Origin of the sequence: Microvirga sp. BSC39 (assembly GCF_000739015.1) — a bacterium.
Classification (GTDB): domain Bacteria; phylum Pseudomonadota; class Alphaproteobacteria; order Rhizobiales; family Beijerinckiaceae; genus Microvirga.
In genome coordinates, this window is record NZ_JPUG01000058.1 from 1 (window position 1) to 57,671 (window position 57,671).

46 protein-coding genes and 5 pseudogenes (1 of these 51 running past the window's edge) are annotated in these 57,671 nt (G+C 60.7%); 21 read left to right on the forward strand and 30 right to left on the reverse strand.

Annotation, left to right across the window (positions count from 1 at the left end; genetic code table 11):
- Positions 1-782, forward strand: a 782-nt coding sequence (locus MA07_RS27675; protein ID WP_152568701.1) for a glycosyltransferase family 2 protein, incomplete at its 5' end; no start/stop codon positions are given.
- Between the two features lie 120 nt (positions 783-902).
- Here MA07_RS27675 and MA07_RS09290 read toward each other — a convergent pair.
- Complete coding sequence (locus MA07_RS09290; protein ID WP_160195412.1) at positions 903-2,951, reverse strand: EAL domain-containing protein; 2,049 nt, start codon at positions 2,949-2,951, stop codon at positions 903-905.
- Between the two features lie 1,089 nt (positions 2,952-4,040).
- Here MA07_RS09290 and MA07_RS09295 point away from each other — a divergent pair.
- The 4 genes from MA07_RS09295 (at position 4,041) to MA07_RS09315 (ending at position 6,521) form a co-directional block, all read left to right on the forward strand.
- A complete protein-coding gene (locus MA07_RS09295; protein ID WP_036349786.1) occupies positions 4,041-4,673 on the forward strand; it encodes a hypothetical protein in 633 nt (210 codons plus the stop codon).
- Between the two features lie 804 nt (positions 4,674-5,477).
- Positions 5,478-5,828 carry a hypothetical protein gene (locus tag MA07_RS09305; RefSeq protein WP_036349790.1) on the forward strand — a complete coding sequence of 117 codons (351 nt, stop codon included), beginning with the start codon at positions 5,478-5,480 and terminating at the stop codon, positions 5,826-5,828.
- Positions 5,825-6,211, forward strand: a complete 387-nt coding sequence (locus MA07_RS09310) for a hypothetical protein (protein WP_152568797.1) — start codon at positions 5,825-5,827, stop codon at positions 6,209-6,211. The genes MA07_RS09305 and MA07_RS09310 overlap by 4 nt, the downstream gene beginning before the upstream one ends.
- Before the next feature lie 31 nt (positions 6,212-6,242).
- Positions 6,243-6,521 carry a hypothetical protein gene (locus MA07_RS09315; protein ID WP_052002993.1) on the forward strand — a complete coding sequence of 93 codons (279 nt, stop codon included), beginning with the start codon at positions 6,243-6,245 and terminating at the stop codon, positions 6,519-6,521.
- A gap of 149 nt (positions 6,522-6,670) precedes the next feature.
- Here MA07_RS09315 and MA07_RS09320 read toward each other — a convergent pair.
- Positions 6,671-7,916 (reverse strand): annotated as a pseudogene (locus tag MA07_RS09320) (IS3 family transposase).
- 64 nt (positions 7,917-7,980) lie between these two features.
- Between MA07_RS09320 and MA07_RS09330 the strand changes: the two are divergent.
- Both MA07_RS09330 and MA07_RS09335 read left to right on the forward strand, forming a co-directional pair.
- A pseudogene (locus MA07_RS09330) lies at positions 7,981-8,544 on the forward strand (TCP-1/cpn60 chaperonin family protein); the annotation flags it as partial.
- A gap of 174 nt (positions 8,545-8,718) precedes the next feature.
- Positions 8,719-9,426, forward strand: a complete 708-nt coding sequence (locus tag MA07_RS09335) for a hypothetical protein (RefSeq protein WP_036349796.1) — start codon at positions 8,719-8,721, stop codon at positions 9,424-9,426.
- 387 nt (positions 9,427-9,813) lie between these two features.
- Here the strand turns inward: MA07_RS09335 and MA07_RS28780 are convergent.
- Positions 9,814-12,003, reverse strand: a pseudogene (locus tag MA07_RS28780) (DNA translocase FtsK); the annotation flags it as partial.
- Positions 12,004-13,021: 1,018 nt separating this feature from the next.
- Positions 13,022-13,994 (reverse strand): annotated as a pseudogene (locus tag MA07_RS29580) (IS3 family transposase); the annotation flags it as partial.
- A gap of 351 nt (positions 13,995-14,345) precedes the next feature.
- On the opposite strand from MA07_RS29580, the gene MA07_RS09355 reads away from it, so the two are divergent.
- A complete protein-coding gene (locus tag MA07_RS09355) occupies positions 14,346-14,792 on the forward strand; it encodes a DUF3429 domain-containing protein (RefSeq protein WP_052002994.1) in 447 nt (148 codons plus the stop codon).
- Here the strand turns inward: MA07_RS09355 and egtD are convergent.
- The 4 genes from egtD to MA07_RS09375 form a co-directional block, all read right to left on the reverse strand.
- Complete coding sequence (egtD, locus tag MA07_RS09360; RefSeq protein WP_052003006.1) at positions 14,745-15,719, reverse strand: L-histidine N(alpha)-methyltransferase; 975 nt, start codon at positions 15,717-15,719, stop codon at positions 14,745-14,747. The genes MA07_RS09355 and egtD overlap by 48 nt on opposite strands.
- Positions 15,720-15,862: 143 nt before the next feature.
- The gene (locus MA07_RS09365) at positions 15,863-16,681 is read right to left on the reverse strand and encodes an alpha/beta hydrolase (protein ID WP_036349798.1); all 819 of its coding nucleotides are present in this window, start codon (positions 16,679-16,681) and stop codon (positions 15,863-15,865) included.
- 593 nt (positions 16,682-17,274) lie between these two features.
- Positions 17,275-17,598: a hypothetical protein gene (locus MA07_RS09370; RefSeq protein WP_036349801.1), complete on the reverse strand. Its 324-nt coding sequence runs from the start codon at positions 17,596-17,598 to the stop codon at positions 17,275-17,277.
- Positions 17,599-17,663: 65 nt separating this feature from the next.
- The gene (locus MA07_RS09375; RefSeq protein ID WP_036349804.1) at positions 17,664-18,095 is read right to left on the reverse strand and encodes a response regulator; all 432 of its coding nucleotides are present in this window, start codon (positions 18,093-18,095) and stop codon (positions 17,664-17,666) included.
- Positions 18,096-18,988: 893 nt separating this feature from the next.
- On the opposite strand from MA07_RS09375, the gene MA07_RS09380 reads away from it, so the two are divergent.
- Positions 18,989-20,578 (forward strand): ABC transporter substrate-binding protein, encoded by a 1,590-nt coding sequence (locus MA07_RS09380; protein WP_036349807.1) that lies wholly within the window; start codon positions 18,989-18,991, stop codon positions 20,576-20,578.
- Between the two features lie 648 nt (positions 20,579-21,226).
- A complete protein-coding gene (locus MA07_RS09385) occupies positions 21,227-21,817 on the forward strand; it encodes a TetR/AcrR family transcriptional regulator (protein ID WP_036349810.1) in 591 nt (196 codons plus the stop codon).
- A gap of 561 nt (positions 21,818-22,378) precedes the next feature.
- On the opposite strand, the gene MA07_RS09390 is transcribed toward MA07_RS09385, so the two are convergent.
- From MA07_RS09390 to MA07_RS28795, 3 genes are all read right to left on the reverse strand, one after another.
- Positions 22,379-25,585 carry an efflux RND transporter permease subunit gene (locus MA07_RS09390; protein WP_052002995.1) on the reverse strand — a complete coding sequence of 1,069 codons (3,207 nt, stop codon included), beginning with the start codon at positions 25,583-25,585 and terminating at the stop codon, positions 22,379-22,381.
- A 30-nt stretch (positions 25,586-25,615) separates the two neighbouring features.
- Positions 25,616-26,698 carry an efflux RND transporter periplasmic adaptor subunit gene (locus tag MA07_RS09395; RefSeq protein WP_244445205.1) on the reverse strand — a complete coding sequence of 361 codons (1,083 nt, stop codon included), beginning with the start codon at positions 26,696-26,698 and terminating at the stop codon, positions 25,616-25,618.
- A gap of 846 nt (positions 26,699-27,544) precedes the next feature.
- Positions 27,545-28,045 (reverse strand): LysR substrate-binding domain-containing protein, encoded by a 501-nt coding sequence (locus MA07_RS28795; RefSeq protein ID WP_244445206.1) that lies wholly within the window; start codon positions 28,043-28,045, stop codon positions 27,545-27,547.
- Between the two features lie 219 nt (positions 28,046-28,264).
- Between MA07_RS28795 and MA07_RS09400 the strand changes: the two genes are divergently transcribed.
- The 5 genes from MA07_RS09400 to MA07_RS09420 all read left to right on the forward strand — a co-directional run bounded on the left by MA07_RS09400 (position 28,265) and on the right by MA07_RS09420 (position 32,680).
- Entirely contained in the window at positions 28,265-29,065 is an 801-nt protein-coding gene (locus tag MA07_RS09400) for a hypothetical protein (RefSeq protein ID WP_152568799.1), read from the forward strand.
- Positions 29,065-29,445, forward strand: a complete 381-nt coding sequence (locus tag MA07_RS09405) for a DUF6220 domain-containing protein (RefSeq protein ID WP_036349817.1) — start codon at positions 29,065-29,067, stop codon at positions 29,443-29,445. Before MA07_RS09400 ends, MA07_RS09405 begins: the two co-directional genes overlap by 1 nt.
- 381 nt (positions 29,446-29,826) lie before the next feature.
- Positions 29,827-30,612: an ATP-binding cassette domain-containing protein gene (locus MA07_RS09410; protein ID WP_052002998.1), complete on the forward strand. Its 786-nt coding sequence runs from the start codon at positions 29,827-29,829 to the stop codon at positions 30,610-30,612.
- Positions 30,612-31,661, forward strand: a complete 1,050-nt coding sequence (locus MA07_RS09415) for an ABC transporter permease (protein ID WP_036349823.1) — start codon at positions 30,612-30,614, stop codon at positions 31,659-31,661. The genes MA07_RS09410 and MA07_RS09415 overlap by 1 nt, the downstream gene beginning before the upstream one ends.
- An 83-nt stretch (positions 31,662-31,744) precedes the next feature.
- Positions 31,745-32,680 carry a sugar-binding protein gene (locus MA07_RS09420; RefSeq protein WP_036349934.1) on the forward strand — a complete coding sequence of 312 codons (936 nt, stop codon included), beginning with the start codon at positions 31,745-31,747 and terminating at the stop codon, positions 32,678-32,680.
- 358 nt (positions 32,681-33,038) lie between these two features.
- Here MA07_RS09420 and MA07_RS09425 read toward each other — a convergent pair whose 3' ends face one another.
- The 3 genes from MA07_RS09425 to MA07_RS09435 form a co-directional block, all read right to left on the reverse strand.
- A complete protein-coding gene (locus tag MA07_RS09425; RefSeq protein ID WP_036349826.1) occupies positions 33,039-34,274 on the reverse strand; it encodes an adenylate/guanylate cyclase domain-containing protein in 1,236 nt (411 codons plus the stop codon).
- Positions 34,275-34,739: 465 nt separating this feature from the next.
- Complete coding sequence (locus MA07_RS09430) at positions 34,740-35,054, reverse strand: Atu4866 domain-containing protein (protein WP_244445211.1); 315 nt, start codon at positions 35,052-35,054, stop codon at positions 34,740-34,742.
- A gap of 54 nt (positions 35,055-35,108) precedes the next feature.
- On the reverse strand, positions 35,109-35,837 hold the full coding sequence (locus MA07_RS09435; protein ID WP_036349832.1) for an SDR family oxidoreductase: 729 nt from the start codon (positions 35,835-35,837) through the stop codon (positions 35,109-35,111).
- A 134-nt stretch (positions 35,838-35,971) separates the two neighbouring features.
- Between MA07_RS09435 and MA07_RS09440 the strand changes: the two genes are divergently transcribed.
- Positions 35,972-36,871 (forward strand): LysR family transcriptional regulator, encoded by a 900-nt coding sequence (locus MA07_RS09440; protein ID WP_036349837.1) that lies wholly within the window; start codon positions 35,972-35,974, stop codon positions 36,869-36,871.
- A 283-nt stretch (positions 36,872-37,154) separates the two neighbouring features.
- Here MA07_RS09440 and MA07_RS09445 read toward each other — a convergent pair whose 3' ends face one another.
- From MA07_RS09445 to MA07_RS09480, 8 genes are all read right to left on the reverse strand, one after another.
- Positions 37,155-37,754, reverse strand: coding sequence for an NAD(P)H-dependent oxidoreductase (locus MA07_RS09445; RefSeq protein WP_036349841.1), 600 nt, complete (start codon positions 37,752-37,754; stop codon positions 37,155-37,157).
- Between the two features lie 10 nt (positions 37,755-37,764).
- Complete coding sequence (locus tag MA07_RS09450; protein ID WP_036349844.1) at positions 37,765-38,385, reverse strand: alkylhydroperoxidase domain protein; 621 nt, start codon at positions 38,383-38,385, stop codon at positions 37,765-37,767.
- Positions 38,386-38,399: 14 nt separating this feature from the next.
- The gene (locus MA07_RS09455) at positions 38,400-39,065 is read right to left on the reverse strand and encodes a CMD domain protein (protein WP_036349847.1); all 666 of its coding nucleotides are present in this window, start codon (positions 39,063-39,065) and stop codon (positions 38,400-38,402) included.
- A 35-nt stretch (positions 39,066-39,100) separates the two neighbouring features.
- Entirely contained in the window at positions 39,101-40,147 is a 1,047-nt protein-coding gene (locus MA07_RS09460) for a putative FMN-dependent luciferase-like monooxygenase (protein ID WP_036349850.1), read from the reverse strand.
- Positions 40,148-40,165: 18 nt separating this feature from the next.
- Positions 40,166-41,836: an ABC transporter ATP-binding protein gene (locus tag MA07_RS09465; protein ID WP_036349854.1), complete on the reverse strand. Its 1,671-nt coding sequence runs from the start codon at positions 41,834-41,836 to the stop codon at positions 40,166-40,168.
- A complete protein-coding gene (locus MA07_RS09470; RefSeq protein WP_036349856.1) occupies positions 41,833-42,744 on the reverse strand; it encodes an ABC transporter permease in 912 nt (303 codons plus the stop codon). The genes MA07_RS09465 and MA07_RS09470 overlap by 4 nt, the downstream gene beginning before the upstream one ends.
- Positions 42,741-43,685, reverse strand: coding sequence for an ABC transporter permease (locus MA07_RS09475; protein ID WP_036349861.1), 945 nt, complete (start codon positions 43,683-43,685; stop codon positions 42,741-42,743). The genes MA07_RS09470 and MA07_RS09475 overlap by 4 nt, the downstream gene beginning before the upstream one ends.
- Positions 43,686-43,771: 86 nt before the next feature.
- Entirely contained in the window at positions 43,772-45,373 is a 1,602-nt protein-coding gene (locus MA07_RS09480) for a TIGR04028 family ABC transporter substrate-binding protein (RefSeq protein WP_244445212.1), read from the reverse strand.
- Positions 45,374-45,738: 365 nt separating this feature from the next.
- On the opposite strand from MA07_RS09480, the gene MA07_RS09485 reads away from it, so the two are divergent.
- Positions 45,739-46,206: an Lrp/AsnC family transcriptional regulator gene (locus MA07_RS09485; protein ID WP_036349864.1), complete on the forward strand. Its 468-nt coding sequence runs from the start codon at positions 45,739-45,741 to the stop codon at positions 46,204-46,206.
- A gap of 324 nt (positions 46,207-46,530) precedes the next feature.
- Here MA07_RS09485 and MA07_RS09490 read toward each other — a convergent pair whose 3' ends face one another.
- The 5 genes from MA07_RS09490 to MA07_RS09510 all read right to left on the reverse strand — a co-directional run bounded on the left by MA07_RS09490 (position 46,531) and on the right by MA07_RS09510 (position 53,043).
- Positions 46,531-47,385 carry a cyanophycinase gene (locus MA07_RS09490; protein WP_036349866.1) on the reverse strand — a complete coding sequence of 285 codons (855 nt, stop codon included), beginning with the start codon at positions 47,383-47,385 and terminating at the stop codon, positions 46,531-46,533.
- A gap of 4 nt (positions 47,386-47,389) precedes the next feature.
- A complete protein-coding gene (locus tag MA07_RS09495) occupies positions 47,390-48,259 on the reverse strand; it encodes an isoaspartyl peptidase/L-asparaginase family protein (protein WP_036349868.1) in 870 nt (289 codons plus the stop codon).
- The gene (gene cphA, locus MA07_RS09500; protein ID WP_244445207.1) at positions 48,256-51,144 is read right to left on the reverse strand and encodes a cyanophycin synthetase; all 2,889 of its coding nucleotides are present in this window, start codon (positions 51,142-51,144) and stop codon (positions 48,256-48,258) included. The genes MA07_RS09495 and cphA overlap by 4 nt, the downstream gene beginning before the upstream one ends.
- Positions 51,145-51,423: 279 nt before the next feature.
- The gene (locus MA07_RS09505; RefSeq protein ID WP_036349871.1) at positions 51,424-52,170 is read right to left on the reverse strand and encodes a Crp/Fnr family transcriptional regulator; all 747 of its coding nucleotides are present in this window, start codon (positions 52,168-52,170) and stop codon (positions 51,424-51,426) included.
- Between the two features lie 504 nt (positions 52,171-52,674).
- Positions 52,675-53,043: a TSUP family transporter gene (locus tag MA07_RS09510; protein ID WP_052002999.1), complete on the reverse strand. Its 369-nt coding sequence runs from the start codon at positions 53,041-53,043 to the stop codon at positions 52,675-52,677.
- A 634-nt stretch (positions 53,044-53,677) separates the two neighbouring features.
- Between MA07_RS09510 and MA07_RS09515 the strand changes: the two genes are divergently transcribed.
- Both MA07_RS09515 and MA07_RS09520 read left to right on the forward strand, forming a co-directional pair.
- Complete coding sequence (locus MA07_RS09515; RefSeq protein ID WP_036349874.1) at positions 53,678-54,406, forward strand: hypothetical protein; 729 nt, start codon at positions 53,678-53,680, stop codon at positions 54,404-54,406.
- Complete coding sequence (locus MA07_RS09520) at positions 54,406-55,110, forward strand: DnaJ domain-containing protein (protein WP_052003000.1); 705 nt, start codon at positions 54,406-54,408, stop codon at positions 55,108-55,110. Before MA07_RS09515 ends, MA07_RS09520 begins: the two co-directional genes overlap by 1 nt.
- A 7-nt stretch (positions 55,111-55,117) precedes the next feature.
- On the opposite strand, the gene MA07_RS09525 is transcribed toward MA07_RS09520, so the two are convergent.
- Positions 55,118-55,348, reverse strand: a complete 231-nt coding sequence (locus MA07_RS09525; protein WP_152568801.1) for a hypothetical protein — start codon at positions 55,346-55,348, stop codon at positions 55,118-55,120.
- 107 nt (positions 55,349-55,455) lie between these two features.
- Here MA07_RS09525 and MA07_RS09530 point away from each other — a divergent pair, with 107 nt between their 5' ends.
- Complete coding sequence (locus MA07_RS09530; protein WP_036349879.1) at positions 55,456-56,388, forward strand: IS481 family transposase; 933 nt, start codon at positions 55,456-55,458, stop codon at positions 56,386-56,388.
- Between the two features lie 82 nt (positions 56,389-56,470).
- Here MA07_RS09530 and MA07_RS28800 read toward each other — a convergent pair.
- Positions 56,471-56,958 (reverse strand): annotated as a pseudogene (locus MA07_RS28800) (transposase).
- 296 nt (positions 56,959-57,254) lie between these two features.
- Here MA07_RS28800 and MA07_RS09540 point away from each other — a divergent pair.
- Positions 57,255-57,533, forward strand: coding sequence for a hypothetical protein (locus tag MA07_RS09540; RefSeq protein ID WP_036349885.1), 279 nt, complete (start codon positions 57,255-57,257; stop codon positions 57,531-57,533).
- A 110-nt stretch (positions 57,534-57,643) separates the two neighbouring features.
- On the opposite strand, the gene MA07_RS09545 is transcribed toward MA07_RS09540, so the two are convergent.
- Positions 57,644-57,671, reverse strand: the end of a protein-coding gene (locus tag MA07_RS09545; RefSeq protein WP_244445208.1) for a family 1 glycosylhydrolase. The gene runs 2,177 nt beyond the window's last position; only the last 28 of its 2,205 coding nucleotides appear in the window; its start codon lies beyond the right edge, outside the window; it ends in the stop codon at positions 57,644-57,646.

Consider the following 57,671-nt stretch of genomic DNA (forward strand, 5'->3'; position numbering starts at 1 on the left):
GGCAGGACAATGCGGGCCCAGCAGTCGCCCGCAACACCGGGATCGCCCGGAGCCGGGGGGGCTATCTGGTCTTCCTTGATGCGGACGATATCCTGCTCCCCTGTGCTCTTACGGCCGGGCTTGAAGCCCTGGGGAGGCGTCCTGATGCCGGGTTTGCGGTAGGTCCTCGCGAGGAGATGACGTTTGAGGGTGAGCCGGTACCATGGCCTGTATCTCCACCCCCGCCACAGGCTGATATCTATCTGCCTCTGCTCCGTTTCGACTGGTACATCATCCCACCCTCGTCGGTGATGTTCCGGCGCGAGGCGGTGGAGGCGGTTGCCGGCTTTCAGGATCCATGGGGCGCTGACGACCTCGACTTCTATCTGCGGGTGGCTCACCGGTTCACAGCCTGCTGCTACCAGGCGCCCGCGGTCACCCGCTACCGCCGCTACAGCACGAGTTCCTCACGGGACGGCGAGCGGATGCTGCACAGCATCCGCGCCGTCTATGCGCGCCAATGGCCGCAGGTTGAGGGCAACCCCAACGCTGAAGCGGCCTACCATCATGGCCTGAGGCAGCTCACCGACATCTTCCTCGACTGCATGGTGGAGAACATTGAGGACCGGCTGCGCGCTGGCGATCACTCAGGAGCTCTCCGCAGTGCGCGGCTCCTCAAGATGGAGAGCTCCGAGCGCTGGCAGGCACTACTGGATACAAGTCCTACCGCGAGTGTGCTGGCGCAAGAGCTTGCCGCAATGGTTGAGGGCAGTGACAAAGCATCCATGGTCGGTGGTCTGTAATGCGCCGCAATTCACTCAGGATGGTTGCCTGAGGCTCAAACCGCGACCACGCTCCAGCCCCAACGAAGGTCCGGAGTTCCTGCCTAAAGCTGACGTTCGATTTACTTCTGCGAAGTGCAATCAGGCGACCTTCGGTTGAATAGCGAGTGCGGTGCTTAGCACCTCGGCAGCAGGCAAGGGTCGTGCCCAAAGGAACCCTTGAAACTGCTCGAATCCGACTGCCCGCAGGAGTTCCGCCTCCTGTCTGGTTTCTACGCCTTCGACGATGACGCTCTTGCCCATGTCGCGGAACATTCCGGCAATGGACGCCATCAAAGCCCTGCACTCGGACGAGGAGTGGATGTCCCGAACGAGCGCCCGGTCGATTTTCACCACCGCGATGGCAGGCTTGCACAGGTGGTGCATCGAAACCGACCCAACTCCGAAATCATCCACTGCAACGCGAATGCCTGCGGCGTGAAACCCTTCGATCGTAGCGACAACTGCAGGATTGTTCAGGGAGGTCTCTTCAGGGATTTCAAGCACCAGGGAGGACGGGTGAACGCCGTGAGCCGCAAGGAGGCTCTTCAACTCATTAAGCGCATCAGCTTTGAGCAGAAACTCCTCGGCTACGTTCACGTGCACGTTTCCGATATTGAAACCAGCCCTCCGCCAAGTCGACACCTGACGGATTGCCTCGCCCAAGACAAAAGTCGTAAGCGCATCCATCTGACCAATGCGGCGGAGATCCTCGAGGAATGCATCAGGCGTCAAGATCCCGCGCCGCGGATGGTGCCAGCGGATCAGGGCCTCGGCTGCGCTGATCCGGCCGCTGTCCGCCTCGTGGATCGTTTGATAATACACCTCGAACTGGCCGGAAGGCAGAGCGCTCTTGATCTCGTTGTCGATGAGCCTAGCGCGCTCGGATTCGGCTCGCATTTGCTCGGAAAATTTCGAGATCCTGCCACGACCGGAGCGCTTGGCGTTATACATGGCGAGATCAGCTGCCGAGAGGAGTGCGGCCACGTTGCTGCCAGCAATGGGGAACATCGCATAGCCGATGCTGGCATCCGGGATGATTTCTCTTCCCTCGAAGTAAACAGGCTCAGAGATGCTGGACAGCAGCTGCATGGCTATCGTTTCGGCCTCGGATTCCTTCTGCAGGTTCGGAAGGATCACGATGAACTCGTCACCGCCAAGCCGGCCGCCGATGTTCGTGCTGCTGAGAATGCTCTGAATGCGCTTGGCCACTGCGGTCAGCACAGCGTCACCGGCTGCATGCCCCAAAGTGTCGTTGACTGCCTTGAAACCATCGAGATCCAGCAGGATGAGCCCCATCTGCCGGTTCGTGTTGACGGCGTCCTTGACGGCAACAGACAGAACCCGGTCGATCTGCCCGCGGTTCAGCAAGCCGGTCAGTGCGTCATGCGCTGCAAGGTACTCCAACTCACTGGTGACAAGATCCGCTCTGCGGGTCTCGGTTTCCGCTCGCTTCAGCAGCGGCCTGAAGATGATGGCGGCCTCGATCAGCAGGATCACCAACATGCTGACCCCGAGAACATTGTGGACAAAGGCTGCATGTTCCTGCTCCGCATGCGCATTCTCGCGGAGTTTCTTGATCAGAGCATCAACAGCCTTCATCGCCGGAGCCCCATGAGCGCCATGCGCTAGGTGCCGCGCGCCTCCACCGCCGTGGCTTTGGTGGTTCATGGACTCCGTGTGGGTCGCCGCACTTCCCGAGTGGGAGGAAGGAGCATGCTGTGTCTCCTGATGCTCAGCGACGGCAGCCTTCGCCCTTTCGACCAGCATGTGGACTTGCCGCGCGAGGCCATCGTGTGGATCGTCCATGATGGATCGGACTTCGGTTTGGGGTTCCGACCTGTTGAACGTATCGAGCAGCTTGGCGAGCCCTGCCTGCAGCCCTTCGGCCTCGAAGCGGGCTTCCTTGCGTGCTTCCGCCTGATCACCCATCGAAATGCGGTCGAGAGCCAGCATGGTCTTGTGAACGGACGAACGCAATTCGGATGCTTGAGCGACTACGTCCTCGCTGGCTTCCATCCGGGCGATGAGGGACTGGACCACCATGAAGCTCAGCGCGGTCAAGACGCCGAGGATCAGAAGAGCGACCACATAGCGCCCCAGAACGGAGCGGGTTGTGGCCGACACACGGAACAGGTGGGAGATAGACACCGCTCTCATCATCTTGCGCTTCGGCAGCCATTCGAGCCGCTCAAGAAATAAACCCGTGCATGGTTCGAACACAGTAGACGCCCGACGAGACCGCTCTCTTCGGGGAGCGAAATGCTGCGGCAGAGGCATGGGAGTTCTATTGTCATTTCTGAACCCTCCACCGGCTTGTGCGGCACACCCGGTTGTTCCAAGCAGATGCTCTATGCTTTGTCTGATAAGGAAAATGCCGGACTTCGACCGGCGCAGCGGAGCGGCATCATGCCATTGAATGGTCGCGCATGGCCGGCACCACTCAATCCGCTACATGAAACATCTTAGCCCGCTAAGCTTTGCTGATTTCTGCTGCAGGTCAAGGGAGACGTGCTTGCTATTTAGGCATCGCGCATAACGTGCTTAACAGATGCCTAAGAGATCGCCCCATAATGATTCTGCCACAGCACGCTGACGAGCAAGTGCTTACCTGCCTGCCGGGATCGGGAATTTCTCATCAAACGCCGGCCCCTAGACTTGTCTTGCCTCGGCGAGGCTCACGCCGTCGGATGTCGGTCACCCTGCCCGCTCCAGCGCACTGAGGCTGGCGGCCGAGTCGGCCACAAACGATCGGCGCTCGAGCAAAGCTCCTCGTCCATCTCGCGGCACCGGCATTCTTCAAGACCAAGATTATGCATTGGCCGCTTCCCTCGAGCTGGCATCCGACTAGACCATGCTCCGGAAACCACCCACTGAACGTCTTGGTTAGGCTGGAGATTGCCGTCACATGGCTCGATTGGCAAACCTAGGCCTCACTGCACGGACGTGCGGCCGACGGTTCGGATGATCATGGTGGGTTATGGAAGTCACACGCCTCTGTTTTCCCCTTCGCCCCAAATGCCCGTTTCCGCCGGTTCCGGTGCGTACAAGCGATGCTCGGAATGGGCCATAAACATGCCTCAGACCCTATGCATCCTTCAGGAAGTGCGTCCGCCGCAGGATTGCGGGCATCCTCCAAAGGGAGGATGCACCTCCATTCCGTTATGCTAGGATGCCCCTGCGGCGCTTGAGCGCCCAACAACAGCACTTTGGGGGCATCACAGGCGTGGAGCTTGCGCCATGTCCGATCGGCTGTTGGCGTTGACGGAACTCATCTATGATGCGGCAAGCGGTGGAACACCGTGGTCGGCTGTTGGCAAGGGTCTCGAGCGTCTGGTGGACGCGAGAAGCGCCTCCCTCATGGCGGGCGACTTCCAGGCGGGTACCGGCGAGATCCTCTACCATGCCGAGATCCCACCTCAGGCTGTGGTCGCTTACCAGCAGCATTACCGATCGGTCGACCTCTGGACTAATCGCGCAGCCCGAGCCATCGCGAACGCGCCCCCCGGAAAGATCCCGAGAGTATGGACCAGTGGCCATCTCGTTCCCGACGGCGAGTTCCTCCGTAGCGAGTTCTACAATGACTTCGGGCGCCACTATGGACTGCGCTACGTTGTAGGCACGGTCGTTACGTTGGGGGTCGCAGGCGTGATGCCGATCGGCCTTCATCGACCTGACGGAGCGCCTCCGTTCGACGGCCAGGATGCCCGGCTCGTACAAGCCGTTCTGCCGCACCTGAAGCGAGCTCTGCAGATCCGTCATCAGCTCCGTCCCGCCCAAGCGATGGCATCGGCGTCGCAAGCGGCTCTCGACGGGTTGGCGGTAGGAGCTTTGATCGTCGATGCCGAAGGACAGGGCTGCTCGCGAACCTAGCGGCCGAGGCAATGGTTGCCTCCAACAGCGGGATTCAGCTCAACCGGTCGTGCGGCAGCACACGGGGGCGGCGGACGATGGTCGCAGCCTGCCATAGCGACGAGAATTCGAGGCTTCTGAGTCTGATACGGAGTGTGGCATCGGATGGTGGGTCAGGCGGCGCCCTGCGGGTCTGGAGCAGACTGCACACGAGCGCAATTGCGGTGCTTGTTTCGCCTCTGCCCTGCCGTCTCGCTGGCATTCGGAATACTTCAATTGGTCGTGTGCCTCACCGGGCGCTGGTGCTCCTGCGGGACCTGTCGGCTACGAGGGAGCCTCCTGCCGCGGCGCTGCTCCGGGATTTGTTCGGATTGACAATGAATGAGGCCGAGGTAGCTCGCGCGCTGTATGGTGGTGTGACAAAGGAAGCCGTCGCAGCGGCGCGTGGCCTGCGTGTGACGACCATCAAAACCCAGGTTGACGCCATCCTCGCAAAGACAGGGGCTGCAAACTTGAGGGATCTCGAGCGCCTTCTCGGATCCCTCTGATTCCTATGGAAAGAGTTTCGGAAAGATTTGATCACCGTTATCCTCCGAACAGAGGATGGCACGTGAGGCGCTTCGCTTCATGCTGTATGTGAAGACATCCAAGTTGTCGATTTAAGTCATCGTCAGTGCTGCCTGCTGTTGATCGGCGGATTGTTGAGTCTCGTATCATGATTGTGTCGCACTGCGCTCCGATGCGGGGAATGCGGACTTGCGCCCGCTGTCAGGGCAGCCGACCTGCCGTCGTTTTTCCGGGTTTGAACCAAAAGGAGACATCTCAATGAAGTACACCGTCATCGCCTCCGCGTCCGCGACCTGCCTCGGGGCGTCCGGAGCCTGGGCAGGAGAAGCAGAAATCGATAGCGAGGAGGAGTGCAGGTCAATCTCCGACATCGATCTGTCGGGATGTAGGTGCCGGGGCTTGTATTTCGAGAGCAAGTTCGGGTCCGAAGATGGGGCTGCAGCTCTCCACCTGGTTGGGCGGAGCTACGTGCCCGAGCCCCGTGTCACAACCACTTCGCTTTACGAGCGCTTCGGCACCGCAAAGCTGAATCTGGCCGCTCAGAAACTCCTGGAGACGCGAGGTGAGATCGTGTTTTTCTGCCCCTTCAGCGCCAATACTGCGGATTGATCATGTGGTTCACTCCAGCGGATGTGGCATTGGTCGTGTTCACTGCATGCAACACGGTCCGGGTGTTCGCCTATCTTCCGCAGATCGTGAGGATCGGGCGTGACACGCAAGGCGCGGCGGCCATCTCTTACGTGACGTGGGCACTCTTCGGCGCATCTCATCTATCGACCGTCGCTTACGCCGCTCTTGTGGTGGATGACTGGCGCATGGCAGCCGTCTTTGTAGCTAACACGGCGTGCTGCGGCATCATCTTAGGCCTGACGGCATGGAAGCGCATCGCCTTCCGCAAGAAGCAAAAGCAGTTGAATGGCATCATGCCTACAACGGAGCGCCGAGGCCTTGCCGTCGGGCCGCTGAACATGTCTGGTCAGCGACAAAGCTGATCCAGCAGAAGAACATTATGGAGTTGTCACCATGGTATCGAACGAGATCGACATTCTGGGCTATGCCGCGTCGGCCTTGACTCTCGCTACCTTTGCTCAACGAGCAATGCTGCCGATGCGGATCCTGGCGATTGGAGCGAATGTCTGCTTCATTGGATATGGAATGATGGGCCTGTTCATGCCCGTTCTCATCCTTCACCTCGTGCTCCTCCCGATCAATGTAGTTCGGCTCCACGCACTAGTTGCCGTATCCAGATCTGATGAGGATCGGCAGGTTGCGAAACTGACTGACAAAACCGGGATGGCCTGAGTTTCCAGCGGCCTGATATGAAGAGCCGGCAGATGCTGCCCGTGCGGGATGAAAAGCAGGACGCGAGGAGTGCCGAGGCGTTTCCGTAAATGCCGTTTACCTGCCTGTTTATGGCGTTACCGCAACGCGCAGAAGACGCATGAATAGCTTTATCTCCGCCTCAAGCTCGGGGCCAACCTTGCGCGAATGTTCAATCCCCTCAACCTGGCCTGCCCCATGTGGGTGATCCGGGTGTGATGTTGATTCAGGGTCGGCCTGGGCGCCAGCTTGGAAGCCGGTAGCAAGACCTCTGGTGCGGGCGGCCGGTAGCTCAGGGATGAGTGCGGGCGCGCCGTGTTGTAGTGTCGGCGCCAGCTCTCGATGATCACCTCGGCCTCCTGCAGGGTGTAGAAGATCTCTCCCTTCAGCAGTTCATCCCAAAGCTTCGAGTTGAAGCTCTCGCAATAGCCGTTCTCCCATGGGCTGCCCGGCTCGATGTAAGCCGTCCTGGCTCCCACAGCCGTGATCCACTCGCGCACAGCTTTGGCCACGAACTCGCTGCCGTTACCGGAGCGAATGTGACCTGGGATGCCACGCAGGATAAACAGGTCCGACAGCACGTCGATCACATCGACGGCTTTCAATTGCCGGTCCACCTGGATCGCCAGGCATTCCCGCGTGAACTCGTCAATGATGTTGAGCATGCGGAACTTGCGCCCGTCATGGGTGCGGTCCTCGACGAAGGCGTAGCTCCAGACATGGTTGGGATACTCCGGCCGCAGCTGGATGCACGAACCATCGGTGAGCCAGAGCCGACCTTTCTTGGGTTGCTTACTCGGCACTTTCAGCCCCTCCCTCCGCCAGATCCGCTCCACCCGCTTCTTGTTCACGAGCCAGCCTGCCTCCCGCAGCAGAGCCGCGATCCGACGATAGCCGTAACGGCCGTACTGGGTGGCCAGTGCGATGATGTCGGCGGTCAGGGCCGCCTAATCCTCGGGCTGTTTGGGAACCTTGCGCTGGGTGGAACGGTGCTGGCCTAGCACCCGGCAGGCCAGCCGCTCCGAGGCTCCGTACTTGGCGATCACATGCTCCACACAGGCGCGACGGCGGACGGGGCTCAGTAGTCTTGCTGACGCGGCCCTTCGGACCCCGAGGCGGCCTCTTTCAGGATCAACTTCTCCAGGGTGAGGTCCGAGACGGCTCGACGCAGCCGGGCATTCTCCATCTCCAGCTCTTTGAGCCGCTTCACTGGTCAGACTTCCGCCCGCCGTATTCGTTTCACCACCCGTAGTACGTGACCTCCGTCACGCCGATCTGCCGAATGGCTTCCTCCATCGTCCGACCTTGTGCGGTCAGTACGTCAACCTGCCGCAACTTGGAAACAATCCCCTCGGCCGTATGCCTGTTCTTACCCATCTCCTGTCCTCCTTCGGCGCAAAAGCCATACTTCGGGGAGGATCACTTTTCAGGAGGCAGACCAACTTCGGACTACGACCGTGAGAAGCTCCAGGAGCGTCTCGCCAAGCTCGCAGGCGGCGTCGCGGTGATCCGCGTCGGCGGCGCGACCGAGGTCGAGGTCAAGGAGAAGAAGGACCGCGTTGACGACGCCCTGAACGCCACCCGCGCTGCGGTGGAAGAAGGCATTGTCCCCGGCGGCGGCACGGCTCTGCTGCGCGCCAAGGGCGCTGTTGCGAAGCTCAAGACCGACAACCCGGACGTCCAGGCCGGCATCAAGATCGTGCTGCGCGCTCTTGAGGCTCCGATCCGTCAGATCTCCGAGAACGCCGGTGTCGAAGGCTCCATCGTTGTCGGCAAGATCAACGACAACACCTCGTCTGACACCTTCGGCTTCAACGCCCAGACGGAAGAGTTCGTGGATCTGCTCCAGGCCGGTATCGTCGATCCGGCCAAGGTGGTCCGCACCGCTCTGCAGGACGCCGCTTCGGTGGCCGGCCTGCTCGTGACCACCGAGGCCATGGTTGCCGAGGCTCCCAAGCGCGAAAGCGCTCCGGCGATGCCCGGCGGCGGCATGGGCGGCTTCTAAGCTCTGTCTCCAGCGTGATGAACTAAGGGTCCCGGAGCAATCCGGGACTTACTTGTTTAGGGCTCACGACGAGGCATCAATCTTTAGGAAAACATTGCGCTAAGCGTTTGTAAACAGGTTTGAGCAGACCATGTGCCTTGCGTTTCATAGTCATATCATTTCGCAGGTACTCCCATGAAGAATACCCGCCGCTTCCTGGTTTCTCCATGCATTGCTCGCCTCATTGCGAGAGATCGCGGCGTCGACCGTCAGGTAGTCGAGGGTCATCTCTCGTCTCAGTCTGGAAAAGACCAGTTCATCCGGCTTGCAGCAGATCAAGCGCACTTTGTCTTGTCAGGGCACGATCCAGCAGGCGACGTGGTGGAGAAACTCGCCCCGCTTCCTCGTGAACATGCCGAAGCGCTGTTTGGCCTTTGTATCGGGCAGATCTCCTACGACCGCCTCCACCTACCTCTGCAGAGCGGGCTGAACCACCAGATCCAGCTTGACCGCGTCGTGTATCCCAGCAGCTTCGATCTCATCACAGCCGAGTTTGATAACGACCAACAGGCCGAGGCTTTCGAGATCCCCATCTGGTTCGGTCCCGAGGTGACCTCTGAGTTTCTTTATGAGTGGCGCTATATCGCTCTCAATGGCCTACAGACAAACCCAGAGGTTCCGCTCTCGAGCCAGCAGGTCGAGGCGGTGCTTGATATGCTCGACCGATGCCAGCCAACTGCCAGGGCTAACAATGTTTCTGCTGCGGATGACGTCATTGTCGCTCTCAGTCGCTCACTTGAGACATCAGGTCTCCTGAAAGCAACCATGGATACCACCATTCCCCACGGGGTGGAGCCGCTTGCTGAAGCGACTGCTGAACCAATGAAGAGGTCAGCTCAATAGCTTGAGGCTGAGTGGGACCAGTGACCGAGCGCTGCTGTGTCCAGGCAGTGCTCGGTCACCGATTCTGTCGCAAAACGACGAAGTGCACTCAAGCAGCGTAACTGTTAACGTCTAAGGCATGGCCTAGACGATGAGATCAGCCTCCCATTTGAGCTGATGAGTTAAGCACTTCTCACTGGCCTCCCGGTGGAGCATGCCTTCGCCCGATGTGCCCGCGACCGATACCTCAACGTCTGAGAGAATGTTCCCCAAAACGACAGCCCCCAGGAGTACCGGAGCACTCCCGGGAGCACGGTGTGGAGACGAGATGAGACCGGCAGGCTACACCGACTGCTAGAGGCTGAGCCGATGCTCGATCGCGTGTGCCAGTCCGGTCTGCTACCAGACTCAATCCTCGTCCACTCCACCCGTTCCGATCAGGATCTCGCGCTTGCCCGCATGGTTCGCAGGTCCGACGATGCCCTCCTTTTCCATCCGCTCCATGATTGAGGCCGCCCGATTGTAGCCGATCTGCAGCCGCCGCTGAATGTAAGAGGTCGAGGCTTTCTTGTGCCGCAGCACGATTGAGACCGCCTGGTCGAACAGCTCGCCCGATCCTAGCCCCATTTCGCCTTCGTCGAAGACGGGGGTCTCCTCCGCCTCCATCTCCTCGTCCTCCTCGGCGGTGACCGCCTCAACGTAGACGGGCTTGGCCTGTCGCTTGAGGTGAGCAACGACCCGTTCGACCTCCACGTCCGAGACAAACGGCCCGTGAACGCGAGCAATGCGGCCCCCTCCTTGCATATGGAGCATGTCGCCTTGCCCCAGGAGCTGCTCGGCGCCCATCTCGCCAAGAATGGTGCGGCTGTCGATCTTGGACGTGACCTGGAACGAGATCCGGGTCGGGAAGTTCGCCTTGATCGTGCCGGTGATCACGTCCACGCTGGGCCGCTGCGTGGCCAGGATCACGTGAATGCCGGCCGCACGGGCCATCTGGGCCAGGCGCTGGATGGCGCCCTCGATCTCCTTGCCGGCCACCATCATGAGATCCGCCATCTCGTCGACGATCACCACGATGTACGGCAGCGATGTAAGGTCCATGACCTCCTCGGTATACGTCAGCTCTCCCGTGGCCTTGTCGAAGCCGGTCTGGATGGTCCGTGTGATGACCTCCCCCTTGGCCTTGGCCTCCGCGATGCGGGCGTTGAAGCCGTCGATGTTGCGCACGCCCAACTTCGCCATCTTCTTATAGCGGTCCTCCATTTCCCGCACAGCCCAACGCAGGGCGATGATCGCCTTCTTTGGGTCGGTCACGACCGGTGTGAGCAGATGGGGGATGCCGTCATAGACGGACAACTCCAGCATCTTTGGGTCCACCATGATCAGGCGGCATTCTTCCGGCGTGAAGCGGTAGACGAGCGACAGGATCATGGTGTTGATCGCCACCGACTTTCCTGAACCCGTGGTGCCGGCGACCAGCAGGTGCGGCATGCGGGCGAGATCCGCGATGACGGCTTCGCCCCCGATCGTCTTGCCGAGGCAGAGGGGAAGCTTGTGTTTCGAGACCTCGAAATCGGCTGATGAAAGCAATTCGCGCAGGTACACCGTCTCCCGTGCCTCATTCGGCAGTTCAATGCCAATGGCGTTGCGACCTGGGATGACCGCCACGCGCGCGGAGACGGCACTCATCGAGCGCGCGATATCCTCTGAGAGCGCAATGACGCGAGATGACTTGATGCCGGGTGCAGGCTCGAATTCGTACAGCGTGACCACCGGGCCTGGATGAACATGGATGACCTCGCCCTTCACGCCGAAGTCGCGGATGACCTTCTCCAACCGACCCGCCGTCTCCTCCAGGATATCTTCGGTCAGCTCTGGCCCTTCGCGTTCCGGCGGCTCGGCCAGGAATGCGATGTCCGGCTTCTGATACAACCAGTCCTCTGTTGCAGCAGGACGGGAGATCGGGTGCTCCCAAGTCGATAGTGCGATTTTGGGAAGGTCCACGACCGGGCGGGTCTCCTGAAGCGGTTGGATCAGGGCAACCTCTGCCTGAGTTGGTGCTGGCACAGCATCAGGCACGGGCACCTCCTCGATCCGCTCCTGAACCGCTACAGCGGCCTGATCACGTACCGGGTCAGGAACAGAGTCAACCAACGGTTCGGGCTGTGTTTGAAAGGCAAGCTTCTCCAGCTGTGGTTGTCCGCTTACTGCCGGTAGGAGGTCCTCATAAAGAGCGAGGTAGCCGAAATCGACCTCCTCAACAGGATCTGACACACTGGTATCTGGAACCGCATGAGCCGCTTCTCCTTCCACAACAGCGATCCCGGTCTCGACGGCCGTTTCCTGGGGTTGTTCGGATGGCAGCACTGCTTCAATGGAGACGCCATATTCCGTTTCGAGCGCTCCATCCGGATCCGCTTGGCTGTCTGCGATCACCTCAGTTATCTCCAGCATCTGCCCATCGGCAGGAGCAGCCGAGGGAGCTTGCAGATCGCCCGCCGAACGGACGCCAGCCATTTCGTATGAAAGGCCTTGCCATGAGAACGAGACGGCCGCGGACGTTAAGCTGAAGGGAGCCGCGGCCAGCGCCATGCGAGGAGCCGGGGGGTACTCTTGGTGAGGCACCTCATCCGCAGCAGGGGCCTGTTGGGGCAGCGGAAGCCGTGTCGCCGTTTCGATCATCCGGCGCGAAGCACCAGCTGCTTCTCCAAAGACCGCTGCGTCAGTCAACGCGGCTTCTCTGTCGGCGAGGGATGCCAGTCGTTCTGATACCGGATCCTCAAAGGCCAACGCCGATCGTAATTCCGCGATCTGGCTTCTGACGGCCGGCTCGGATGCCCCAACGGTTTCCTCGTCGATTACGGAGCGGATGTGCTCACCCGTCGAGTTGACTGCGGGCGCCGGGTGCCTAGGCTCGTTGGATGGGAGTTCTCCATGGCCGTTGCGGGCTCTAATGACCTTGTCCGGGGTGCGCGTGGCCTTCACGCCCTCGGCAAGAACAAAGGCCTGCCTCCACGGCGGCTCGTCACCATCCTGTGCTGGGCTGCCTTCGGGTTCCCTTCGATCCTGCCGCAACCGCACGACGTTGGTGATTTCACGGGCAACTTCCTCTCCGGGAAGGGCGGGCGGAGCGAAGGGTGGTTTACGGGTCGAATGCATGATCTCTTACGCAACTGGTTGGTTATGGGCCAAGCTGATTCCGGCAGTGTCGTGACTCTGAGAGCAAACCGTAAACAGAGGGTTAGACTGAGACATGATCCACTTACGGCGCCCCCCGCCCGGCCTACGAATGACACGAAAGCCGCGGAGGCCATGCCCCATCGGCACTGCTGGCCTCGATGTCTATGCCAACGAGCCACATGTTCCAGAAGATCTGCTCGCCTGAGATAACGTCTTTCTTTCACCGCACGTTGGTACAGCATCAGCTTACACGCGACCTGCGATAGCGAACTTACTGGCTGAGAACCTTATCTACTGGTTCATCAGAGACGATACTGTCATATGTGGACGCTCCCTTTTGGCAAGGGATTTGTTGACTTGTCTGCAAGGTGGTCGGGTGCAGTCATATGCACGGCCTGTTGATGCGGCACATCTGACAACTGGCCCTTCTCTATTTCTCGACAACCGCATTGCCAAAGCAATTGCCTTTCCCTGACATCGAGATCCGGATGCCGTGCTTCTTCAACTCGGCCTGATACCCGATCGAACAGTATTGACTGCCGCGATCCGCGTAATGGATCAACCCCTTGGCCGGCTGCCGGATCGCCAGAGCCTTGCGCAGCGCCTCAAGCGCCAGTTCCTTGTGAAGCCGGTCACTCACCACCCAGCCAACCACCCGCCGGGCGAAGAGCCCCAGGATCACGGCCAGATACAGCCAGCCTTCACCCGTCCACACGTACGAGATATCGGCGTTCCATTTCTGGTTCGGGCGTGTGGCTGAGAAGTCCTGCTCGAGCAGGTTGGGCGCAGTTGGAAAGGCCTGACGGCTGTCAGTGGTGCGCTTGAAGCGGCGCTTCCACCGGGCCTTGAGCCCATTCTCCCGCATCATCCGGGCGGTCCGACGGCGACCGACTTGCAGCCCCTCATCCTGCAACTCGCGGGTCATGCGCGGACTGCCATAAGGCTCGGTAGAGAGAGCGAAGGCCGAGCGGATGTGGACCAACAGAACCAGATCCTCCCGCTGGCGCGGGCCGGCTGGACGAGATCACCAGGCGAAGTAGCCGCTCTGGCTGACACCCAGGACCTGGCACAGACGGGTGACGGGGAAGCTCTCTTTCGCCGCATCTATGAGTTGGAACCTCATCGACTTCCCTCCTTGGCAAAAAAGCGGTGGCTCGTTTGAGGATTTCCCGTTCCTGGCGCAGGATTTCGTTCTCACGCCGCAGCCGCTTCAGCTCGGCTACCATGTCCTCCTGCCGATCTGCCGGTAGATTGTCGATCTGGCGCTCGCGGCGGCGGTCGATCCAGTTGCGTAGGGTCGACAAGCCGACGCCGAGATCCTCAGCAATCGCCCGTCGGCTGCGGCCGCTGGTCAGGGCGAGCCGAACAGCCTCATCCCGAAACTCTTTCGTAAAGCGTGTCTGGGGCATGGAGATCCTCCTGCTTCATACAAGAAGTGCTCTCCATTTTTCCGAAACAAAACCAGCTGCCAGATTGGCCTTGGCTTGCATCCTTCTGGCGGTTGAACACCTTCTAGCAGCGCTCAACATGGCTGTCAGGGCGCTACTGGACCTCCCGCATATCGTCGCAAGGGCCTCCTACGTCGTGCTTGCAGTAGGGACACATCATCGGTGTAGCCTCCTTGTCAGCCGGAATGAGAAGCAACGTGCAAGGACAGGAGGAGTTTCGGCTTGGGTGCGCTCCCGATAAGCGCAGCCCAGCAGGAGCGATTGACACAGAAGATAGCCGCCACATCTCAATCTCCCTATGAAGGAGCCGCCATGATGACGACCGACGTGATCCCGCGACCCGCTCTGCTCCTGGGATGGGCCGGGGTTATTCCCTTTGCTCTGTTGACTGCAGCATCTGCTCTCGACATCCACCCCTGGTCCTTGGATATGACCATGGCCTTGCGGGCCTATGGCGCCTGCATCCTGTCGTTCATGGGCGGCGTTCAATGGGGCATCCTGCTGCCGCGCGACGCAGGGCGCGCGCCATTCTCGCGTTACCTCATCTCCGTTGGTCCTGCCCTGGTCGCAGTCCTATGCCTGCTCATTTCGAATGGAGCAGGTCTGACAGGACTGATCGCCGGCTTCCTTGCACTCTTAGCCTACGATATCGCGACCGTGCGCCAGGGTCTTGCGCCTCGATGGTATACGTCGCTGCGGGTTCAGCTGACGCTAGCCGTCGTCGCTCTGCTGGGCATCACTCTCCTGGCCCGATTGTAGCAAGTGAAGGCAGAACCGATTTTGCTCATCGCACCAGCACTTCACAGGTTGCCAAACCGCTTGGCTTGCTAAGTTCTGGAAGGTGCTAGGATCATACTTGTACGAGGTGTCCGTGTGGATGCTCTCCCCGGACTCAAACGTGATTGGGACCTCACCAACCAGATACGTCAGTGGTTTGGTGGCAACCAGATGAGCCTCAACACGGAACGGGTTATGCTGCACGCGGGCCTCGTGGCGGAAGTCACCGGGATCGAATGCAGTGCCGAGAAGGCGATTGAGGTGAACCAACAGGTTCTTGTGCAGCTCAGCCATAAGACCATCAGCCTGGCTGTAGGCGCGCAACAGGCTCTGTTCGTCAGGATTGGGATCAACTCCAACCAGAAACCAACTCGGCCCAAGTGTCTCGCGTGCCCGCGTCAGAAATGCGATTGAGCCTGCAGGATCGAAGTTTCCGATTGTCGAGCCTGGGAAGAATCCAAGGATCGGACCGGCCCCGCGCTGTATTGGAAGACCGATCTGCTTCGTGTAATCTGCGCAAACCGGATAAACCTCGATTTCCGGATAGTCCGCTGCAATCCGCAGAGTAGCGGCTTCAAGATACTCACGTGAGATATCGATAGCGACGTACCGCTTCGGCGCAGTGAGCGCATCGAGCAGGATGCGAACCTTGTGGCTTGCTCCGCTGCCAAATTCGACGATCGTGGCGCCAGACCCAATCAGGCAGCCAATCTCATCTACCGTCGAGCGTAGGAGAGCACCTTCGCAGCGGGTGAGGTAGTAATCCTGCGTGTTGCAGATGCGATCAAACAGGGATGAACCCGTCTCATCCCACAGGTACTTGCCCGGAAGCGTCTTCTGGGCACGAGACAGGCCGCTCAGCACATCCCGCAGCACCTCACTACGTTCGATCAATCTGGCCTCCTGCATGAGCCGGTCCATGCCGATCCAGGTGAGGAACGTCTGGTTGGCTCTGATGATGGTGCCGTCCGGCAGGGTTGACAGATAGCCGCAGGGAGCACTCTCGTAGAGTTCCTCAACCGTCTCGATGAGCGACCCCTGGTCCATCTTCACTATGCGACGGCCTTGGTCGGGAAATCTCTCAGAAAGGCTTCCATGGCCGCGATCGTCTCCTCGGGGGCGCTCAGGTTCGGACAGTGCCCTGTTGCCTTTATCAGCACGAACTCGCTGCCTGACAGGTTCCGGTGCATGTAGCGCCCAGCCCTCTCTGGAGCAATGGCATCCTGCGAGCACTGGAGAATGAGAGCCTTGGTCTTCACTTTGGGAAGATCGGCCACATTGCCCGCCAGGAACGTCACGCGCACAAAGTGCTTGGCGATCTCCGGGTTGGTGCGGCAGAAGCTGTTGGTCAACTCCTCGCCAAGTTCCAGGCGATCCGGGTTGGCCATAATCACCGGGGCCATGGTGCTCGACCAGCCGAGATGGTTGCTATCGAGGAAGTCGAGCAGCCCCTCAATGTCCTCCTGCTTGAACCCACCGACATAATCGCCGTCGTTGATGTAGCGTCGCGAGGGGCCGATCAGGACGAGCCGATCGAACCGCTCCGGCTCCTTGATGGCGGCGAGAACCCCAATCATGGCGCTGACCGAGTGGCCGACGAAGATGACATCCTTCAGGTCCAGCTCCCGGCAGATCGCCAGCACGTCTTCAGCGTAGCCATTGAGAGAGCTGTATTTCACCGGATCGAAGGCGCCGGCATCCGACTGCCCGTGCCCGACATGATCGAAGAGGACGATCCTGTAGCGCTCCTCGAACGCGGACGTGATGAGCCGCCACATGTTCTGATCGCAACCATAGCCATGGGCGAAGATCATGGGCTGTTCGCCGCGCCCGAAAACCTTGACATTGTTACGCTTGAGAACAGCAGACATGGGGGCTCCATGCGATCCAAGAACCGATAGGTACCACACTCGCCCAGGCGGCGCGTACGAGCTTTGCAGTTCAGGTGCCGTATGTAGACGGATTGACTCGGCGTTCAACAGTGACACGGGCCCACGGGTGTGCCGCAACGTAGTGCGCTCCTGGGGGCATCCGGGAACATGAGGCGAAGGGGACCGCAGGACGCTCGAGCCTGGGTCTCGCGCCGAACGCCTTTTTTGATCTCTTGCAGATTCTCCTCGTCACCGCCGCCTGGTGAGCGAGGCGGTGCTCGCGCGGGAGGCAGGGATTTTGCCCCTCAAGCTCTATCGGGACATGGCTTCGCTCTAGGCCATGGGCGCAGATCGAGGGCGAGCCGGGGCTCTGCCATGTGCTCACGGCCGGCTTCCTGCTCCCTCCTCTGAGTTCTCTGCCCAGGAGATCGAGGCGCTGGCGCTTGACCTGAGATGGATCGGGCGGCGCACGGATGAAGAGAAGGGAGAGTCGGCCCGCAGGGAGTGAGACTTTATAGAGATCCCTTAGGTCCCTCCACATCCCTGAGCCCGCCCTCTTCTGGAGCGGAGCCGTATAGCCGAGCAAGCGCGCTTTACTGTTCTGTGAAGAAGGTGAGCACCACCTTGCCCTTGTCGCTGATAAGGCAAATGAAACGGTTCGGCTTGTCGCTCTTCTCGCGCTGGAGATAGGCCTCTCCCATGACAACCATTCGGATCGGCGTATCCTCCACTTTGGTGTCTGCCTTGGAGATGGCCAGCGACTGGATGTCGAAGGTAAGATGCTCCAATGAGGGCGACCGCTCCTTAAGAGCCGCTAACCCTGACAGGCGGCACGCTTCGACCTCAGCCGGCACTTGAGCTAGAGCCGAAGACGCTAGAAGAAGGGTGCTCCCGAGAACGGCAAGTGGAATGCGCATAGGTATCTCCTGTTGCGATGAGGGTCTGGTGATAGATCCTGCCGCGGCAGATCGGATGCAGACTGCTAGCGAGACGATATTGCCTCCACGACGCGACTAACTTCGTCGATCACGTGCGGCAGGCGGTAAGGCTTGGCGAGAAACGCTGCTCCCTGTGGAAGACGATCAGCGTGGCACCTGCGCGAGCGGCCTGACGTCAGGACTACGGCAAGTCCTGGCTGTGCCTCAAGAGCCTGGTGAGCCAGCTCGCATCCGTCGCGCCCTCCCAAATCGATGTCTGTGAACAGTACATCGATGGCCTCCTGAGCGAGGATGATGTTGGCCTCCTCGGCACTGGCGGCGGACAGGACTGTGAAACCCGCCTCCACGAGCGCCTCGGCTGCCATAGCCCCGACAAGCAGGTCATCCTCGACGACGAGAACACGGGTGCGGCTTGCCTCTGCGAGCCGGCACTCAGGCTGTGGGACACGGCTCCAGAGCGAAGAGATCGGCATCATGCTGGTGGCCCTTCTCGTGCGATTTCGCTGAGCTAACCCGGAAGCGGAAGGGGCGTTCATATGCGCAGTCGCCTTCTGATCAACATGGTGAGGGATCTGTTAACAGCTCCCGTAGTCAGGCAGACTGTCGGCCCTCTGCCGCAGTCCTGGAGGCTAGCCACCTTTTGTTCCTCCCAGACGTCACGGGTCCGCGGCGACGATCCCCTTTACCTCAGGGTCGTCCGGTATTCCTGTTTTAAGCGAACATCCCGTCGACTTCGTCTCAGTGCCACAACCGGTCATTCTCGTCGCTGGAACCAAGATATGGTGCTTTGTGATTTTGGCACCGACCGTCGTCGGCGTCACCGCTGCTCAAGCTGCCCGAATGGCGGCTCCGATGAAGACCGCCAAGCGATCCATGTAGGCTCGGTCGGCCCGTCCATCCGTGACGATCATCCGCCAGTAGATCAACCGTCCAAGGCATCATTGACCAACTCGAGATCGATACTGGTATGGATAGTGCCAATCTAAGATCTTCAGGGTGTGAAAACTGTTGCGTGCTCTATTCTGTTCTCGATCCTACTCATTACTCCCGCGTGCAAGCGCTTTTCGATGCTTTGAATTGCTGGCGGCTCTGCGCGGCGGATACTAATACCCACCCCTTGCCGCTACCAGCGGGCGTTTCTCCGTTTTGACACTTTGGGAAGCGGGGTTGAGCCCATTCTCGGTCCTGACCCTGCTACCGGCGCTTGCGGATACTTGGAGGCAGATCCTGCTGCTACCGGGCTCAGGGCTCCCCTCTCCTGCTGGACGCTCCTCGGGATTCCTGCCACGCTGAAGTTTCCGGCTCCGGGCCGGATCAAAAGAGAGCGCCGCCGTCGCCTCAGGCGGAGCCGCCAGTGGAGAACAGCCTCATGATTCAAAACAGCGTCCTCATCCCCGCCTCGATCATCCTTACAGTCCTATCTACGCCCGCCTTCGCCGCTTCGCTGCGCTACGCCAACCAAGGCGATCTGAAATCCCTGGACCCCTATACGCTCAACGAGACCACCACCAACGCCCACCTCGGGCATGTGTATGAGGGTTTGACGCGGCGCGGGAAGGACCTCGCGGTTCAGCCGAGTCTCGCCGAGCGCTGGGAGATCAGCGACGACGGCCTGACCTGGCGCTTCTTCCTGCGCAAGGGTGTCAAGTTCCACAATGGCAACGACTTCACTGCGGACGACGTGATCTTCTCGGCCACCCGGGTGCGGGCGCAGGGCTCAAACTTTACGACACGCGTGCCGACTACTGCCGAGCTTGTGAAGGTCGACGACCACACGGTTGACGTGAAGCTCAAGACTCCGAACCCGATCCTGAACTCCCAGTGGGACACCTGGTACATCATGGATAAGGAATGGGCGGAGGCGAACAACGCCACCGCTCCGACGCCGGCGGCTGCCACCACGCCGAGCTTTGCGGCGCTGAACGCCAACGGCACGGGTCCGTTCAGGATTGAAAGCCATCAGGCTGGCGTGAAGACGGTCTTCAAGCCGAATCCGGCCTGGTGGGACAAGCCGGAGCACAACCTCGATGAGATCGTCTTTACGCCCATCGCAAGTGACGCCACTCGCGTCGCAGCGCTCCTGTCGGGCGAGGTTGATGTCATCGAACCGGTCCCAGTGCAGGATATCGCGCGCGTCAATTCTTCTCCGAATGCCCAGGTGCTCACAGGGCCCGAACTCCGGACGATTTTTCTCAACATGGACTCGGCCCGCGACGAGCTTCTGTTCTCGAACGTGAAAGGCAAGAATCCGTTCAAGGATGTGCGGGTTCGGGAGGCCTTCTTCAAGGCAATCGACATCAATCTGATCCGCGACCGCGTCATGCGGGGACTGTCGACCCCTTCGGCACTGATGATTGCCCCGGAGCTCTTCGTCCATTCGAAGGACTTTGAGCGTCCTAAATACGACCTTGAGGGTGCCAAGAAGCTGCTGGCCGATGCCGGCTACCCGAACGGCTTCGAGGTCGGCATGGACTGCCCTAACGACCGCTACGTCAATGACGAAGCGATCTGTCAGGCCGTCGTCGGCATGCTGGCCCGGGCCGGCGTGAAGGTGAATCTGACGGCCCAGCCGAAGGCCCTCTACTTTGGCAAGGCCGGCAAGTCGGGAGGCTACACCACCTCGGTTTCGCTGCTCGGCTGGACCCCCGGCACCTTCGACAGCCACAATGTTCTCTATGACGTCATGGGCTGCCGCGACGTTCCCGGATCCAGCCGGGGCGAAACCAATTACGGCGGCTACTGCAACAAGGATCTTGATGCAGTGACCGACCAGATCCTGGTCGAAACCGATCCGGAGAAGCGCAATCAACTGATCAAGAAGGCGTTTGAAATCGCCACTAAAGACTACGGCCATATCCCGTTGCACCAGCAGGCCCTCGCCTGGGGCGTGTCGAAGAAGGTCAAGCTCGTCCAGCGAGCTGACAACCAGCTCCTGTTCTACTGGGCCAGGAAGGACTAGGGATCAGCGGATCGTCGCCTCTGTTAGCGCGGCGGGTCGGCACATGCTAGTGCCTTCATGAACACTCAGCCGTCCTTGGCCAATCCTAGGTCTAGGACGGTCCTTCCGTTGTACGGCTAACGTTTTGTCGTGATCTGCGCGGATTCTCCCCTCCCGGCGCTCGCCTGTTTTGTCGAACAGGTTCTGAATCGGAGCCACACTTATCAGCTTGATGGATCGCTGATTTGGCCGTGGTCGCTCTGGCACAGGCCTGGGATCGGAGCGCTGTCCACCTTCGCGACAATGAGGCTGGTATAGGTCACGCAGTGAGGATCCCTAGCCCTCCGGGAACGTCCTCTATTCCTTGCTTGAGCAGACCCTCGGCCTACTTCCGAGAAGTGCCAGGAGGCGCAGCACTCTCAAGCTAATCTCATTCCTTCAGCCTCTCAGGAGGAGAGATGCAGCCTAAGTCTCGATATTGTCCAGTTCTCCCATTTAAATCGTGCTGACATCAGCCTGACATTCTGCTGCTGCACCTGAAAGAGTCATCGAATTGCATTCGGACAAAAACTTGAAATATCGCTAGAACCTGTTATCATACCGATTAGTACGATATCCTGCCGCGCTGCCTGATCTATCAGTCGTAACGGCAGAAGGATGTGGAGAACCATGGGTCGCCATCGCGAATTTGATCCAGACGAGGCGTTGAAAGTAGCGCTTCAGGTCTTCCGACGTCGAGGCTACGAGGGCACCTCCATTTCCGACCTGACGGAGGCTATGGGCATCACACGCCCTAGCCTCTATGCGGCGTTCGGGAACAAGGAAGATCTCTTCCGGCGGACGCTCGATCTCTATGAGCGCCAGCACCTGTGCTTCGCGGACGCAGCTCTTCAGGCGCCGACGGCACGTGAAGCGGTCGAGCGGCTCCTGCGCGGCTATATCAATGTCCTGACCGATCCCATGAGCCCTCCTGGCTGTCTTGGGGTGAATGGCGCTGTGGCCTGCAGCGCGGCGAGCGAGCCCATCCGCGAAGAGCTCATCGCCCGTCGAATAGTCAACGAGAACAACCTGCGCGATCGTTTGGAGACGGCCCGTGCCGACGGCGATTTCCCCAACGATGAAGATCCTGCCGATTGGGCCCGCTATGTCGTGTCGATCGGCCTCGGGATGGCGGTCAAGGCAGCATCGGGCGCTTCGCGCGAGGAACTCCAACGGGTAGTTGATGTCGCATTGCGGAGCTGGCCAACTGTGCCGCGCTGAAATCTGGATCGTTCCCCATTCCTAAGTTCGAAGGTTGCTTAACCCCTTCGACCGTTGAGCTGATCGGAATGAGGGTAGCCCCAAGAATCAAGGTTGCCTCGATCGTTCCATCCGGTGGAGGGCTCCGGGTCAGCCCATCGACTTCGATCCAGAGCGCCTTTCCATCCATTCTGAGGATCTCACCTGGTGCCGCAGGAATTTTGTCTCAGTTCGTGGTCGTCCCATGACCGAGCGATGCACCGATCCGAGAACGATCGGCTTCAGCAACTGTCATCCTTCCAAACGGAATTCGTTCAGTGCTCCGATTTTCCAGCTGGAACATAACCTGCGCCGGATTTTCTCGCTCAGCAGGCGAGACCCGCACGTTGATCAGAACTACCTCGTTCGTGACCTGCTAAACTTCCTCCGCCCTCACATCTTCCGAACGAAGACCATTGGCAAAAGATAGTGCGAAAGCGGCAACCAGTCGGAGACTTTTCCAAAACGGCACCATGGAAAGCGCCCCAGTTTTTTGGCTAGAGTGATCGAGAGGGCTGCCTGAGGCAGCACCCTCGCATTCATTTAGCTCACCAATTCCTTCACTGGATGCAGCTTAGTGACCGCATCCGAGACCGCCTGATCAGGTTGATGCTGAAGGCGGCGATTCCCCGCCAATCGACGGACGAGAACATAGAAGACCGGTGTGAAGAACAGACCGAAGGCCGTCACGCCGATCATGCCCGAGAACACGGCCACACCCATGGCAGCCCGCATTTCGGCCCCCGCCCCCGTCGATACCACCAGCGGCACGACGCCCATGATGAAGGCAAGCGATGTCATGAGGATCGGTCGCAGACGCAGACGGCTCGCCTCGATCGCCGCCTCAACGGGAGTACGACCATCGAACTCAAGTTCACGGGCGAACTCCACGATCAGGATCGCGTTCTTCGCAGAGAGGCCGACCAGGACGATGAGCCCGATCTGAGTGAACACGTTGTTATCGCCCCCGGTCAGCCATACGCCGGCCAGAGCCGCAAACAGCGCTAGCGGCACGATCAGGATGATCGACACCGGCAGCGTCAAGCTCTCGTACTGCGCCGCCAGGACGAGGAAGACGAGCAGAATGGCAATCGGAAAGACCAGAATGCCGGAATTTCCTGCCAGAATTTCTTGATATGTCAGCTCGGTCCACTCGGCCCTGAATCCTTTCGGCAAGGTCTCGGCCGCAATCCTCTCGACTGCTGCTTGCGCCTGCCCTGATGAGTATCCCGGGGCCGCCTGTCCGTTAACGTCGGCTGAGAGGAAGCCGTTGTATCGCATCGCGCGCTCCGGCCCTACGCTCGACTGGATGTTCAACAGAGCCTTCAGCGGGACCATCTCACCCGAACTGGAACGCACCTTCAGGAAGCCAATATCCTCAGCGCGGGCCCGGAAGGAAGCATCTGCCTGCACTCGCACCGAGTAAGTCCGCCCGAATTTGTTGAAGTCGTTCACGTAGACTGAGCCCAGATAGATCTGGAGGGTACTGAACACATCCGAAACTGCAACCCCGAGCTGGCGCGCCTTGGCCCTATCGATATCAGCGTAGAGCTGAGGGACGTTAATCGAATACCCCGAGAACAATCCAGCAAGCTCTGGCGCCGTTGCGGCCTTGGCCAAGAAGTCTTTCGTGGCACGATCGAGCGCTTCATAGCCGAGGCCGGCTGTATCCTCGATCTGAAGCTTGAAGCCGCCGATCGTACCCAGCCCCTGCACCGGCGGAGGAGGAAAGATGGCAGTCACGGACTCTGTAATAGAGGCGAACTTCTGGTTCAGTTGACCTGCAATCGCCCCGGCGCTGAGATTTGGATCCCGACGGTCCTCAAATGGCGCAAGGGTCAGGAACACAATGCCAGCATTCGAGCTGTTGGTGAAGCCGTTGATCGACAGGCCAGGGAACGCGACCGCGTGCTCCACGCCCGGCTGTTTCAGGGCGATGTCGGTCATCTGCCGGATGACGCTCTCCGTCCGGTCGAGAGTCGCAGCATCCGGCAGTTGGGCAAAGCCGACTAGATACTGCTTGTCCTGCCCTGGGACGAAGCCGCTCGGCACCAGCTTGAACAGAAAGCCCGTCGCGCCCAGCAGAGCCACATACACGAACAGCATCAAAGCCTTCGTCGCGATCGCCCGCCTCACACCAGTGCCATAAGCACCCGTTCCCCGATGGAAGATCCTGTTGAAGCGGCGGAATAGCCAGCCGAACAGCGTGTCCATGATCCGGGTGAGCCGGTCCTTCGGCGCATGATGATCGCGAAGGAGAAGGGCCGCTAAGGCAGGTGACAGGGTCAGCGAATTGATCGCCGAGATCACCGTTGAGATGGCAATGGTGACGGCAAACTGCTTGTAGAACTGCCCTGTCAAGCCGCTGATGAACGCAAGCGGGATGAACACTGCCACCAGCACCAGTGCGATGGCGATGATCGGTCCGGAGACTTCCTGCATAGCACGGTAGGTCGCCTGACGGGGGCTCAGCCCCTTCTCGATGTTCCGCTCCACGTTCTCGACCACCACGATGGCATCGTCGACCACGATGCCGATGGCGAGAACGAGCCCGAACAAGCTGAGGGCGTTGATGGAAAAGCCAAGGACCTGCAGGACCGCGAATGTGCCGACGATCGAAACCGGAACAGCAGCAAGAGGAATGATGGACGCCCGCCAGGTTTGCAGGAACAGGATCACCACGAGTACCACCAGGAGCACAGCTTCGATCAGCGTATGGACCACTGCGTTGATTGAGGCGCGCACGAACTGGGTCGTGTCGTAGACGATCTGGAAGTCAATGCCGTCCGGCATGTTGGCCTTGATGTCCGCCATCTCGGCGCGAACCTTGTCGGCGATCTCAATAGCGTTCGACCCCGGCGCCTGGAGGACCGGAATGGCGACGGCCGGCTTGTTGTTCAGGAGAGACCTCAAGGCGTAGTCGGCCGCGCCGAGTTCGATGCGGGCTATGTCGCGCAGGCGTGTAATCTGCCCGTCGCCCCCAGTTTTGACGATGATGTCGCCGAACTGTTCCTCATCATGAAGACGCCCCTGGGCATTGATCGACAGCTGAAGATCGACCCCCGGCAGGCCGGGCGAAGCGCCGACCACGCCGGCGGCCGCCTGCACGTTCTGTGCGCGGATCTCGTTGACGACGTCGTCCGCAGAGAGACCGTGCTCGGCGATCTTCTGAGGGTCCAACCAGACGCGCATTGAATAATCACCCGATCCGAACAACTGGACCTGACCCACGCCCTGGATCCGAGCAAGACGATCCTTGACATTGAGCGCCGCGTAGTTTCGCAGATAAGTAACGTCGTAGCGGCTGTCGGGCGAGAGCAGGTGAACCACCATCATCAGGTCCGGCGAGCTCTTGACGGTGGTAACGCCCAGACGACGCACTTCCTCGGGCAACCGGGGTTCGGCTTGCGAGACTCGGTTCTGCACGAGTTGCTGCGCCTTGTCCGGATCAGTACCGAGGGCGAAGGTCACAGTGAGCGTCAGTACGCCGTCGGTCGTCGCTTGGCTGCTCATGTAGAGCATGTCCTCGACTCCGTTGACGGCCTCCTCGATCGGAGCAGCCACGGTCTCGGAGATGACCTTGGGATTCGCACCCGGATACTGCGCGCGAACGACTACCTGGGGCGGCACGACTTCAGGATATTCCGAGATTGGCAGAACGCGCAGGGCAAGCAATCCGACCACGAAGATGAGCACGGACAGAACCCCGGCAAAGACTGGACGGTCGATGAAAAAGCGGGAGATGTTCATGGCAGTGGCCTTCAAGCCTTTGGAATGCGATCAGTTCGACGCGGAAGCGGAAGAACTCCGCGTTTCGAGCGCGGCAGATGTTTCGTGCCCTTCGCTTTGCGGAGCGATCAGGGCGCCCGGGCGGACCTTCTGAAGACCGCCGATGATGATCCGTTCGCCAGGGTTGAGGCCACTGGTGACAATACGCCCTCCATCCACGGCTGCCCCGAGCTTGATTTCGCGGTAATTTGCCTTTTGAGCCGGATCGACGACGAGAACGTATTTCTTATCCTGATCGACCCCAATGGCCCGCTCGGGCACGACCAGCGCGGGCGTCGTCTTGGCTTGGCCGAGCCGGAGGCGCGCGAACTGGCCCGGCATCAACCGGTCGTTGCTGTTGTCGAACACCGCACGCACGCGGACCGTGCCGCTGGCGCCATTGACGGTGTGGTCGATGAGTTGAAGCTTGCCGCGCTCGACCTTGGTGTCCGGTCCTGAGCGCATCTCGACGGGAACGCGGGCGAGATGGTCCCGCCGATCACCCTTAGCCGGCAGAGTCTCGAGCACCCGCTGCACCGCGCGTTCATCCGCATCGAAGCTTACATAGATTGGGTTGGTCGAGACGATCGTGGTCAGGACCGGCGCGCTGGATCCGCCATTGACGAGATTGCCTGCGGTCACCTCGATCCTCCCCACGCGTCCGTCGATCGGCGCACGCACCTCGGTGTAGGACATGTTGAGGCGCGCGGCCTTGGCGACTGCTTGTGCGGCACTGACGTTAGCCTCGGCCTCGCGAACGTTGTTCATCCGTGTGTCGAGTTCGCGTTGTGCGATGGTCTGGTTGGCGGTCATCCGCAGGCCACGCTCCAGCTCACTGCGGGCAAAGGCAAGATTTGTCTCGGCTGCGCGGGCCTGAGCGTCAGCTTTCTCGACCTCTGCAATGTATGGCGCAGCATCAATCGTGAAGAGTAGGTCGCCCTTTCGGACCAGTGATCCCTCGCGAAAATGGATCGCCTCGATAGCGCCGGGAACCCTTGGCCGGAGATCTACCCGCTCGATCGCCTCTAGGCGGCCCGAGTACTCCTCCCACAGCGAAACGTGGCGACTGTCAACGGCGGCGACTGTTGCTGGCATAGCAGACGGCGCCGGCCCCGTATCACTGCCTTGGGTGGCCGTGCTGCCGAGCATAGACCAGAGAGAGATCCCGCCCAGAATCACGCTTACGGTACCGAGGGCAGTTAGGAGCCGGGTCTTGGACGTATTTGACATGGTGAGGCCGCTCATTCGCAGATTAGCCGGCATCTAAAGTGTGCCGAATCCGTACCAGTTGGTATAATACTGATCGGTACGGATTGGAAGAGGCGGTCCAGCTGTTTTTATATCGACTGATACGCAAAGGTACGGTTAGAGCCTGCCGTAGCGGCACCAATGTGCTCTGGCGCACACAGCCTTACCTTCTGCACCCCTCAGACGCACGGTATCCAAGACAGGATGGCAATTGAAAATCTTCATGATGGGTAACGCTGTCAGTTCACGGATCAGCGGTGTGCGCTGCGACTTCTCGCATTGTTACAGCCCACGAGAAATCCCTTATCACGCCCATTCAGAGCTTGCTTTGTCGGCCTATGTTTACCGTAAGAGGAAGAAATACAGGCATTTCAGCAATAGTTCTCCGGTCCGAGGTAGAGTTCCGGGCCTGAGCGCTCTGTATGAAAGGCCGTATCTGGGTCATTGATTGAACACTGCTCACCACTAGGAATGTCTGATGTTCTCGACCGGACCGGAGTTCGGCCTAGGTTCTGGAAGTACAAGAAGCCGCCCCTACTGGTATAGCGTTTCGTCGGCCCAGCCGACCTCAGGATGACAGACCGGGATAAGGCAATGGCCCGAAACCCGGACCTATCTGCCGGTTTCTATGACTGGCACTAATTGATGCAACAACCTCACCGAGGGAGAGACTGGGCGGATCTTGCGTATGTATCAAGGCCGCCAACCAAGGCATCGAAAGTAACGCGGCAGCGGGGGGTTGGACCTGAGAACCTCATGCATCACGACCAAAGTTTGCAGGTCAAGCCTGAACTCCTCCGCCAGAACCCGAACGAGATCAGGGTTCCGAGCGGCTATCGGAACCTGGCACACACCGATGCCAAACCCCGCTCGAATGGCAGCAAGCTGCGCCAAGTCGCTGTCAGCCTTGAATGCAAAGTGAATGGGATCAAAGCCGCTGACCCGATTGAGCATTTTGCGGATCGCCGGTGTCTCGCGGTCAAACCTGATGAGGTCATGCCGGCTCAGGCCCTTGAGGGCGGAGGGAGCACCGCGCTGATCCAGGTAGCCCCTGTGCGCGTGAAGCCCAAGCGTGATCGATCCTACAGACCGCGCCACAAGAGCCTCATGCATAGGCTCGACCATTCGGACCGCAACATCGGCCTCACGCCGAAGCAGATCATCGAGGCTGTTCGACAGCGCCAACTCTATCACGAGTTCAGGATGCCGCCTTCGAAGATCTGTCAGGATCCTGGTAGAACTTCGACGCCAACCACCTCGCTGGCACTGATCTGTACTGTTCCCCTAACAGCGGTGCCATGGCCGGACGCCGCCCGCAGCAGCGCTGCGGAAGTGGAGGCCAATGTCTCCGCATAGGGCTTCAGCGCGAGCGCGGCCTCCGTTGCCGCCGCGGCTGAAGGCTGCGCCCTCATCGTGCATGCAGTCAACCCGCCAAGCTATCGGAACTGGGGCAAGGTCGTACTGCCGATGCTGGACAACTCCATAGCCGCAGCACGCCAGAACGGATCTTGCATCCTCCTTCCAGGCACCATCTACAACTACGGCCCATTCGCCTTCCCGCTTCCGGATGAGAACTCGGTCCAGCAACCCGTCAGCCGCAAGGGTCGCATCCGGGTCGAGATGGAGGTGCGCCTGCGGCGCGCGTCGATACAAGGTGCAAAGGCGCTGATCATTCGTGCCGGCAACTACTTCGGCCCGCGCGCTGGCAACAACTGGTTCTCGCAAAGTCTCGTGAAGCCGGGCCGTTCTGTCACGGCAGTCACCTACCCCGGCAGGCCAGGCGTTGGCCACCAGTGGGCCTACCTGCCGGACGTCGCCGAGTCCATGGTTCGCCTTGTCGAGCGTGCCAGCCTAGAGAACTTTGCTACCTTCCATACGGAGGGCCACTGGGATCATGGCGGTCGGCAGATGATCGAAGCGATCAAGCGGGCTGTCGGCAGGTCTGATCTGCCTGTCTTGCAATTGCGTTGGCGCCTGATGGCTCTCGCTTCACCCTTCATACCCCTGTTCCGGGAATTACGTGAGGTGAAGTATCTCTGGGATGAACCGGTCCGAATGACCAATGCCCGCCTGCGTGACGCAATTGGAGCCGAGCCGCTCACGCCGCTTGATGAAGCTGTCAGGGCTACTCTGGTGGGCTTGGGGTGCCTGATGGAGAGCGAACAGACTGTGCAGAATGCCTCTGGTACTAGGCACTCCCAGGGGAGGCTCTAATGCAGCGCGCGACCTTCGTGACATCACTCGCCTGGTTTGTTCCAGGTGCAATCCTCTTACAGTTTTTACTGGCCGGCCTGTCTCGTTTCCATGATATCCAACTGTGGCCAGTCCATACCATCCTGGGATCCGCACTCGCTCTTCCCATTGGAGTGGTTGCATTCAAAGGCCTCATCAGCAGCCATGCCCTGCGTCTGCGGGTCTGGGCTTTGGCTCAGGTCGGGATCTATGTTAGCCAAGTCGCCTCAATTGCTGTTGGTCAGAACACCGGCTCTGGCCTTTTCCAAGCTCTTCATGCCTTCAATGCTGGGCTTCTTCTGATCTCATTTGTGGTCGCACAGAAGATTGCACTGACTTCTATGAACCAGTTGACCAGATGATAATCCGCTCCGGGTCAAAATGCGACCTGGAGTGGAGCCAAGTAAAGGCTACCTCTCGGCCAACTTGCGGAAGTTCGGCTTAGGTTGGGCGTCGTAGCCGTCCGGATCCCCCTGATTTGAGAGTCCTCCGGTTAATGGTCGGTAGAGAATGACCAACAAGCGTCGTTTATTGGCAGTTCACAATGAATGTCCTCAGTTGGAACGAGAGGATGTTTGTTGAACTGAGGTTTTGTTCACCTGCGATATACCTGATTTTGCAGTAAGAGGCGGCAACGTGAGATGAGCGCCACACTTCAAGGTTGTCTAGGCTAAGTCTGTCGCAACCGAAGTAGCAGATGACATCGAACAGGATCTCGTGCTTTCATCAGCGACGGCGCGAAGATGCCGCCCAGACGAAAAGTCTGGAGTCAAAGGGAGGGAAGAAGCTTGTCACTCCTCGTTCTGCAGGACGTCGGGAAGGAATTCGGCGCCATTCGGGCTCTTTCCCACGTCAACCTCATAATCAAGCCTGGCGAGGTCGTCGGCCTCATGGGTGACAATGGTGCTGGCAAATCGACCCTCGTAAAGATCATCGCGGGTAACTTTCCTCCTTCCCATGGCAGAATCCTGTTCGAGGATCAGGAGGTTCATTTCACGAAGCCGGTTGATGCCCGCTCGGTCGGGATTGAAGTCGTCTACCAGGATCTCGCCCTTGCCGATAACCTGACAGCTGCCGCCAACGTATTTCTTGGGCGTGAACTGAAGCGCAAGGTCGGCCCCTTCTCGTTCCTTGATCACGCTTCAATGAACCAGCGGACGGCAGACCTCTTTCGCGAACTGAAATCCGAGACCCGCCCCGATGACGTCGTCCGCGCTATGTCGGGCGGCCAGCGGCAGGCCGTCGCAATTGCGCGGACGAGGCTCGCCAAGGCCAAGCTTATTCTCATGGACGAGCCGACTGCGGCTATTTCAGTCCGTCAGGTAGCTGAGGTCCTCGATCTCATCCGCCGCCTGCGCGATGCGGGGATAGCTGTCATCCTGATCTCGCACCGCATGCCTGATGTGTTCTCGGTCTGTGAACGGGTGGTTGTCATGCGGCGAGGAACTAAGGTCGCGGACAAGCCGATCAGCCAGTCGAGCCCTGAGGAAGTCACCGCCCTGATTACGGGCGCCAAGGAAGCGGCGTGATGAGCGAACTCTCCCCGGCAACCGGCTCTGAGACGACAGATTTTTCGAACGTGGGGCGAACCCGCTGGTGGCGACGCGGCTTCTTCGCGAGCCAGACAGCCTATGTCGCAGCGGCCCTTATCGCGATCATGATCGTGATGTCCTTTCTGAGTTCAGCCTTTCTCAGCCCGGGCAATCTGGCCAACGTAGCAAAGAACTTTTCTTTCGTAGGCATCGTGACTCTCGGCGTCACTCTCGTGATCGTCACTGGCGGCATCGACCTGTCCGTGGGCTCCACAATGGCGCTGTCGGCTATCACCTGTGCCATTATCATGCAGACCCTGAGTGGCACCGCATTCGACAACGTTCCGATTGCCGGAATGCTGATGTCGCTAGGTGCTGGTCTCGGTGTTGCCCTGCTCATTGGCTTGGCCAACGGGCTGCTGATCGCCCGGGTTGGTCTCTCTCCCTTTGTGACGACGCTGGGTATGCTCTCTATCGTGCGTGGCCTTGCCTATGCGGTTACAGAAGGACGGGGCCAGGCTCCGACCGGGAGGGATGTCGATCTTTTCTACGGCATTACCGACGGAAACATCGCCGGTGTGCCGGTAGCCGTCGTCTACCTCCTCGTACTTGCAATCATCATCGGTATCATTCTTCATCACACAGCCTTTGGGCGGCATGTTTTCGCCTTAGGCGGCAACGAGAAGGCAGCAGCCCTCACCGGCATTGCAGTCGAGCGGGTGAAAATTTCAGTTTATGTCTTGTCCGCCCTCTCAGCGGGCTTTGCCGGCATCCTGATGGTGGGATGGCTCGGCTCAGCTCCGGCCAATCTTGCGACAGGCTACGAGCTGACGATCATCGCGGCTGCCGTTATCGGTGGCGCCAATCTCAACGGCGGCATCGGCGGCCCGGCCGGAGCCGTAATCGGAGCTCTTCTCATCGAGGTCATCCGCAATGGTCTAGTTCTAGCCGGCATCAACGCCTATTGGCAGATCGTACTCGTCGGCGCGATCATCATTCTAGCAGTTCTCGTCGACCGCCTGCGCACCTTGCGAATGTCATCTTAAACATTGTCACAAAGTCGGACGAAAGAAGCCGGCTATGAGAACCTAGCCATGGGGCTACAATCAACTAGGAGGAAGACGACATGATAAAACGCCTGATCCTTGCCGCGGTCGCTGTAGCCGCTTTGACGACTCCCGCAGCAGCCCAGCAGACCTACAAGTTCGCCATTGTCCCGAAGGCAATGAACAACCCCTATTTCGATCTCTCCCGTGATGGATGCATGAAGCGGGCAAAAGAGCTCGGGAACGTCGAATGCATCTATAAGGGGCCTGTTGAACATGAGCCGGCCAGCCAAGCCCAGATCATTCAGGATCTGATCAGCCAGAAAGTAGACGGCATCGCCATCTCCGTGTCGGATGCCGCCGCCGCAGTGCGCGTGATCAAGGCCGCTCGCGATGCGGGCATTCCGGTCATCACGTTCGATGCGGATGCTCCCAACTCCGCACGCCAAGCTCATGTAGGCACCGACAACCGGGCGATGGGGCGCGCGCTCGGCGAGGAACTCCTCAGGCTGCGGCCGGAAGGCGGCAAGTTCGCCATGGTGTCCGGCGGCCCTGCCGCCGCCAACCTCAAGGAACGGGTCGAGGGCGTTCGCGATGCGTTGAAAGGCTCCAAGTGGACGGAAGCGTCCGGCTCGCCCACGTACTGCAACGATGATCTGGCACTCGCCGTGCAGCAGATGCAGGACCTGAAGACCGCTAATCCGGACCTCGCTGCCATCGTGCCGGTGGGCGGTTGGCCGATGTTCGTTCCCGAAGCGTATAAAAGCTTCGTGAACAAGAACAAGGGTGCGATGGATCAAGGCAAGTTTACCCTCGTGGTCGCAGATACCCTGAAGGTGCAACTCGAACTGCTGCGCGATGGCTATGCGAATGCTCTCGTTGGCCAGCGCCCCTATGAAATGGGCGAGAAGGCGATGGATATACTTCTGCAGCTCAAGAAGGGCGAAAAGGTCCAAGAGATCGTCTATGCCGGTATTGACCGTGTGACCAAGGATAACGTCACGTCCATGTTGAAGTAGGTCGACGCCTTCATGAACACGCAGATCGTCCTTGGCCCATTCTCAGGCTTGGGACGATCGCTTTAGTTTAACCAAGCAGATGTCTTGTGGAACTTCGCGACCCCCTCCTTCCCGCAACTCGCCCGTATCAAGGGGGAGGTTCTGAACCGCAGCCAAAGGTACCAAGTTGAACGATCGCTGAGTACACAGGCCAATTCTAATGTCTCTATTAGGTGACCTGCTGGTTGGTTAGATCGATGAAAATGGTCGGTGCGCACCTGCCTCTCCCGTCCGAATAGGAAGGCGAGATGACGGGCGAACTCTCGGGTGATCGTCTGCCGCCTCAGCAGTTTGGGTTGGCCCGACTGATCGGCGCCTGCTACGGTTCCTCAGCCTGCATCCAAGATGGGTCGAGCGTGAACAACTCCTGCGGGCGGTTCACCCCTCTCAATGCATAACGGCCAACGGAAACGAGGCATTCCCGCTCGGCCGTTGCAGCCGCGGCGAAGAAAGCCGAAGAAACTAGAACATCCCTTTCAACCGAGCGACAGAGGGCAGAGATCCGACTCACCTCGTTTACCGCCGGGCCAACTACAGTGAAGTCGAGGCGGTCCTGGCTGCCGATGTTACCGTAAAAGACCTCGCCGATGTGAAGGCCCAGATAGGCATCGGCAACCGGCAGGTTCGCGGCTTTGCGGGTCCGGTTCAGCGCGCCGATCCGGGACCTCATTAAGTGCTCTGCCTTAAGAGCACACTGGCAGGCCTTGCTCGGATCCTCTTCTTTGAAGATCGCGAGAGTGCCGTCCCCAATTAGCTTGAGAACATCACCACCGGCCTCACAGATCGACGAGATGATCGCTTCCGAGTAGTCGTTCAGGAAAGGGATGATCTGCTCCGGATCGGCTGTCTCGGTGATATGCGTGAAGCTGCGCAGGTCGCTGAACCAGAGAACGGCTTGGATTCGGTCGGTGACGCCACGGGCGATCCTCCCTTTCAGGACGAGGCTGCCGGCATCACGCCCAAGGTAGGTTTCAACGAGTGTCTTGGCGATGCGGGCAAGCGAGGCGCATTTCAGGGCGAGCATCAGAGACGATGCCAGCTCGCGGACAAGCGATATATGCTCGTCCGTAAAGCCGGACTGGACGTCCGTAGTCCAGGATGAGTAGAAGGAATCCATCTCTCCAATGACGCCCTCGGCCTCAAAGCGATGGATCAGAACAAGATAATCCGTCTGCCCCTCAGCGCGCAGATCCGCCAAGACGGAGAAGTCCTCCACATGACCCGGCCCTATCCGCCGCCGCAGGAAATCCTCTCCGCTCATCAGAAGATGATAGTAGGTGCTCCTGCGCCAACTGGCGGCGGCCTCGCCTCCGACATTGGTGCGGCCATACTCGACCATGTGGTCGAGATTACCCTGATCATCACGGCGCCAGCGGAAGACGCGTCCCTCATGGATCGGATGCAGCGTGTCGATGACGATGTTTACGCGCGCGACGGGCACGCCTCCGGCTGCAAGGCGATGGCAGAAGCCGTGAAGGAGCTGCAGCTCCGTCATGCCTGTCAGCCCGGCCTTCGTGACCCATCTGACAATGTCGGCTGCCTTGCCGCTATCCATGGCGGTCCCCCATGATCCCGAATCTGCCGGCAGCCATCAACCACCGCAGACAGAGTAGTCAGTCATATCCGCAAGTGGATCAAGTGTCTCCCCGCCGCTCAGTCTATTCTGCCGGAGAGAGCTGAGGCCCCGCTGGTCCAGACTGCTTCACCAGCCGTTTCATAGATGCAGCAACGACCACGCTCCCCACTGCCACATAGACGACAGACGCGACGAGCAGGCCGAATAGGGTCACGCCCAGCATACCAGTGAGCATGGCCGTGCCTGGGGCCCGTGTATCTTGGCTCCAGGGCCGCCGGCGGGCGATCCCAGGTCAACTTTTCACACTCGGTCGACCGATCGTCATCTTTTGCACCGAAGCGGTCCAAACCCAGGCGTCCGACGAGTGCCATGGCTGGGCATAGAAACCCGGTTGAGGAGCACAGGAGCTCGACCGCGACTGTCTCGAATATCAAGGTTTCTGTTTCACTTGCCCTCTCTGTAAAACAGCATTCCGTCGTGATGGAGGACGCCGTCGCTGAACTCACCGTCGGCCGTGAATCCTTTATCGTCCCAGTAGTCGATCTTGTTGCCGCGGATCTCATAGCGACCCTGATAGGCGGACATGCGGGTGCCCCGCGCCTCATCATAACGGCCATTCGGGAGAAGCTCCTGGCGGATGTGGCCGTCACTCGTGACCCACATGCCAATGTAGGGGTGAGTTGCCATCTCAGTTGTATCCTTGACTAGGGGTTGATTGTTGCTCAAAGGCTGTCCGAGTGCCAATGGTGCGCTGACCATTGCGGCAGCAAGGACGAGAGGGAGTTTGCTCCTTGACATCGCATGCTCCTTTCTTCAGTGAGGACTTGCAGTCGGACGAACGATGATCTCGCTCACGTCCACCTCCGGGGGCTGCTCGATCGCATAGCGGATCGCCCGTCCGATGGCGTCCGAATTGATCGCTGTCCTGCGGAACTCCCGCATGGCCGCTCGGGCGCTCTCGTCCGAGATCGTCTCGGCGAGCTCGCTGGTGATCACGCCAGGCGAGATCACTGTGACCCGCAACTGATCCGTCTCTTGCCGAAGGCCGTCTGAGATGGCCCAGACCGCGTATTTCGTTGCGCAGTAGACCGCAGCCGTTGGCGAGACCCGATGTGCACCGATGGACGCGACATTGATGATGTGACCGGAGCCTCGAGCTTCCATGACAGGCAACACCGCCGCAATGCCGTTCAGAACGCCCTTGATGTTCACGTCAACCATCTGGTCCCACTCACTCAGTTTGAGAGCGCTGAGGGGCGAGAGCGGCATGACACCCGCGTTGTTCACAATTACATCGATGCGGCCGAACTCCTCGAGCGTGGCAGACACGACACTGGCGAAGTCCTCTCGCGAGGTCACGTCGAGCCGGTGGGCCCGCGCGACTCCGCCAGATGCCTTTATCCGGCTGACGAGGGCATGCAGACGTTCTGTCCGGCGTGCGCCTACGATGACTGCGTGGCCGACTTTGGACAGTTCCAGAGCCACCGCCTCACCGATCCCACTGGAGGCGCCGGTGATCAGAATAGCCTTCATCTCGGACATCGATTTCTCCTTTCAGCCAACCTTGTGCCCCGACCTTTGACGCGGCGGTCTCAAGCTCATGGACAAAAGGTAGTTCGACTGAGCTGTGAAATCGACTTGCCAATCATGTATGTGTTGGTAAGATTTTGTCACCAATGACTACGGATCTTGCTGGCATTACCGTCTTCGTAACCGTCGCTGAAGCACGAAGCTTCCGGGCCGCCAGCGAACGCCTGGGGGTGACGCGCTCTGCTGTCAGCCAAGCCATTCGCCGGCTTGAGGAGCGGATGGGTGTGGCGCTGGTTCAGCGCACGACCCGCAGCGTCCACCTCACGGAGGCCGGAGAGCGGCTCTATCAGGCGGTTCGCCCTGCGCTCGACGACGTCAGCACTGCCATGGAAGCCGTGGGTGAGATGCGCGCGCAGCCCAGCGGCATGCTGCGCATAACGGTCTCCTCCATTGCCGAGAGATTCCTTAATGGCCCGCTGCTGGCAGCCTTCGTTGAGACTTATCCCGACATCCGCCTCGATATCACTGTCACTGACGAGGAATTCGACATCGTGGCCGAGGGCTTCGATGCTGGCGTGCGTCTCGGTGAGGTGATCGAGCAGGACATGATCGCCATGCCTGTCTCAAGCAAGCAGCGTCAGATGGTCGTAGGCTCCCCTGACTATGTCGGGCGGCATGGTGCACCAGCCCATCCTCGGGAGCTGCCAAAGCATCTCTGCATGGGCTGGCGGCCAAACCCGCAGGTCGCCCCTTACCGATGGGAGTTCACTGAGAGCCGACGCGACTTCGCTGTCGACGTGAACCCTCACGTGACGACCAACGACATGAGGGTGATGATACAATTGGCTTGTGCGGGAGCAGGCCTGACCTTTGGGATGGAAGAGACTTTCCGCTCCCATATTGCCCGTGCTGAACTTGTGCCACTTCTGGAAGAGTTCTGCCCACCGTTCCCTGGCTTCTACCTCTACTATCCGACCCGCAGGAATGTGCCGCTCAAATTGCGCGTCCTCATCGACTACCTGAGACAAAGACAACGGGATACCTAAAACCGCCTGTCGTATGAGGTGAGCCAGACAGGTGGGATCGCGCTCACTATCTGCCGGCGGCTTAACTCCGGAAGGTGGGCCCCACGTCGATTGGGCCGATATCCGATAGGCCAGCTCGGCACATCAATGCTCCGTGTTCATCAGGACAGAATGCCGGCAAGCGACACAAAATCTTGGTCGCCGCAGTCCCACGTTCCCGACAAAGGCTCCTGTCGAGCAGATGGATGGCAGGTCGTCGTGCAGCTCTCACAACACTTGAGTGACAAACCGTTTTAGCGATCAGTCATTGTGCGGTGCGGGCAGGTTGAATGACGGCTTCCGCAACCCCCGCACGCTTCGAAATGAGGCGAGTGAGTTCGTGCGCCGCGCAATCAAGCCGTGCACGGATGCCCGCATCGGTTACGATGTGCCCGCCCTCGTCACCGCTTTCCTTGAAATCGGCCTCCGACGCATAGACTGCCGTCGGAACTATCAGGGCTGCAAAGAAGCCGAACAATGGTCGGAGAGCATACTCAACCATGAGCGCGTGGCGCAGCCCTCCCCCTGTTGCGGTGAGCGCTACCGGCTTGTCTGTCAGTCGCCCTGGATCGACAAAGTCGATCAGGTGCTTGAATAGGCCGGTATAGGCGCCCTTGTAGACTGGTGTGCCCACAATCAACGCATCTGCGCTCTCGATCTCGTCGATGATGCGCGCAGCTGGCAGCGGCAGATCGGCTCGTGCCAGTGCCGAGCCGAAGCCCGGACCAGCATCAAGGATATCGTAGACCCTCAGATCGACGGGTGCCCGGCGTCCGACTTCAGCACCGAGTGCCTCTGCCAGGACGCGGCTGCGTGAAGGCCGGCGAAGGTTGCCGCAAAAAATGACGACGCGCGGTCGGCTCATCGTTGTCTCCCTATCCGACCGCCCGAGCCTTTGCGGGTGGTGTCGGCTCGCCAAGAGAGAGCATCAGCCTATTCGCCCAGTTAAAGAAGGCTGCGCCATTGATGACGTCAACAATTTCCAGATCATCGAGCCCGGCCGCACGCAGCGCCTCAACCTGCCTGTGGTCGAACGCGATCGGCGTATTGGTCAATGCCACCGAGGCTGCAATGAGGGCGTTCCAGCGCCTGTCGATGTCCGTCCCGACGCCCTCGTCCAGGAGACGCTGAACGTCGTCCTTCCGCTTGGAGTATTGCGTGGCGAACCGGGAGTGAACGGACGCGCAGAAGATGCAGCCGTTGGCGCGTGAGGTGGCCGTTGCGGCGAGCTCACGCTCGGCGCGGGGAAGGCCGCTGCTCGTGTTGTAGAAGATGTCCTTGTCGGTCTTCGTTCGAGCCTGCAGGACATCGGGGTCACGGGCAAGCAGAAGGAAGTAAGGCGACTTGGCCCGGGACGCATCGACAAGACCGGCCCAGTGCGTTTCGGTCAGCTCCTCGACGAGAAATGGCTCGAGCCAGGGCAGCCAGCCCAGTTCGCCCTGCGTGAAGGCGGCGGGCTCGCGGTTGTCGGGATACGACAGCGTAATCTTGGGCATGAATACGTTCCTTTTCAAACGGTACCGGACGCGAGGACGCCCGTGAGGATTTGCGTAAACTCCGCATCAATGGGTGCGGCTGCGGACGCTCCCGCGACAGCCCGCAGACCTGCAACGACGCGGATCTGGAAGGACAGGAAGGACACGAGCTGTGACAGGGTGACAATGTCCGTGGTTGTCCAGCCGGCATCGAGGAGCTTCTGCAAGGCAGCCGGGCTTGCGTCCCGGGGATGGAAGACGAGCAGGTGCGCATGCTCGAGCACCGCAGTGAGCCGTGGTCCAAGACGATCTTTGTGCTCCGCGGAAACCCGATACTCCGGTCCCTCTACTTTCTCGATGGTGAGTGGACCCAGCGGATAGCGGCCATAGGGACCTTCAACGGAACCCCTGGCGATCTCCGCCTGGAGCGCTGCAGAAATTTCCGAGGAGCCAAGCGTCTGCAGATCTGCAGCGTAGAAGTCGACCAGATGCGGCTGACGATGGAGACCGGCCACAAAGGTCGCGACGGCGTAGCGCTCGAGCGCGGTGACGTCACCGGGGAACTCAGGCTGGAACAGCGCCAGATAGCTCTTCTGGGCGTTCTCCCGGGCTTGCGGCCGCTGATCGCGCAACCTGTCGAGGCTGGATCCCGGTCGGATTCCGGCAAGATGATCGATGACATCCGGTATGATGCTGCTCATGGTCTTCTCACATTGCGATTGTTGATGTGGCGGGCTCAACGCACGAGGGCGACGCGCTTCTGAGACTCTTCTGCAGGGTTTTGCCAGCCCAGGGCGGGAGCGACTTCGCTGGCGATGAGCTCGATCGACCGCAGGATGTATTCGTGCGGCGGATCCACCGAGTGGACCTGGAATACGAGGTCCGTCACCCGTGGCAGGGTGGTGTCGCGGCTTAAGGATTCGATCACGTCCTCGGGTGTGCCGACATGCGTGTCGAGGGCGGCGAGAATGTCCGCTAGGGTGTTACCCGAGATCACGTGTCCCTTGGCTGCAAAATCGGCCACAACACGGCGCAATCCCTTTTCCGCAAGACGCAAAGCCTCGTCCCTGCTGTCTGCAACGAACAGTGAACGGGAGGCGACGATCCGCGGCTCGCGCCCCTCCGGAAGCGCCTTGAGATAAGCGTCTATGATGGGATGCTGGATGTCGGCGAGAGTTGCCTGCGGTGCCTCCTCCGGCCGAGGCTGCGTGCGCGAGAGCATGAGACCGTCGCCAGCCTTTCCGGCGCGAATGCCTCCCCCGACGGAAAAGGTCGCCTGCCACACGCGGTCGTTCAAGCCCGGCGCAACGGGATAGAGGTATTCGCCGCCGTTCAGAGGTCGACCGTCCCAGGCGTCCCTAACGATGGCGAGACTTCGATCGTAAATCTCGGATCGATGGGCGCTGTCAAGCCCGAACGCCGTGAAGGACGACGGTGTGCCGCCTGTTCCAACGCCAACCTCAAGACGACCGCCGGACAGCAGGTCGAGCACGACTGTATCTTCCGCCACTCGGACCGGGTTCTCGAGCGGCAAGGTGATGATGCCGGTGCCAAGACGGATTCTCGAAGTCCGGGCCGCCACATGGGACAGGAAGACCAGAGGCGAAGGAAGACCACCTTCCGCCTCATGGAAATGGTGCTGGGCGACCCAAGCCGATCCGAACCCGTGTCGCTCCGCGTGGATGATCTGCTCTGCTGCAAGACGATAACGCTCGCCTGCGCTGGCCTCATCCAACAGGCGGGTGAAAAAGCCGAGCCGTTTACGCTGCGAAGATTTTGTCATCGGTTTGCTCCCCTTGATCTATGGGAATGAGTACTGGTTGCCATTGCGCTGTCCGGGAATCGCGCTGATGAGTTCGCGCGTGTAGGCGCTGCCCGGACGTTGGAACACGTCCTCGACGGGACCGATGTCGACTTGGCGTCCGTTGTGCAGGACCGAGACCGTGTCCGAGATTTGGCGGACCACTGCGAGGTCGTGGGAGATGAACAGGTATGTCAGCTCTAGGGCCCGCTGAAGCTCATCGAGAAGTGTCAGGATCTGGGCCTGCACGGTAACGTCGAGGGCTGACACGGCCTCGTCCAGCACCAGCACCTGCGGGTCGAGCACGAGCGCGCGGGCGATGGCAACGCGCTGCAGCTGCCCGCCCGACAGCGCATGAGGCCTGCGGGTCAGAACCGATTGAGGAAGACCGACCCGCTCGAGAATGGCCTGAACCTTCCTGGCCCGATCCTCCCGTGGCAGCGAACCGAAGTTTAAAAGTGGCTCCTCGATGATCTGGAAGATGGTCTGACGCGGATCGAGAGAGGTGAAGGGGTTCTGGTAGACAAGCTGGATTGTCTTGCGGAACCGGCGCAGGTTCTCGCCGCGCAAGCTCGTCACATCGATCCCGTCGACAAGGATGCGCCCTGTGGTGGGTTTTAGGAAGCCGACGATGCTGCGCGCGGTCGTCGTCTTGCCCGAGCCGGACTCGCCAACGATAGCATGGGTTGTTCCCCGTCGGACGGTGAAGGACACGTTGTCGACAGCTCGGAACACATCACGCCTGCCGACTGCGAAATCCTGCACAAGATTCTTGACTACGACGGCGTCGTCGCGCCCCACAAGTCGTGGGGACCTCTTCCGGGAGGCGGGACGGGTCTTGCCGAGGGAGGGCGCATCGGCCAGAAGCTTGCGTGTGTAGTCGCTGCGCGGCGAGGCTAGCACCTCCGCAGTCGGCCCCTCCTCTTGAATGCGCCCGCCTTTGAGCACGACGGTATGGTTTGCCCGGTCGGCCGCGACACCCAGGTCATGGGTTACCAGCAGCACAGCCGTGCCATATTCGCGGCGCAGCTCGTCGATCAGGTCGAGAATGCGCTTCTGCACCGTCACGTCGAGGGCACTGGTGGGCTCGTCGGCGATGATGAGTGCTGGGCGCAGGGCGACCGCGATGGCGATGAGGACGCGCTGGCGCATGCCGCCAGACAGCTCGTGGGGATATTGCTTGGCGCGTAGCTCGGGCTGAGAGAGGCCGACAAGTGCCAGAAGCTTGATTACCCGCTCGTCGATCTCCGCGCGGCTGCCCTGACGGTGGATCTGGAGCACTTCGGCGACTTGGGCGCCGATGGTCTTAACTGGGTTGAGCGAGCTCGTCGGATCCTGCGGGATCAGGGTGATCTTGCTGCCGCGGATGGTGTCGAGCTGCTTCTGCGACCAGCCTGCGATGTCCGCGCCATTGAGCCGCACCGCGCCGGCCTCCAACCTGCCGTTCTCGGCCAGCAGTCCGATCACGGCCTGCGCCATGGTGGTCTTTCCGGAGCCGGATTCCCCCACGAGCGCCACGACTTCGCCCGGACGCACCACGAGTGAAACCTCATGGACGACTCGCTGAAGCGCTTCATTGCCGAGATAGCCGACGGTGAGCTTGCTGATCTCGAGAACTGGCAGGTTGGAGACGTCCGTCGACACGGGCTTGATGTTGATCGTCGTAGTCATGCTCTGGCCTTCCCGAAGGATTGGCTGATGCGGTTCGCCGACAGGACGACGAGGATCACGACAACCCCGGGTACGGTCGTCAGCCACCAGGCCCGCGCGAGGTAGTTGCGCCCCTCAGCGATCAGCAGGCCCCATTCCGGCGTGGGAGGCGGCGCGCCGTAGCCGAGAAAGCCTAGGGTGGAGATCGTCAGGATGGCCCAGCCGAGCTGTAGGGCCGCGAAGGCAATCACGGAGGTGAGGGAGTTCGGCAGAATGTGGCGCAGCAGCACGCGGCTGAACGTCCCACCGCTTCCGAAAGCGGCTTCGACATAATCACTGGCGCGAACCCGGACCACCTCTGAGCGGGCGAGCCGCGCAAAGCTGGCGATCGACGTGATACCAACCGCGATGGCTGCATTTACGATGCCGAACCCGAGCAGAATGACGATGCTGAGCGACAGAAGAAGCTGCGGGATCGACAGAAGTACGTCGACGCAGCGCATAATGGCGACGTCAATCCTGCCGCGGGCCGATCCCGCGACGATGCCGAGGGTGGTGCCGACCACGAGGCCAACACCGACGGCCACGAGAGCTCCCGAGAGCGAGTTGCCGGCTCCGTAGATGATGCGGGCGAGGAGATCACGGCCCAGCGCATCGGTGCCGAGCCAATGCTCTGCGCTTGGCGCACGGAGCTGCTGACGTGCGACGCCGACAGTGGCGCTGTAGCTCGTGAACCATTGCGGGAATAGCGCCCAGAGCACAACGACGGCCATGACGGACCAGGACAGCACCAGGCCGGGCTGGATGCCTCTGAGAGGCTTCAGCCGGTGCGCAACCAATGACGTGTGCGTTGACGCCTTGGAGGCGCTTGCAGGGATGTCTGCATCATCGCGCAGCGAGCTGCGTCCGATCGTGTTCAGGCCGGTCATGCGGCAGCTCCTTGTCTCACTCTGAGGCGCGGATCGAAGACGGGGTAGAGCAGGTCCACCGTAAGATTGATGAGAACGAAGGCCGCCGCCGAGAACACGACAATCGCCTGGAGAACGGCGATGTCCTGATCGTTGACGGAACGCTGCGTCAGCCCGCCGAGGCCGTTGAGGCCGAACACCGCTTCCGTGACGACCGCGCCGGCCAGAAGCTCCCCGAACAGAATGCCCGCGATGGTGAGCGTCGGCAGGACGGCGTTCTTCGCCACATGCTTCCACAGGACCCAGCGATGGGAGGCTCCCTTAGCGCGGGCGACCGCCACGAAGGGCTCCGTCAGTACATGGTCGATATTGCGCATCAGGATCTGGGCGAGCGGCGCCGAAATCGGTACGGCCAGAGTCAACACGGGAAGGATCAGCGCCTGCCAGGGACCCGGATTGATGATCGGGATGAGCCTGAGCTGAAATGAGAAGATCTGGATCAGCAGGATCCCGAGCCAGAACACGGGCGTAGAGATGAAGAGCGCGGGAATGGACTGGATGAAGGACCGCAGCCATGAGAAGGGAGATAGCACCGAGAGCGCCGCGAACGTGATCGCCAGGACGAGCGACAGCAAAAAGCCGAGGGTCCCAAGCCACAGGGTCTGCGGCAGGTTGGCGAGGATCAGGTCGCCGACAGGAACGCCCGCATGAATAGAATAGCCGAAATTCCCAGTAAGGAAGTTCAATGCGGTGTGAACATACTGCACGACCAGCGGACTGTCCGCCCCATAGGACGTTCGGATGTCGGCGATCTGCTCCGGCCCCAGGCCGAGTTCGGGATTGAGGAACTTGATGAGGATGGCATCGCCCGGCAGAGCCTGCAGCAGGACGAAGGACACGGTGAACGCCGCCCAAAGCACGAGAGCCGCCTGCCCGATCCTTCCGATCACATATCCCGACATGAGGAATCCTGTTCTGAATTAAGACGATTTATTGCAGGCCGGCCGGTCATGGTTCGTCTGCGACATCCGGCCGATCTGAAGGTTCCTCAGCGGCGCGGGGCCAACCAGGTGCTGTAGAAGCTGGGACGGCCCACCGCTTCGAAAGACACACCCTTTACGTAAGGCGCGGCGGCGAAGGCTTGCGGCTCCTCGAAAATCGGAATGGCATAAGCCTGATCGATCACGTAGTTCTGGACCTCACCCGCGATTGCGAGGCGCTTGGCGCGATCCGGTTCGGAGGCGAGCTGGTCCAGGAGCGTATTCAACCTCTCGTCGAGGAAGGACTGCACCTTGTCGCTGTTTCCGCCCTTCTGCAGCAGGACGTTGCGGTTGGTCGGGTAGTATTGGCTCTTAATCACGTCGGGATCGGCCCTCCCGACCATCGCGGGAGAAACAGGCGCCTTGGCGGGATCAAGGTTGTTCACCACGGCACTGCCCGAGTCGGCGGTCAGCACGTTGAGCTTCACGCCAACCTTTTCCCATTGCTGGGTGATGAGTTGCAGCATCTCCTTGTTCTGCGGCTGCGGCAGGGACTCGTAGGCCGAGAGTTCCAGCGTCTGGCCGTCCTTCTGGCGCCGTCCGTTCGCCCCGACCTTCCAGCCAGCTTCGTCGAGCAGCGCTTTAGCCTTCTCAACGTCGTAGGACAGCTTCTGCGAGAGATCGACATAACCTGATGCCGTCTTGGCGATGATCGAGGTCGCCTTCGGGTAATTGTCGGAGAACAAGGTCGAGACGATCTCGTCCGTATTGGTGGCGTGCAGCAGCGCGCGCCGGACACGGACATCGGCGACGAGCGGGTTGTCGGGGCGGAACACGACGCTGTTGTTCACACCGCGCGTCGAGGGTGCGTAGATCAGGTAGCCCTCGTCCTCGACCTGCTTCTCGTCATAGGCCTGGATCTGGCGGATGACGTCGGCCTGCCCAGCCAGCAGCGCCCCGATGCGCACGCTGTCCTCCGGCGTGAGGATGTATTTGATCTCGTCGAGATAGGGGCGGCCCTGGTGCTCGAGCTTCGTCGGGCCCCAGTTGTAGTCAGGACGGGCCGTGAGCGTGAGTTCTCGCCCGAGCGTCTCGCTTGCAACGACGAACGGACCCGAGCCGATGATCTTCGTGGCATCGCCGAGCGCTTCATAAGGCAGCGCGAGCGTCTTCAGAGACACGAGACCGGAGCCGATCACGGACGTGCCTTGCAGGAAACCGGGCGAAGGCTTCTTGAAGATGAACCTTACCGTCTGCGGATCGATGACCTCGCTGCGGTCGTAGTTGTTGATGACCTCCGAGACCGGTAGCTTCAGCTCCTTGTTGCCGCGCCCGAACGTGTCGTAGTTCCTGGCCACGGCAGCAGCGTCGAGCGGCGTGCCATCAGAGAACGTAACACCTGTTCGAACCTTGAAGGTGTACTCCGTCGCCTCCGCGTTCACCGTCCACGATTCGGCGATCCACGGCTCGATCTCGAGCGTCTTGGGGTTCTGATAGGTCAGCTTGTCGGTAATCTGGTTAAGGATCCCGCCATTGGGGTAGAAGCCGCCCGCAGGGGGATACAGGTTCGTGTGGCTCTGCTGCTCGAGATAGACCAGCGTTCCGCCCCTAGCAGGCTTGTCATCCGAGCCTGCCGCCTGTGCTGCTCCCCATACGCTCGCCTCCGCCAGGAGCGTGCCTCCGAGTAAGACCGCTAGACCGGCCGTCTTCCTAAAGTGTCGAATGTCGAACACGTCGATCCCCTTGCATGGTTGGACGAACAACCCCTGAATTATCAGGGCCAGAACATGCAAAATGCAACGGGAACGTTCTTTTTTTAGAACGAGCTATATAGAGATATTCTTCTACAAACGCCTACTTCGGAGGGAATTTTTGTTCTTGGTTGAGGGAGATCCCTTGTTCGGAATGAGGTTGACACTTTAACATGACTTGAAAAGAGAATTTTGTTCTATATAAAGAACAATTCGGACCAGCTTGGTGGGACTCCATCAGCTAATCCCGTGGAATCCTTGTTTCACGCTCACCGGGGTCTGACATGGATGCTACAGATATCAAGATCCTGATGCTGCTGCAGGAAAACGCCGATATTTCCATTGCTGACCTCGCCCAAAGGGTGAACTTGTCTCAGACGCCATGCTGGAAGCGTGTGCAGCGTTTGGAAGCAACAGGTGTAATTCAGAAGCGGGTCGCGCTGGTAGATCCTGAGAAGGTGGGTCTGGGGCTTACGGTTTTTGTATCAATCGAAATCGCCGATCATTCCGGGCAGGGTTTGCAGCAATTTGCCGATACGGTTCTAGCTATGCCGGAAGTAATAGAGTTCTACCGGATGGCAGGAGATGTAGATTATCTGCTTCGCGTGGTGGTGTCCGACATGGGCGCCTACGACGCTTTCTACAAACGTCTCATTGATGCAGTCCCGCTCAAGAATGTGACTTCCCGCTTCGCAATGCAGCGGGTGAAATCCACGACGGCCTATGTCTTAACGCCAAGCATCGGGCGCTAAACCAAAGACCAAGCTCCTTGCTATCCATGTTCCGCCTGGTGATGGAATGTCTCCTTTGGGTCGATGCTGTTGAAAAACTCCGCAACTGTCGGTTTCGCGTTGTCAGCATACAGGATGCTGGGCCTGATCTCGCACGCTGACGCTCGTAGTAGATGAGGAACCAGCCCTCAAGAATTTTTCAATGGCATCGGCCGATCGGAGAAGTAGGGCCGAACAAAGGAGGATCTGTCTTCATGTCAGAATGAGACCTTTCCTGCCGAACTGGCTCCTCCGATGATTGTCATCGCTGGAGTCGCTCCCTCACCGAGATCGACCGCTTCCAGCTCAGCCGGCAGCGTGCGCCTCGATGGCGTGGCTGACCGTGACGTCCAGCACCACAGCTGGGCGCCGTTTGGCTAGGTCGAAGGAGTCGCCTGCGCTCAGCACGTGCAGGCGGATGTCGTACATGGACAGCGCCCGCTCGGGCCGGGCCTCGGCGATGTTGGAATGCGTCACACCGGCCCCGTCGGCCACGTAGACGCAGCCGTTCCCGATCACCTCGAAGCGGCTGTCCTGGAGAACCAGCGCCGTGTCCTCGTCAATCCCGATGCCGAGTTCGCGCGGGTTGTGCGCCACCGCCCCGAACAGCCGCCCGAACCGGCCGCGCTCAGCGAAGTGCTGGTCGATGATCACGTCCCGCACCAGGCCGAGACCGGGGGCCATGTGCAGGTCGCCGATCTTGTAGGACTCGCCGCTCGTTCCCTTGACCAGCATGGTTTCGCTCATCATCGAGGCGCCCGCGGAAGTTCCGGCGATCACGCCGCCGCGCTCGTGGATCTCGCGCACGCGCTGCTCGACGGGCGTATCCCCGATCTGGCTTGAGATCCGCAACTGGTCGCCGCCGGAGAAGAACACGCCTGCCGCACCGTCGAACAGGCGCAGCTTCTCCGGATCGAGCGTCTCCGCCCTGTCGTTCACGTAGAGCTCGACCAGATCCTCAATTCCGAGATCGGCAAAGGCCTTCTGGTAGGTCTCGAAGTAGCCCTCCGGCTGGTGTGAGGCCACTGTGGCCAGGACGAGCTTGCCGCCGTTCAGATGCCGCGCGACCTCGCGCAGGATCACGCGCTCACCCTCCCTGTCCTCGCCGCCGCCGATGATGATCAACGGTCCTCCGGACCTCTTGCTGCCATGGTCTGCCATGCCGTCACTCCTCATCCTGGCGCAGGCGGACCAAGGGAGTGCGCATGCTGTCCGTTACCCAGGCGACCGCGAAATGCGAGCTGTTGTGCGCCCAGCCCACCCGCCCAACACGGTCGAGAACGATCCCGCCAGCCTCTCCCCCAACCCTTGCGAGGTGTGTCAGCGAGGCCTCAACGGCAGCCTGCGGGAGCTGACTACCCTCAAGCGCCTGCATGACGCGGGCGGCGAGCAGGGTTCTGGCGATGCATTCGCCGTCTCCGGAGAAAGCCACGCCCCCGACCTGATCATCCGCGTAGAAGCCGCAGCCCGGCAGCGGGGAGTCCCCGACCCGCCCTGGCAGGGTCTCGTCCAGGCCTCCGGTCGACGTGCCGGCCGCAATCCTGCCGGAGGTGTCCAGGGCCACGCAGCCCACCGTGTCATGATCGTGTGTTTTCCTGTCTGGGCCGTCCGAGCCGGGTAGGATCAGCTCCCCCGGCTCGCAGAGTTCGGCCCCGTGTGCAACAGCGAAGCGGCGCGCCCCCTCGCCCACCAGCAGGGTCGGCGGTTCGGCAAGCATCCGCCGCGCGATGGAAATGGGATGGCGCACGCCCTGGATCGCGGCGACCGCGCCAAGGGAGAGGCTGCTCCCATCCATCATTGCGGCATCCATCTCGACCTCACCGTCAGCGTTCAGGTCGGAGCCGTATCCTGCGTTGAAGGTGGGGTCGCTCTCCAGGATCCGGATCGCGGCTTCGACGGCGTCCACGGCTGACCCACCCTGCTCCAGGATGGCCTGGCCTGCCGCAACAGCCTCAAGGCATCCGCGCCGGTTGGCATCCTCCTGGTCCGGGGCGATCTCCTTGGCACCGCCATGGACGATGAGGACCCAGGTCACGCGGTTCTCCGCCCGATGTCCGTTCCGTCGCTTCGCCTGTCGATTTCCACGTCGAAGCGCGCTTCGGGCGGCACGCGGAAGTCGAGCACCTGCTGCCACATCGCCTCGACCTCGGTCGGCGTGAGCACCACTAGGTCCCCCTGGCGTGCCATGTCGAGGCACACAGGGGCGGCGTCCTCCTCGTTCATGACCCGGCGGATGCGGTCCTCGGGAAAGCCCGCCGCGAGCGCCCCCTCGACGAGGAGTTCGACGATCTCGCCCGGCTTGCGCCCCCGCCGCGCCGGGTCCTCCCGGAACACGATATCGTCGAAGTAGCGCGTTGCGAGTGCGCCCATCTCGAGGATGTCTTCGTCCCGGCGATCGCCCGGAATGTTGATCATGCCGATCACGCGCCGGTGCCGCGGGCGCATCTTCAGGATGAGGTCTCCGAGCGCCTGAAGACCGGCCGGGTTGTGGGCGTAGTCCAGGATTACGCGGAAGCCATGGCCATCGAACACGTTGAGGCGTCCCGGATTGTGCTCGAACGAGGTGGTATAGGTCGAGAGGGCCCTGCGAATGACGGCGGGAGGCACACCCTGCGCATAGGCCATTGCAATGGCGCCGAGGGCATTCTGCACGTTGAACTCCGCAAGTCCATCGAAGGTCGCCGGGATCTCCGCGGTTGGCATCAGGTGCATTGGGTCTCCGTCATCGTGGATGATGATGTCGCCGCCTGAGGCTCGCCCGGACTCACGCACTACCGCAAGCCCACCGGCATCAATGTGCTCGCGCAGGAAGTCCGGCATGTCGGAACTCCCGCGAAGGGAGAAGTAGGCGATCCGGCCGCCGGCCCGCCGGCGCATGCTGACGCACATGGGATCGTCGGCGTTGAGGATGCTGGTGCCGTTGCGGTGCACGGCCTCGACGACCACCGACTTCACCCAGGCGAGATCCTCAATGGTCTCGATACCCTTAAGGCCGAGATGATCCGGCTGGACATTGGTGACGAGGCCAATGTCGGCCTCCGGGAAGCCGAGGCCCTCGCGCAGGATGCCGCCGCGGGCCGTTTCCAGCACCGCCACGTCGATGGTCGGTTCCCGCAGCACCGCACGGGCACTCCACGGGCCTGAGGCGTCGGCCTCCACGATCCTTCTGCCATTTATGTAGATGCCCGTCGTCGAGGTCATCCCCACGCACATCCCATGGGCCTGCATGATGTGCCCGACCATACGGGCCGTCGTCGACTTGCCGTTCGTGCCGGTGATCGCGAGGATCGGGATGCGGGTCGGGGTCCCGCGCGGGAAAAGCATCTCGATCACTGGACGCGCCACGTTGCGAGGCCGCCCTTGCGAGGGCTGCAGGTGCATGCGGAAGCCGGGAGCCGCGTTGACCTCGATGATCCCGCCGCCGGTCTCATGCACGGAGCGGGAGATGTCCGGCGCGATGAAGTCGATGCCCGCGATGTCGAGGCCAATGGTTCGCGCCGCCCGGCGGGCGATCATGGCATTGTCGGGATGGATGTCGTCGGTGCGGTCGATGGCTGTACCGCCCGTGGACAGGTTCGCCGTGTCGCACAGGTACACGACCTGCCCTCTCGCCGGGATACTGTCGATGCCCAGCCCCGCCTTGGCGAGCACACCCTGGACGTGGCTGTCGAGCCGGATCCGGGTCATGACGGTCTCATGACCTTCGCCTCGGCGGGGATCCCGGTTCACCTCCTCGACGAGCTCAGCGATGCTGCGGCTCCCATCACCCACCACGTGGGCGGGCACGCGTTCGGCGACGGCGATCACCTCGCCGTTCACCACCAGGATACGGTGGTCGCGTCCCTGGAACTGCTGCTCGACGATGACGCGCCGGCCGTGCCGGGCGGCCTCGTCGAAACCGTCGCGGACGGCCTCAGGTGTGGTGAGACCGATGCTCACGCCACGTCCGTGGTTGCCATCGAGTGGTTTGGTCACGACGGGATAGCTGATGCGGCTGGCCTCGCGCACGGCGTCGTCGGCCCGGCGCACGATCACGCCGCGAGGAACCGGAAGACCGGCATCCCTGAGGAGTTGCTTGGTCAGGTCCTTGTCGCCCGCCGCGTCCGTGGCGATCTGGCTGGTCTGGCTCGTGATGCTGGCGCGGATGCGCTTCTGGTGCCGTCCCGTTCCGAGTTGCACCAGGCTCTTGTCGTCCAAACGTATGGCGGGGATCCCCCGGCGCTCGGCTTCGCGCACGAGAGATTGGGTGGTCGGGCCAAGGGCGACGCGGCGATGCTGGCGCCGGAGCTGGTCGAGCGCCGCATCCAGGTCGAATGCGCCATTGCGCGTGATCGGATCCTCCGACTCGCAGATGCGGTCAAGCCCCGTGATGCCGCGCAGGCCTGTCGGCAGAAGCGAGTCCACAAGTTGCAGGGCTAGGCGCCCGGCGAGCTGGCCCACCGTTTCCTCCTGGTAGGCGAACATCACGTTGTAGACGCCGGGCTTGCCCTTCACGGATCGCGTCTTGCCACGCGTCACGCGAGGGCCGATGAGCGACTGGAGTTCAAGCGCCACATGCTCGGCCACATGGCCGAGCCATGTGCCGTCTTCCAGCCGCCGCACGAACCCGCCAGGCTCCTTGTACGAGCACCCGTGCCGGCCAAGCCCGGGCAGCAGCGCCAGGAGCGCCTCGTTGAAGCCCGGAATTCGATTGGACGGCCATTCCTCCAGCGCTCCGAGATCGACCTGAATGCGGATCATGGGCATCGATGCGAAGAGGTTGGCGCCGCGATAGACGCCCCGCTCACCAACCCGCATCGGCGGACCGGAAGGTGCTAACGATGGCTGCTCCGACCCTGCGGGAACGACAGCGCCCGCGTCGGATCGGTCCAGCGTGCCTGAGGATTTGGCGTTCGGGGTGTCCGCTGTATCACGGATCATGCTGTTGGCTCCAAGTGGGCGTTCGCCGGCACGAGAGAGCGTACACCGTCCGCGAGACGCAAACGGGCTCATACCGAGGCTAAGGGCTGTAGGGCTGTCCAGGGTAAGACGCCTGGGTGCATACAAACCTTGGCGCCCCCACCTATGTTCCCGTGTCCCGCAATTAAAAGGATGTTCGTATGCAGGCTTACCCGGATCGGAGGCTCACCGGGACGATGCGCGCGGGTGTCGCAATTGATCGCTCAGTCGGTGCCACCCGCATGGGTTCAACGGAGAGGGTCATGCGGCGGTCGCCTCGTGTTTCAGGTGCAGGTAGGTCGGCTCGAAGTCACCTGCCTGCATCAACTTCTCCCAGGCGAGAATGTTCAGCCGGTCGCCCTTCAAGTCAATGAGGCCTTCGGCCCTCATCTCCTGAAGAACCCGGTTGACGTGCACCGTCGTGATGCCGAGCGCGTCGCCGATCTCGGCCTGAGTGATCGGCCATTTGCAGCTATAGCCGTCGCTCAGCCCCACCGCCCGCAGGCGGACCATCATCTCGCACAGGAGGTGAGCCATGCGCGGATAGGACTCGCGCTGCCCGATGCTGGTCATCCACTCCCGGAAGATTGCTCCATCGATGAGGGTTTCGCGCCAGAAGGCCCGTGCGATGCGGTACTGGCGCTCGCACAGCTTGTCCAAGACCTCATGGGTGATGAACCCCACGCTGCACGGGGTGAGAGTGCTGAGGCTGTTGTCCAGCACCTGAAGGTGCAGGCTCTGTAGGTCTGGAATATCGCCGGGGATGTTGAAGTTGTGGATCTGGCGCTTGCCGTCTCCGGTCATCTTGTACATGCAGGTGAAGCCACTCAGGATCAGGCAGGACCGGGAGGGGCGATCCCCCACTCGCACGATGTCCTGGTTCTCTTTGAGAGCCACGATCTGCATCGGCAAGGCCTCAAGCGCCTGACGCTCTTCGTCTGTAAGCGTGAGGATGCTTTCCAGCTTGCGGATGAGGATGGCAGTCGTGAAAGGATGAGTGGCGTCCATCAGGGCGCTCCCCTGCTTGACAGGCGGGAGCACACGTATCTCTCAGCTATCAGCACCTATAATCAATTGCTGATAATAGTTCCACTATATCACATGGATAATCTTATGTATCAAATCTATGTTAGTTTTGCTTCGCGAATTTTCTTCTAGACGGAAAAACTTAGCTCTTCTTTGTTCTTCCAAGGGAAATCAATGCCTCGCTCTTACTTTGATGTGCGGGAAGGAACGCGCTTCATCACTGATGAGGACGGCTTGGAGTTTGGGAGCCTTGATGCCGCCGAGTACGTAGCTGCCTGCACGGCGGCTGAGATTGGGCGGCATCGGCTGCCGACGAGCGACACCCGTGAAATCACGGTCGAGGTCAGGAACGAGCATCGCCAGCGAATGCTGACCATCACGGTATCGATGCATGTTGACCGGGTCGATCCGGAGCCGCTCCCCCGGGCTCAGGGGAGTAATGAAGGCCGTGAATTGCGCGTAACGTTCTTTACGGAATGTCAGCGATCAGTAGACGCCGAGCATCTTGAGGCCGGCGATGACCAGCACCACGCCGAAAGCCTTGAGGATCGCCGGGCGGGCCAGCTTGATCCCGAGCGTCGTGCCCATCAAAGCGCCCAGGAACACTGCGCCAGCATAGAGCGGGAGCTCAGCCGGAAGTGCCTGCACGGAAGCGATGTTGCCCAAGAATCCGGCGGTCGAGTTGCACAGGATGAAGGCGGCTGCGACGCCTGAGGCCGTGCGGGCCGCGGACCAGCCTATGAAGAGCAACAAGGGCGACAGGAAGATGCCGCCGCCCGTTCCCGTCAGGCCCGACAGCAGGCCGATGCCCCAGCTTAGGGGGATGTCTCTGCTGTCCCGCGCGATCTTCGTCATCCCCGGCCACAGGAGACGGGCGGCGTGGCCGCGATATAGGCCGACGCACCGGCATGACTGACAGAGGTGTAGAGGGTTGCTCCGAGGAACATGCACAGAGCAAGGAGCAACTCGGCAGTGGCACGAAGGTGCATCGAAGGAACCTAGCCGCGACGAGGCTCCCACACCAGCTTTCCCATGACGTCAGCCGCCTGTCATGCTCATCATCACAAATGTGGGGATTGGGTCGATGCTGTCCAAAAAGTCCTGAGGGCTGGTTCCTCCATCTATTACTAGCGCCAGAGTGCGAGATCAGGCCCAGCATCCTGTATGCTGACAACGCGAAAAGCGACAGTTGCGGGGTTTTTCCAACAGCATCCGTCAGGTAGTGAAATTCGTTCACTGACAGGAAAGTCCGATGTTCCTGTCCAAAGCGGAAGTTCGCCCCCTTCCGGAACGTGCCAACAAGCGACGTTCCGACGGCTCCTTCCTCCTGGGTGTTCCGCACAGGTTTCAGCACCTACTGCATTGAGCATCATTCCTGCCTGTTCCCCGCTCTTCGCAGATCTCGCAACCTGGAACTGCTGAGCTATGCCTCTGTGCCTGGATTTACAGACGCTCCCTCAGGCCCCACATCTTTGGAGAGGGAGATGGAATGGCTGACAAAAAGGATCTCACACGTCCGCACGCAACCGCTGGCAGTCCGGCCTCAATGGTTGACTCGTTCCTGGCAGAGGCCAAACGGCTTGGACCGTTGGCGGGCAATGCACCCCGAGCGCGGCTCGTATTTGCTCTCGACGCCACCATGAGCCGGCAGCCTACCTGGGATCTCGCCTGCCGCGTGCAGAGCGAGATGTTTGCCGCGGCCAGTGAGGCCGGCGGCCTCTCGGTGCAACTGGTCTACTTCCGAGGCTTCGGCGAGTGCCGATCCTCCCGCTGGGTCGCCGATCCGCGGGCGCTGACGGACCTCATGACGAAGATCAGTTGCCGGGGGGGCCAGACCCAGATCGGACGGGTCCTCCGTCATGTCCGGACGGAAGCCAACCAAGCGCCATTGAAGGTGCTCGTCTATGTTGGCGATGCTATGGAGGAGCCGATTGACGATCTCTGTGCTGTTGCAGGCGAACTTGGTTTGTTGGGCATCAAGGCCTTCATGTTCCATGAGGGGCGTGACCCTGATGCCGCCCGTGCTTTTCAGGAGATCGCCCGCCTGAGCGGCGGAGCGTATGCCCGATTCGATGCAGGAGCCCCGCAGACCCTAGCCGAACTCTTGCGCGCCGCAGCAACCTATGCCGCCAACGGTGTTGAGGGTCTCAGCCGATTGTCCGCCACCAGCGCACAGGCCCGCGGCCTGCTCACCTCCATCACTGGGCACAAGCGGTGATGTTGCTGTACGGCATAGCGGCCGCCACGGTCCTTTGGTTCTTCCTGAGCAACTTTGCGCACGCAAACCCAGCCACCCTTGCAAAGCTTCTCAAGCTCATCGGCGGCATTGTGGCCCTTGGCACTGCAGGACTGCTCGCGGTCCGGGGGCGGATCGACATAGCCCTGCTGATCGGAAGTCTCGGCGCTTGGCTCCTCGGGTGGAGCAGCCTCACCTTCCCCAATCCCGGCAGGCGCGCACCGCGGGCTTCCGGCAGCACCTCGCGGGTCCGCTCCCGGCTGATCGAAATGACGCTCGATCACGAAACCGGCGCGATGGAGGGCTCCGTGCTTGCCGGCACTTTCGGCGGACAGCAACTCGGATCACTCGACGAGGCACGCCTTCATGATCTGCTGACGGAGTGCCAAGTCAACGATCCAGAGGGTGTCCGCCTTCTCGAGGTCTATCTCGACCGTCGGTTTCCTCATTGGCGTGAAGACACCCAGGATGAGGCGCAGGCGGATGCCCAATCTGCATCGAGTGCCATGACTCCAGAGGAAGCCTACCGGATCCTAGACATCCAACCAGGGGCCAGCTCCGATGAAATCCGGCAGGCTCACCGGATCCTGATGAAGAAGCTCCACCCGGATCAAGGCGGTTCGACCTATCTCGCCGCGCGCGTGAACCAAGCCAGGGATCTTCTGTTGAGCCGCCATGAGGAGTAATACCCGGTCAGGGAATTCCTGACGCAGTGAGGTACGGGTAGGCCGTCAATCTTGTGAGACGGCCTGTCTCGTCGAGGAGCCGGTTCCAGGCGCGGCAGACCGCCTCCAGGACAGCCCCATAGTCATCGAGCATGCGATGACAGAGGTAGCGCTCGCGCAGATAGAGCCAGACCCGCTCCACCGGGTTCAGCTGGGGTGATGCCGGCGGCAGCGGCAACAGCGTGATCGTCTCCGGCACGTGCAGGGCTCGCGCGTCGTGCTAGGTGTGAGATCTGAGGAGGTTGTTCATCCCGTCTGAGGGCCTGAAGGTGGTCGTTGCGACACGATTACCGATGGACCTGAGAGATGAACAACCCGCACCAGAATGCCCGCACGACCCGGCTGGATCGAGCGGAAATGATCCGCCGCATCCTTGAGGACGGCCGGCCTGTTCGCGAGGTCGCCCGAGGCTTTGGCATCAGCGAGCGCACCGCCCGCAAGTGGCTGGCCCGCTACAGGGCGGAAGGGACAAGCGGGCTGGAGAACCGCTCCTCCCGCCCAAGGACAGTGGCAACCCGCGCGGCTGAGTACTGGTTCGGCGTGATCGAGCATCTCCGGCGGGAGTACCGGCACACCGCCGAGGCGATCGCCGGCAAGCTGAAGCTGGCCCGCTCCACCGTGGCGGCCTGGCTCACCCGGCGCGGCTTGGGTCGCCTGACAGCCCTGGAGCCGAAGGAGCCGCCCATGCGCTACCAGCGCCAGCACCCGGGCGAGCTGATCCACCTGGACATCAAGAAGCTGGCCCGCTTCCAGCGGGTGGACCATCGGATCACAGGTGACCGGCGCAACCCCAGCACCGGCACAGGGTACGACTGCTTTCATGTGGCCATCGATGACGCCACCCAGCTGGCCTATGTCGAGGTGCTGCCGGACGAGACCCGCCGCTCGACCACAGCCTTCCTGGTGCGAGCCCTGCGCTGGTTCAGAGCGCGCGGTATCCGGGTTGAGCGGGTGATGACGGACAACGGGTCAGGGTACGTCACGCGGCTGTTCCGCAAGGCGCTGCGGATGCTTGGGATCCGGCACATCCGCACCCGTCCTTACACGCCCAAGACCAACGGCAAGGCCGAGCGCTTCATCCAGACGCTTCTGCGGGAATGGGCCTATGCGATTCCGTTCAACTCGTCGGATACCCGGGGCACGGATCTGCCGCGGTGGCTGACCTGGTACAATCAGCAGCGCCCGCATGGTAGTCTCGGCCGACGAACACCGGCTCAGGCTCTCGCCGCAACAACCTGATCAGAACTTACAGATCACCGATCTCATCTCGTTGTCTCATCAGGGCTGATCGGTTGCAGAAAGAGCCTGAAGCGCCCTCATGTTACATGGCATGGGAGGCGCTCCTCGGCTGATAGCCGTGTCCGCGGGCCAGCACCGCCCAAACGATACGGGCGAGCTTGTTGGCGAGCGCAATCACCAGCATGTTGCGATGCAGCCGCCGGCCTGCGGTCTCGATCCAGGGCCACAGGCCGAGCCTCGCGCCAGATGGGCGGCGCACCAGGACAATGTGGGCCGCCTGCACGAACAGCGTGCGCAGGTACGTGTTGCCGCGTTTGGAGATCCTGCCCCGGATGGTGCGGTCGCCGGTCGATTCCTGCCTGGCACCAGCCCGAGCCAGGCGCCGGCACAAGCTTCCATGCCAATCAGGCAGGGTGGGATGTTGGCCAGCCGCTGCGTGAGCTGGGACCGGGAGAGCTTAAGGCGCAGCACGATGGCGCCACGCTCATCCTGGCCGACAAGGTGGAAGCTGTTCTTGCCCACATCGATGCCCAGGGTGGCAATGGCGGCAGAGAAAGAAGACTGTGTCATGGGACGTGCTCCTTGCGTGGCTCGGAGCCCCACAGCTTACGAACATGCGGGGCAGAAGCACGGCCGGACCATCCCATTAGGAGACATATCCTTCCTGCTCTGCTTAGTCAGGCTGAGTGACTTGTCTCCCGACAAGCGGCACTCTCGCGAGCTTGGGTGGATCCGCATTCAGGACTAGACATTTTGGAACCTTCCGGGCGATTTGCGCATCTTCCCCGCTGAAGGGGATGGCTCGTCACTCTTGCGCGCCCCAGGCAATCCCTGCACGGTTAGACGTTATGTGTGGGAGGAGGCTGATGCCTGTGTTGAAGCGTGAATTAGCCTTTGCCGCCAATCGCCCTCTCGAGAATGCAGGAGACTGGTGGCATCTGGTCCTCGACACGGATGCGCCGGGTCTCTACGTGGAGCACAGCTGGGCTCGCACGGGCGTTCACTCGGATAGTCAGGCCAACCGTGGCGCCCAGCGCTTTGGCATCAACGATTTCCTCACACTCGCAGAAGGTCGGGCTGCACAGCCGATGTTGATGGGCGCCCTAAAAGAGATGTTCCGGGATTCTGAGCCTACCTCCGAATAGAGAACTCCAAACACCGTGCGTATGCGCCGAGTACTGCTGACTTTGGATTTGCATCAAGAGCAGGCGGAACAGCCGAGATTGAAGCCCTGATCGCTCCGCCTGTAATCCTTTTACTCGGCAGCGTCGAGAAAACGCTGA

What these genes read in the sequence shown, in the direction of transcription:
- MA07_RS09470 (WP_036349856.1), bottom strand. Translation starts at nt 42,744, where the DNA reads ATGACCGGCCTGAACACGATCGGACGCAGCTCGCTGCGCGATGATGCA.
- MA07_RS09475 (WP_036349861.1), bottom strand. Translation starts at nt 43,685, where the DNA reads ATGTCGGGATATGTGATCGGAAGGATCGGGCAGGCGGCTCTCGTGCTT.
- MA07_RS09450 (WP_036349844.1), bottom strand. Translation starts at nt 38,385, where the DNA reads ATGCCCAAGATTACGCTGTCGTATCCCGACAACCGCGAGCCCGCCGCC.
- MA07_RS09375 (WP_036349804.1), bottom strand. Translation starts at nt 18,095, where the DNA reads ATGATGCCGATCTCTTCGCTCTGGAGCCGTGTCCCACAGCCTGAGTGC.
- MA07_RS09465 (WP_036349854.1), bottom strand. Translation starts at nt 41,836, where the DNA reads ATGACTACGACGATCAACATCAAGCCCGTGTCGACGGACGTCTCCAAC.
- MA07_RS09380 (WP_036349807.1), top strand. Translation starts at nt 18,989, where the DNA reads ATGATTCAAAACAGCGTCCTCATCCCCGCCTCGATCATCCTTACAGTC.
- MA07_RS09505 (WP_036349871.1), bottom strand. Translation starts at nt 52,170, where the DNA reads ATGGACGCCACTCATCCTTTCACGACTGCCATCCTCATCCGCAAGCTG.
- MA07_RS09365 (WP_036349798.1), bottom strand. Translation starts at nt 16,681, where the DNA reads ATGTCTGCTGTTCTCAAGCGTAACAATGTCAAGGTTTTCGGGCGCGGC.
- MA07_RS09370 (WP_036349801.1), bottom strand. Translation starts at nt 17,598, where the DNA reads ATGCGCATTCCACTTGCCGTTCTCGGGAGCACCCTTCTTCTAGCGTCT.
- MA07_RS09540 (WP_036349885.1), top strand. Translation starts at nt 57,255, where the DNA reads ATGCCTGTGTTGAAGCGTGAATTAGCCTTTGCCGCCAATCGCCCTCTC.
- MA07_RS09305 (WP_036349790.1), top strand. Translation starts at nt 5,478, where the DNA reads ATGAAGTACACCGTCATCGCCTCCGCGTCCGCGACCTGCCTCGGGGCG.
- MA07_RS09385 (WP_036349810.1), top strand. Translation starts at nt 21,227, where the DNA reads ATGGGTCGCCATCGCGAATTTGATCCAGACGAGGCGTTGAAAGTAGCG.
- MA07_RS09355 (WP_052002994.1), top strand. Translation starts at nt 14,346, where the DNA reads ATGATGACGACCGACGTGATCCCGCGACCCGCTCTGCTCCTGGGATGG.
- MA07_RS09405 (WP_036349817.1), top strand. Translation starts at nt 29,065, where the DNA reads ATGCAGCGCGCGACCTTCGTGACATCACTCGCCTGGTTTGTTCCAGGT.
- MA07_RS09395 (WP_244445205.1), bottom strand. Translation starts at nt 26,698, where the DNA reads ATGCCAGCAACAGTCGCCGCCGTTGACAGTCGCCACGTTTCGCTGTGG.
- cphA (WP_244445207.1), bottom strand. Translation starts at nt 51,144, where the DNA reads ATGATCCGTGATACAGCGGACACCCCGAACGCCAAATCCTCAGGCACG.
- MA07_RS09335 (WP_036349796.1), top strand. Translation starts at nt 8,719, where the DNA reads ATGAAGAATACCCGCCGCTTCCTGGTTTCTCCATGCATTGCTCGCCTC.
- MA07_RS09435 (WP_036349832.1), bottom strand. Translation starts at nt 35,837, where the DNA reads ATGTCCGAGATGAAGGCTATTCTGATCACCGGCGCCTCCAGTGGGATC.
- egtD (WP_052003006.1), bottom strand. Translation starts at nt 15,719, where the DNA reads ATGCAGGAGGCCAGATTGATCGAACGTAGTGAGGTGCTGCGGGATGTG.
- MA07_RS09410 (WP_052002998.1), top strand. Translation starts at nt 29,827, where the DNA reads ATGCCGCCCAGACGAAAAGTCTGGAGTCAAAGGGAGGGAAGAAGCTTG.
- MA07_RS09390 (WP_052002995.1), bottom strand. Translation starts at nt 25,585, where the DNA reads ATGAACATCTCCCGCTTTTTCATCGACCGTCCAGTCTTTGCCGGGGTT.
- MA07_RS09445 (WP_036349841.1), bottom strand. Translation starts at nt 37,754, where the DNA reads ATGAGCCGACCGCGCGTCGTCATTTTTTGCGGCAACCTTCGCCGGCCT.
- MA07_RS09520 (WP_052003000.1), top strand. Translation starts at nt 54,406, where the DNA reads ATGTTGCTGTACGGCATAGCGGCCGCCACGGTCCTTTGGTTCTTCCTG.
- MA07_RS09440 (WP_036349837.1), top strand. Translation starts at nt 35,972, where the DNA reads ATGACTACGGATCTTGCTGGCATTACCGTCTTCGTAACCGTCGCTGAA.
- MA07_RS09455 (WP_036349847.1), bottom strand. Translation starts at nt 39,065, where the DNA reads ATGAGCAGCATCATACCGGATGTCATCGATCATCTTGCCGGAATCCGA.
- MA07_RS09515 (WP_036349874.1), top strand. Translation starts at nt 53,678, where the DNA reads ATGGCTGACAAAAAGGATCTCACACGTCCGCACGCAACCGCTGGCAGT.
- MA07_RS09460 (WP_036349850.1), bottom strand. Translation starts at nt 40,147, where the DNA reads ATGACAAAATCTTCGCAGCGTAAACGGCTCGGCTTTTTCACCCGCCTG.
- MA07_RS09295 (WP_036349786.1), top strand. Translation starts at nt 4,041, where the DNA reads ATGTCCGATCGGCTGTTGGCGTTGACGGAACTCATCTATGATGCGGCA.
- MA07_RS09510 (WP_052002999.1), bottom strand. Translation starts at nt 53,043, where the DNA reads ATGACGAAGATCGCGCGGGACAGCAGAGACATCCCCCTAAGCTGGGGC.
- MA07_RS09430 (WP_244445211.1), bottom strand. Translation starts at nt 35,054, where the DNA reads ATGGTCAGCGCACCATTGGCACTCGGACAGCCTTTGAGCAACAATCAA.
- MA07_RS09415 (WP_036349823.1), top strand. Translation starts at nt 30,612, where the DNA reads ATGAGCGAACTCTCCCCGGCAACCGGCTCTGAGACGACAGATTTTTCG.
- MA07_RS09530 (WP_036349879.1), top strand. Translation starts at nt 55,456, where the DNA reads ATGAACAACCCGCACCAGAATGCCCGCACGACCCGGCTGGATCGAGCG.
- MA07_RS09315 (WP_052002993.1), top strand. Translation starts at nt 6,243, where the DNA reads ATGGTATCGAACGAGATCGACATTCTGGGCTATGCCGCGTCGGCCTTG.
- MA07_RS09425 (WP_036349826.1), bottom strand. Translation starts at nt 34,274, where the DNA reads ATGGATAGCGGCAAGGCAGCCGACATTGTCAGATGGGTCACGAAGGCC.
- MA07_RS09485 (WP_036349864.1), top strand. Translation starts at nt 45,739, where the DNA reads ATGGATGCTACAGATATCAAGATCCTGATGCTGCTGCAGGAAAACGCC.
- MA07_RS09490 (WP_036349866.1), bottom strand. Translation starts at nt 47,385, where the DNA reads ATGGCAGACCATGGCAGCAAGAGGTCCGGAGGACCGTTGATCATCATC.